This is a genomic window from Bradyrhizobium sp. HKCCYLS20291, assembly GCF_051167715.1.
Lineage (GTDB): Bacteria > Pseudomonadota > Alphaproteobacteria > Rhizobiales > Xanthobacteraceae > Bradyrhizobium.
In genome coordinates, this window is record NZ_JBNPTO010000008.1 from 280213 (window position 1) to 326776 (window position 46564).

Here is a 46564-nt window from a genome sequence, read left to right on the forward strand (position 1 = left end):
CTTGCAACCGTCGAAAGTGAAGGCCGTGACCAGCACGGCAAGGCAATGCAGCAGGCTCATGTCGGCCTCCTTGCGCCGAAGATCAGATCGAGATGCGTCTGCAGCATCGCTTCCGTGTCGAGCGGCGCATGGCGCTCGAACAGGCTCTTCCAGAGCACCGCAAGCATCATCGGCGCGACCATCAGCTGCGGAAACTGCACCAATGTGGGCTCGCGGATCTCGCCGCGGGTGATGGCGAGCTGGATCAGCGCGCGCATGGCAGCGAGGCCGCGCGACACGACCTCGCGGTAGTAGAAGTCGGCAATCGCGGGGAAACGCGGTCCTTCGGCAACGATGAGCCGCACGAGGTCGGCCCGCCGCGTGCCGGCGATCTCCTGCAGGAACATCCGCGCCAGGTTCTCGACCAGGTCCCGCACCGAGCCGCTCGGCGGCAACGGCGCAGCCAGCCGGCCGACGAACGGCACGATGGCGGTCCGGATCAATTCCTCGAACATCGATTCCTTGTCCTTGAAGTGCAGATAGATCGTGCCCTTGGCCACGCCGGCGCGCTTGGCCACGTCGTCGAGCCGGGTGGCCGCAAAGCCGCGGGCGATGAACTCGTCCATGGCCGCCTGAACGATCGCCGCGCGGCGCTCGGCCGCCCGGTCGGCCCGGCGCGAAGCCGTGGCGGGGCCAGCCGCCCGCACCTTGCGCTTGTTCGATGGTGAGTCCTCGGACATGCGAACATTAATGACTGACTAGTCAGTCATTGTCAAGAAGCTCCCGGCGGCGTGCGTCGCGATAATCTGCCCTCCAGCGGACGCCTTGCGCAGAGATCTCTCCACGCGTCATCCGGGGCGGCGCGTAGCGCGAGCCCGGAATCCATAACCACGAACCGGCGTGTGGTGCGGGATGGCTGTGGCGCGTGTCTTCGTCACACCGACTCTTGTGGTTATGGATTCCGGGCTCGTCGCTTCGCGCCGCCCCGGAATGACGCGTGGAGAGACGGCTCACCATCTTGCGGCAGACGCGCGGAGCGATGGTGTCCGCCTTGCATGCGGCAAACTACGTGAAATCGAGCACCACGCGGCCATCGATCTTGCCGGCCTTCATGCGCTCGAAGACGGTGTTGATCTCGGACAGCGGCGCGGTGGTGATCTCGGCCTTCACCTTGCCCTCGGCGGCAAAGGCGACCGCTTCGTCGAGATCGCGCCGGGTGCCGACGATCGAGCCGCGCACGGTGATGCGCTTCAGGACGACGTCGAAGATCGGCGTCGGGAATTCCCCCGGCGGCAGGCCGACCAGGCTGACGGTGCCCTTGCGACGGACCATTTTCAGCGCCTGCGCGAAAGCCGGCGTCGAGACCGCCGTCACCAGCACGCCATGCGCACCGCCACCGGTGAGCGCGATGACCCGCTCGACCGCATCCTTGTCCAGCGCATTCACCGCGTGCTCGGCGCCGGCCTCGAGCGCCAGCTTGAGCTTGTCCTCGGCGATGTCGAGACCGATCGCCTTCAGCCCCATCGCCTTCGCGTACTGGATCGCGACATGTCCGAGCCCGCCGACGCCGGAAATGACGACCCACTCGCCGGGGCGCGTGTCGGTTTCCTTCAGGCCCTTGTAGGTCGTGACGCCGGCGCACAGGATCGGCGCGATGCTGGCGAAGTTGACATTGGCGGGCAGGCGCGCCGCGAACGCCGCGGAGGCGATGACATACTCGGCGAAGCCGCCGTTCACACTGTAGCCGGTGTTGTGCTGGTGCTCGCACAACGTCTCCCAGCCGGTCTCGCAATATTCGCAGCGCAGACAGGCATCGTGCAGCCACGCCACGCCAACCGCGTCGCCGATCTTGAAATCGGTGACACCGGCGCCGAGCGCGGCCACCACACCGGCTGCTTCATGACCGGGAATGAACGGCGGCACAGGCTTGACCGGCCAGTCGCCCGAGGCGGCGTGAAGGTCGGTATGACATACGCCGCAAGCCTTGAGCTTGACGAGAAGCTCGCCCGGCCCCGGCACCGGAACAGGAACATCCTCGATGACGAGCGGCTTGCCGAAGGCTTTGACGATTGCGGCTTTCATGGTCTGCATCTGTCTGCTCCTCATATTGAGGCGCAAACTAACGAGGCCGAACTGTTACGAACTTGATCGGTGTCAAACGCAGCTGCTGCTTTGATGCGCAGCATGTAACAGATTCATGACAGGAGATCTCACGTGGCGATCTCAGGCATGAAACTTCAAGCCGTCGACGATCTTGTCGACCACCTTGCGCTCCGCGCGCAGCGCCAATCCGACGAGATTGAGATCAGGACGCGCGACCGCTTTCACCGCCGCGCGGTTGGCTTCGTCATGCGTGGTCTTGAACATGTCCTCGGTGTAGAGCGCGGGCTTCACATTCCGTGACAGCGCGCGATCCAGCGCACGCGCCAACGCAGCACGGTCCGGCGCGCCGTAGATCAGGATCGGCTGGCCTATCAGCGCGTGATAGCTCGTTGCCGATCCGTCTTCATAGGGCGCGCCGATGCATTCCGGAAAAGCAGCGGCGACGCCGCTGGACAGAAACGCCGCGACGTTCAGCTTCTGCCAGGCTTCGAGGTCGTTGCGGATGATCAGCGCGATCTTGGTGTCGAATTGCATGTCACGTCCATCGTCGATGTCCACGAGCGCTCAGGATAGCCGAGCCATTCGGAGCGTGAAGCATCGAAACGACCACGGCCGCGGAACTCGGACGATAGCCGCGCAAATCATGCGGCTTCAATCAGCCCTTCAATCAACCCTTGGCGTCGCACACCCAGGCGCGGATGACGCACTCCTTGCCGCCATATTTGTAGCATTCGCGGGTCGCTTCGTTGAGCGAGGTGGAGATCTTCGGCCGGACGGCGTAGCCGTGCGCGCCGCACGGATTGGTCAGATCGATCGCGAACGCGGCACATGCCTTCTTCATCGTCACCGCGGTGCACTCGCCCTTGCACTGCTTCAGCGCCGCAGCCTTGGCGAGATGCTCCGCCGGATAGTCGAAGGCCTGGCCATAAGCGGCGCACTGGCCGATGGCGAAGGCGCCGGCCGCATGCGCCGGGCTGATGGCGCCTTGGCTCGCGATGCGCGCGGCGCCGACGAGCACGGTCAATCCAAATGCAAACAGCGCGAAACGTCGCGTGGCGGTCGAAATGATCATCTCTCCTCCCCCGAGGCCAATGTCGGCAAATCTAGCCGGGGGTCGTTGAAACTTGGTGAACGAGAGGTTGAGATCAGGTATCGCCGGCGCCGTTCCGGGATGACGCGGAGAGATCGCGCAGCCGCGACACGACGCGGCTCACCCGCGTCGCGCGGCCTCCAGCGCCTGCGGCGTGTCGATGTCGAGGAACGCGCTCTCGCCCTCGACCGTCACCTCGGCGACAGCCTCGGTGTGCTTGGCGATCAGATGCCGCGCGCCGACATCGCCGTCGAGCGTCATCAGCTCGGCGAAGAATCGGCGCGACCACAGCACCGGGTTTCCACGGCGTCCCTCGGACACCGGCACGACGATCAAATTGCCGCGATCCGGCGCGAAGGCGGCGATCAGACGGTCGAGCAGGTCGGTCGACACCATCGGCATGTCACCGAGGCAGACAACCGCGCCATCGGCGCGATCGGACACGGCGGCGATGCCGGCCTTCACCGAACTCGCAAGGCCGCCGGCGAAATCGGGATTGCGGACGAAGCGGACATTCAGGTCGGCCAGGGCCTGCTCGACCAGCTCGGCCTGATGGCCGGTGACGACGATGACTTCGCTGGCTTTCGACGCCAGCGCCTGCTCGGTGACGATCCGCACCAGCTTCCTGCCGTCGAGCTCCGCCAGCAGCTTGTTCGGCCCGCCCATCCGGGTCGAACGTCCCGCGGCGAGGACGATGGCGGCGACGTGGCGCTCGCCTTCCGCCTCCGGCTGGGCACGCGGTTGCGGACGCGTCACGATCTCCATCAGCAGACCGCCGACCCCCATCGCCGTCAGCTCGGCGCGGGTGACCTTGATGCCGGCGAGCAGCCGCATCAGCACCCAGTCGAAGCCGTTCTCAGCCGGCGAGCGCGCGCAGCCGGGCGCGCCGAGCAGCGGGACGTCGCCGGCACGGCCGATCAGCAGCAGATTGCCCGGATCGACCGGCATGCCGAAATGCTCGATCGCGCCGCCGATGCCGGTGATCGCGGCGGGAATGACGTCACGGCGATCGGCGATCGCCGAGGCGCCGAACACGATCACGAGTTCGGCGCCGAGCGCCAGCAGCTCCTTGATCGCAGCCGCCAGCGCGGCCTGCTCATGCGGCACGCGGCGTTCGGCGATGATGCTGGCGCCGGCCGGCGCCAGGCGCTCGGCGGTGACGCGCAGCGTCTTGTCGATGACCTTCGACGCCAGACCGGGCAGGATGGTCGAGACCACGCCGACGCGCTTGACGACATAGGGCGCGATGCTGAGCGCGCCCTTGCCGGCAGCAGCCACGGCGGCATCGCGCAACCGGCCTTCGACGCCGAACGGGATCAGCTTGACGGTGCCGACCATCTCGCCTTCGACCACCGGCTTGAACGCCGGCAAGGTCGCGAAGGTAATAGCTTCGTCGACATCGTTGATGCGGTCGACGGCGGCGCGGTCGATCATCAGAATGCCGGGCTGCGCCGCGAACAGATTGGCCCGCCCGGTGAAGGCGCGATCGACATGAATGCCCTCGCCAGCCACGACCTTGGCAACGTCGGCGGCGGCCTCGTCCTCGGAAACGTCGCCGGCTTCGAGCCGGACGACCACGATCTCCTTGACCCCCTCCCTGCCCAGCGCCTCGACCTCGGCAGGACCGATCGTGGTGCCCTTCTTGAGCACCAGCGATCCCTTGCGCAGGGTGTGCACGGTCACCCCGCCGATCGCCTCAGCCGGACTGGCAGGACCGAACTTCATGCCGCCTGCTCTTTCTCCTTGGCCGGCAGCCGCAAGGTCGCGGTGATCTCGGCCATGATCGAAACCGCAATCTCCGACGGCGACACCGCGCCGATGGCCAGCCCGATCGGCGCATGGATACGGGCGATGTCGGCGTCGCTGGCGCCCTGCGCCCGCAGCCGGTCGTGACGCTTGGCATGCGTCTTCCGCGAGCCCAGCGCGCCGATGTAGAAGCAGTCGCGTGAGAACGCGTGCAACAGCGCCGGATCGTCGATCTTCGGATCATGCGTCAGCGCGACGAACGCCGTGTAGTGGTCGACGTTGAGCGGCGGCAGCGCCACGTCGGGCCATTCGGCGATCAACGGCACGTCAGGGAAGCGCTCCGGGCTTGCGAAAGCGGTGCGCGGATCGACGACGGTGACGTCATAGCCGAGCGATTTGGCGATCGGCGCCAGCGCCTGGCTGATATGGACGGCGCCGACGATGACGAGCTTCGCCGTCGGCGAGTAGACGTTGAGGAACAGCCGCTTGCCGTCCGCCTCGACCATGCCGCTCTTGCCCATGCGCAGATGGGTGGACAGCTCGTTGCGCAGCGGGTCCGTGGCGATCGCGGCGGCCTTGACCAGGCGCTGCTCGCCGGAGGCGACGTCGGTGACGAGAATGGCCGGGCGGCGCGCGGTGCGCTCGGCGTTGAGCTCGGCGAGGGTCGAAAGCTGCATGGATCAGCCCACCTTCTCGACGAACACGCGGATGGTGCCGCCGCAGGACAGCCCGACATTCCAGGCGGTCTCGTCGGCGACGCCGAACTCCAGCATCTTCGGCTGGCCGCTGGAGATGACGTCGAGCGCCTCGGTGACGACGGCGCCCTCGACGCAGCCGCCGGACACCGAGCCCAAGAACGTGCCGTCGTCGTTGATCACGAGATTGGAGCCCACCGGCCGCGGCGCCGAGCCCCAGGTCTCGACCACGGTGGCGAGCGCCACGCCATGACCGGTCTTGTGCCAGTCCTCGGCGGCCTTGAGGATGTCTTCGTCGCGGTTGAGCATGGCCATCTCCTTCTCGGACGATCTCAGGCGGCGGGCCGGATCGCGCTGCGGTGATGCGGCGGCAGCGGCGACGACAGCGCCGAGATCAGCGTCTCGATCGACGTCAAGTTATGTACCGGGCGGAATTCGTCAACGTGGGGCAGCATGGTTTTGATGCCCTGCGCCTTGGCCTCGAAGCCGGAATAGCGCAGCAGCGGGTTCAGCCAGATCAGCCGCCGGCAGGAGCGGTGCAGCCGGTCCATCTCGAAGGCGAGCTTGCTGTCGGCCTCGCGTTCCAGGCCGTCGGAGATCAGCAGCACGATGGCACCCTGCCCGAGCACGCGCCGCGCCCAATGCTTGTTGAAGGTCTGCAGTGAGGTCGCGATCCTCGTGCCACCGGCCCAGTCCTCGACATTGGCCGTGCAGCTCGCGAGCGCCTCGTCGGGATCGCGTTGCCGCAGCGCCCGCGTCACGTTGGTCAGACGGGTGCCGAACAGGAACACCGAGACGCGCTTTCGGGCGTCGGTGATGGCATGGAGGAAGTGCAGGAACAGGCGGGTGTACTCGCTCATCGAGCCGGAGATGTCGAGCAGCGCCACGATCGGAGCCGGCTTCTCGAGCCGCCCCAGGCGATGGAAGTTGATGATCTCGCCCTCGGTGCGCAGCGCCTGGCGCAACGTCCTGCGCATGTCGATACGATGACCGCGCGGGTCGGTGGCGTGGCGGCGCGTCTTCAGCTCGGCCTGCGGCAGCCGCATCCTGGCGATCGCGCGCGTGACCTCGGCGATCTCGGCCGCGCTCATCTGCGCAAAGTCCTTCTTCTGCAGCACCTCGCGGTCGGACACCGCCAGCCGGAGATCCTGCTCCTGCGCTTGCGGCTCCTCATGCGTCTGCGGCTGAGACATCGCCTCCTGGACCCGGCGCGAGGCCGGCGGCGGCTTCTTCTTGGCGTGATCCGGCAGCGGCACCGAATCGAGCATCGACTTCCATTCCTCCGCGGGACGGAAGAACAGGGCGAAGGCCTGGGCGAAGATCAGCGCGTGCTCGTGGCGCTTGACGAAGATCGATTCGAGCGTGGTGAAGACGTCGGGACGCTTGCCGATGTCGATCGCTTCCAGCGCGCTCATGGCGTCGATCACGGCCCCCGGCCCGACCGGCAGGCCCGCAGCGCGCAACGCGCGCGCAAAGCCCGCAATGTTGTCGGCGATGCCGCCGGTCGGCGGCGCGAGGTGATTGATGCTGGTGGGCACGTCTCTATCCCCTCGTCATTCCGGGCACGCCTCAAATCGAGGCCGTCATTCCGGGGCGCCCCAAGGGCGAGCCCGGAATCCATACGCACGATCGTGGTTATGGATTCCGGGCCTGCGTGCTGCGCACGCATCCCGGAATGACGATCGTTGTTAGAGGCACCAGCGTGAACTCAAGTCTCGCTGGTCGCGTCCTTGATCACCTTCTGCAACTGATCGCCCTGCATGCGGGCGATGTCGTCCTGATACTTCAGCAGCGCGCCCAAGGTGTCGCCGACGACCTCCGCGTTCAGCGAGCGCGCATCAAGCTCGGTCAGCGCGGTCGCCCAGTCCAAGGTCTCGGCGACGCCCGGCGACTTGTAGAAGTCCTGGTCGCGCAGCGCCTGAACGAAGCGCACGATCTGCTGCGACAGCCGCTGCGAGATGCCCGGCAGCCGGGTCTTGACGATCGCGAGCTCGCGCTCGGCGGAGGGATAGTCGACCCAGTGATACAGGCAGCGCCGCTTCAGCGCGTCGTGGATCTCGCGCGTCCGGTTCGAGGTGATGATGACGATCGGCGGATGCGGCGCCTTGACGGTGCCGAACTCGGGGATCGTGACCTGGAAGTCGGAGAGGATCTCCAGCAGATAGGCCTCGAATGCCTCGTCGGCGCGGTCGAGCTCGTCGATCAGCAATACCGGCGCGCCCGCGACATCCGGCTCCAGCGCCTGCAGCAGCGGGCGCTTGATCAGATAGCGGTCGGCGAAGATGTCGGACGTGAGCTGGTCGCGGTCGACGTCGCCGCCGGCTTCCGCCAGCCGGATCGCGATCATCTGGGCCGCCGAGTTCCACTCGTAGACGGCCGAGGCGACGTCGAGGCCCTCATAGCATTGCAGGCGGATGAGCTTGCGCCCGAGCGCCGCCGACAGCACCTTGGCGATCTCGGTCTTGCCGACGCCGGCCTCGCCCTCGAGGAACAGCGGCCGGCCCATGCGCAGCGACAGATAGGTCACCGTCGCGAGCGATCGCTCGGCCAGATAGCCGCGCGAGGACAGCAATTCGAGCATCGCGTCGACCGACGCCGGCAGCGCTGCAGCACTCATGGGCGAGACCGCCTTCCCTGACCGCGCTCGCTCGTCACGAGGCCGGAGCCTCGGACTCGTCGGCTCCCGTTGAAGCCTTGGCCCCGGCGTTCGCCGCATCGACCGCACGACGTGCCAGCACGCCGACCAGATGAGCGCGATATTCGGCGCTGCCGTGAATGTCGCTGTTGAGCCCGTCGGCCGACACCGCGATGCCTTCCAGCACCTTCGGCGAGAAGCGCTTCTGCAGGGCTTCCTCGAACGCGGTGACGCGGAACACGCCATTGCCACCGGCGCCGGTGACGGCGACGCGCACGTCGGACGGACGCCGCGCGACGAACACGCCGACCAGCGCGTAGCGCGAGGCCTGATTGCGGAACTTCACATAGGCGGCCTTCTTGGCCAGCGGGAAGCTCACCTTGGTAATGATCTCGTCCGCCTCCAGCGCGGTCGTGAACAGGCCCTGGAAGAACTCCTCGGCCTTGAGCTTGCGCTTGTTGGTGACGATGGTGGCGCCGAGCGCCAGGCACGCGGCCGGATAGTCCGCGGTCGGATCGTTGTTGGCGATCGATCCGCCGATCGTGCCGCGATGGCGCACGGCGGGGTCACCAATCAGGCTTGCGAGATGCGCGAGGGCCGGGATCGCCTCGCCCACCGTGGCGGAATTGGCCACATCGGCATGACGCGCCATGGCGCCGATCACCAGATTGCGCCCCTTCAGCTCGATCGTGTCGAGCCCTTCGACGTGGGAGAGGTCGACGAGATGCGGTGGGCTCGCGAGCCGCTGCTTCATCACCGGCACCAGCGTGTGACCGCCGGCGACCAGCTTGGCGTCCTCGTTCTTGACCAGGAGATTGGCGGCCTGGCGCACCGTGGCCGGCCGATGATATTTGAATTCGTACATGGGGGGATGTCCTGTGCGCGGCGGGGACTTTAGGCGAGGTCCGACTTCGCCATCGCCTTGGCGCCGGCGGCGATCGATTGGACGATGTTCTGATATCCGGTACAGCGGCAGAGATTGCCTTCCAGCTCCTCGCGGATGGTCTCCTCGCTGAGCTCGTGCCCCTTGCGGTGCACGAGATCGACCGCGGTCATGATCATGCCCGGCGTGCAGAAGCCGCATTGCAGACCGTGGTGCTCGCGAAACGCTTCCTGCATCGGATGCAGCGGCGCGCCATCGGCCGCGAGGCCTTCGATCGTCCTGACCTCGTGACCGTCGGCCATCACAGCCAGGGTCGTGCAGGACTTCACGGCCTTGCCGTCGAGATGGACGACACAGGCGCCGCACTGCGAGGTATCACAGCCGACATGGGTGCCGGTGAGCCGCAGATTCTCGCGCAGGAACTGAACGAGCAGCGTCCGCGAATCGACATTTGCCGTGACGGGATTACCGTTCACAATCATGGAAATCTTGGCCATTCAGGACTCTCTATTAATCCGCACCACAGCGTTGCACTGCAGCGCAGCCCAGCAAAATCGGTCGAAACCATCATATGGGCGCTCCCGGCGGCGGGCAACCTCGCCACCGACAGCGCATGGGTCGGTTGCGGTCAGCCTTGAACGGCCTTGGCGAAGTTCGCGAAGAATTCGTCGGCGAGTTTTTTTGCGGCGCCGTTGATCAGGCGCTGGCCGAGCTGCGCCAGCTTGCCGCCGATCTGCGCCTCGACGTTGTAGCTCAGCAGCGTGCCGCCATCCTTCTCGGCCAGCCCGACCACAGCGCCGCCCTTGGCAAAGCCGGCCACGCCGCCCTCGCCCTCGCCGGAGATCTTGTAGCCGTTCGGCGGATCGAGATCGCTCAGGGTGACCTTGCCCTTGAAGCGCGCGGACACTGGTCCGACCTTCATCTTGGCGACCGCGCGGAAGCCGCCATCCTCGGTCCTCTCCAGTTCCTCGCAGCCGGGAATGCAGGCCTTGAGCACGTCCGGATCGTTCAACTTGGCCCAGACGGCCTCGCGCGGTGCCGCCAGCTGGACCTCGCCCGTCATCGTCATTGCCATCTGCATCTCCCCCCGTTAGGCGCGGTTTGAGGCATTCAAGTAAAGCACCGAACGCCCAAAAGAAAGGGCGAGCAGCGCCCGGAAGCGTTGCAGAAAAGCTGGAGCACCGCAGCATTCGGGTCTCGCGCCCGCGGGTTTCGATTGGCAGACCGCGCCCGCAATGGTTAGTTCGCCATCAAATCTGCACGATTCCTGAGGTGGCGCAGCCGCCTTCGACGAGGACTCCGCCCATGCCGATGATCGATGCTGACGGCTGCCTGTTGAACGTCACCGTCGAAGGCCGCGACGGCGGGCCGACCCTGATGCTGTCCAATTCGCTCGGCTCGACCCTGCAGATGTGGGAGCCGCAGATGCGCGCCCTCACCCAGATTTTTCGTGTCATCCGCTATGACCGGCGGGGTCATGGCAAGTCGCAGGTCCCTCCGGGACCCTACTCGATCGAGCGATTCGGTCGCGACGCGCTGGCGATCCTGGACGACCTGAACATCGAGAAAGTGCACTGGTGCGGCGTCTCGATGGGCGGCATGGTCGGACAGTGGCTCGCGGCGCATGCCCCGGGGCGAATCGGCAAGCTCGTGCTCGCCAACACCACCTGCCATTACCCCGATCCGGCCATCTGGGACGCGCGCATCAAGTCGGTTCAGGACGGCGGACTGGCCGGGATCGCCGATACCGTGATCGCAGGCTGGCTGACGCAGGAGTTTCGCGATCACCATCCGGACATCGCCGACCGCATGAAGGCGATGCTGGTGGCGACGCCGGTCGAGGGTTATCTCGCCTGCTGCGCAGCGTTGCGCGCGCTCGACCTGCGCGACGATCTGCCGGGCATCACGAGCCCGACGCTCGTCGTGGCCGGGCGCTACGACAAGTCGACGCCGATTGCGATGGCGGAGGCGATTCGCAGCCGGATCCCGGGCGCCAGCATGACCATCGTCGATGCCGCGCACATCTCGAACGTCGAAGCGGCAGGCCAGTTCAACGATGCGGTGCTCGGCTTCCTGACACAGCGCTGACTGCGCGCTCGCGTCGCCAGCCTCCGACGAGGGCGATCAGGCCTTCGCAACGGCTGCGACACTGTCGCCGACTGTCGGCTCGACCGGCGGCGGCGCGGAGGCCGGAGCCGACGCGTTGGGCTGCGTGGCCGGCTTCTCCACCAGCATGACGATGGCCGTTCCCAACAGCATCAGCAGTTCGGTCGCATGCAGACGCAGCGCCTGGGTCTCGCCGACGCGTGCGGCCATGATCATGCTGAAGAAGCTCAGGGCGCTGCCCAGGCCCAGTCCGATCGACAGCGCCTCGACATAGCCCCCGACCTTTCGCACCCGCGGGACGGCGATCAGGACGAGGAACATCGCGAAGAAACCTGCGACCGTCAGTCGCGCCAAAGCAAGCAGCCAGGCCGCGCGAACCGTTTCGAGACCCGACAGTTGCAGGTGGTCGCTGATGAACAAAGCGACCGCGACGTTGGGCCGCTCGAACAGGCCCTGAATCGGCGAGACCATGATGTGAAGGGCGACGATCGTCCAGGCCGGAACGAAGTACAGCGCCAGCAGCACACCGTTGAAGCAGCTGAGCCGCCAGCTCCCGATGAAGCAGTTCTTGATCATATCACGCCACCTCTGCAATCCCCGCGCGGTCGCCCGTCCGGCTGGTTCCAGACGAGCTAACGCGCGGCAAATGCAGCGGGCAATTTAAACCCCTTATTTACCTTAACCGGGAGGTTGGACGCCACCAGCGGTAGCGAGAGGTGCCAGCCCGGCGATCCGCTCCGCCCTATTTCCCGGGTGCCGTCTCCCGATCCTGCTGCCGCCTTTGACCCGGCCCGTCACCGCCCTGCTGGATCGGCTTGCCTTGGGTCTGGCCCTGCTGGTTCTGCCCGGGGTTCTGGTGGCCTTGGTTCTTGTCGGTCAGACTGGTCATGAGCGTCTCCTCGCCGGAAGCTTCATGAGCAACCAATGCGCGAGCCACGCTTTGCGTTGCCTTGTGCCGGCCATTTCGAGACGGTTGTCCCGCTCTGCCCCCATCGGGCAGAGCGGAACCGAGCCGTGAAAGAGGCGGGATAAGCCCGCAATTGCGGCACTGCACGCTGTTGCGGCACCCGGTTCCTAGCTGTTAGTACTGGCGACGCGCCGCCTCTGGTCGCGAGTGCGGGCAGGCCCGCCTCGCTCCGGACGGCCCTCGCCGCATTGCGAACCGGTATCGACAGTCTCAGTCACGGCAGTCCATGGATTATTTCGCGCAACAGCTCATCAACGGCCTCGTCCTCGGCTCGATCTATGGCCTGATCGCCATCGGCTACACCATGGTCTACGGCATCGTGGGCATGATCAATTTCGCCCATGGCGACGTCTTCATGATCGGCGGCTTCATTGCCCTGATCTCCTTCCTGGTGCTGGTGTCGATCGGCCTCACCGCGGTTCCGGTCATTCTGCTCATCGTGCTGCTGGTCTCGATGGCGATCACGGCGCTGTTCGGCTGGACCATCGAGCGCATCGCCTATCGACCCTTGCGACACTCCTTCCGGCTGGCGCCGATGCTGTCGGCGATCGGCATGTCGTTCGTGCTGACGAATTTTTCGCAGGTGGCGCAAGGCGCGCGGGTCAAGCCGGTGCCGCCGATCATCACGGGCGGCTACACGCTGCACGAGGGTAGCAGCGGCTTCGTCGTGCAGCTGTCCAACGTTCAGATCGTCGTGGTCATCACCACCATCGTGCTGCTCGGCCTGTTCACCTGGCTGGTGTCGCGCACCCGGCTCGGCCGCGACATGCGCGCCTGCGAGCAGGACCAGACCATGGCCGCGCTGCTCGGCGTCGACGTCGACCGCACCATTTCGATGACCTTCGTGATCGGCGCGGCGCTGGCCGCTGTCGCCGGCATGATGTACCTGCTCTACTACGGGCTCGTCGATTTCTTCATGGGCTTCGTCGCCGGCATCAAGGCATTCACCGCGGCCGTGCTGGGCGGCATCGGCTCGCTGCCGGGCGCCATGCTCGGCGGTCTCGCGATCGGCCTGATCGAGACGTTCTGGTCGGCCTATTTCTCCGTCGAGTACAAGGACGTCGCGGCGTTCTCGATCCTCATCGTGGTGTTGATCTTCATGCCGACCGGCCTGCTCGGTCGACCCGAAGTCGAAAAAGTCTGACGATGGAGCCCGTGTGAGCGCGTCCCCTCGAGCCTCTTCGCCCGCCTCTTCGAATGGCTCCGAGCCGGTCGGAGCCGCCTTCATCCTCAAGAAGGCCGTCCTCAGCGCCCTGGTCGCCCTCGGCCTGTTCTCGCTGATGGTCGGCGTCCGCACCGAGGCGGGCCAGAGCGGCCAGCTCGAATACTGGACCCGCTTCGGCGAGCTCGCGAGCCTCGTCGGCGCGGTGTTCATAGGCTCCATCGTGGTCGAGCTGCTGCGGCTGTGGCTCGGTCCGCGCGGCGGTCTCGGCAGCTTCGTGCCGTCCTCGGTAAATAACGGCATGACCGTCGCCGGCCGCTATGTCGCGCCGGCACTGCTGATCTTCACCTTCCTCGTGCCGGTTATCTTCTACAATCAGCGCTACATTCTCGACCTCGGCATCCTCGTGCTGACCTACGTGATGCTCGGCTGGGGTCTCAACGTGGTGGTCGGTCTGGCCGGCCTGCTCGACCTCGGCTACGTCGCGTTCTACGCCGTCGGCGCCTACTCCTACGGATTGCTGTCGACCACCTTCGGCCTGTCGTTCTGGATCTGCCTGCCGCTGGCCGGCATCCTCGCGGCGTTCTGGGGCGTGCTGCTGGGCTTCCCGGTGCTGCGGTTGCGCGGCGACTATCTCGCGATCGTCACCTTGGCGTTCGGCGAGATCATCCGCCTCGTGCTGATCAACTGGCAGGATGTGACCGGCGGTCCGAACGGCGTCTCCGGCATTCCGCGGCCGACCCTGTTCGGCATTCCGCTGGCCCCAGGCGAAGGCGGCCTCGCTGCCATGCTCGGCATTCCGTTTTCGCCGACACATCGCATCGTGTTCCTGTTCTACCTGATCCTGGCGCTGGCGCTGCTCACCAACTGGGTCACGATCCGGCTGCGGCGGCTGCCGATCGGCCGCGCCTGGGAAGCGCTGCGCGAGGATGAGGTCGCCTGCCGCGCGCTCGGCATCAACATCACGACGACGAAGCTGACGGCGTTCGCCACCGGCGCGATGTTCGGCGGCTTCGCCGGCGCCTTCTTCGCCACCCGCCAGGGCTTCATCAGCCCGGAATCCTTCACCTTCCAGGAATCGGCGCTGGTGCTCGCGATCGTCGTGCTCGGCGGCATGGGTTCGCAGCTCGGCGTGGCCTTGGCGGCGCTCGCCATGATCGGCGGATTCGAGCTGTTCCGAAGCCTCGAGGTCTACCGCATGCTGGTGTTCGGTCTCGCCATGGTGCTGGTGATGATCTGGCGGCCCCGCGGCATCGTCGGCCACCGCGCGCCGACCGTGTTCCTGGAAAAATCCAAGAGCATCTCTTCGGACCTCGTCAAGGAAGGCCACGGATGAGCTCCGCTCCGATCCTCGCGCTCGAAAATCTCACCATGCGCTTCGGCGGCATCGTCGCCGTCAACGCGCTGTCGTTCACCGCGCAGCGCAAGCAGATCACGGCCTTGATCGGCCCGAACGGCGCCGGCAAGACTACCGTGTTCAACTGCATCACCGGCTTCTACAAGCCGACCTCCGGGGTCATCCGCCTGACGCACGATGACGGCGCCCAGTACGAGATGCAGAAGCTCAAGGACTTCAACATCTCCAAGCAGGCCAAGGTGGCGCGCACCTTCCAGAACATCCGGCTGTTTCCCGGCATGACGGCGCTGGAGAACCTGATGGTGGCGCAGCACAACGCGCTGATGCGCGCCTCAGGGCTCACGTTGATCGGGCTGCTCGGCTTGCCGTCGTGGCGCGCGGCGGAACAGAGCGCCATCGACAATGCGGTGTTCTGGCTGAAGCGGGTCGGACTGATCGACCGCGCCGACGACGCCGCCGGCAACCTCGCGTATGGCGACCAGCGCCGGCTGGAGATCGCGCGCGCGATGTGCACCGGCCCTGCCCTGCTCTGCCTCGACGAGCCGGCCGCCGGCCTCAACGCGCGCGAGAGCGCGGCGCTCAGCGAGCTGCTGCTGTCGATCCGCGCCGACCACGGCACCTCGATCCTCCTCATCGAGCACGACATGAGCGTCGTGATGGAAATCTCCGACCGCGTGGTGGTGATGGACTACGGCGTCAAGATCGCAGAGGGCACGCCGCGCGAGATCCGCGACGATCCGAAGGTCATCGCCGCCTATCTCGGCACCGACGAGCAAGAGGCCGCAGCCGTGATGGAGGCCGAAGCGTGAGCGCGTCCCTGCTCGAGATCCACAACCTGCGCGCGTCCTACGGCAAGATCGAAGCACTCAAGGGCGTCGACCTCGACATCAAGGCCGGCGAGATCGTCGCGCTGATCGGGGCCAACGGCGCCGGCAAATCGACCCTGATGATGTCGATCTTCGGCCGGCCGCGCGCCAGTTCCGGTCATATCGTCTATGACGGCCATGACATCACCCAGGTGCCGACGCATCAGATCGCGCGCCTCAAGATCGCGCAGTCGCCGGAGGGCCGTCGCATCTTCCCGCGCATGAGCGTGGCCGAGAACCTGCAGATGGGGGCCGACGCCGGCGAGGCCACGGAAGCCGAGCGCGCCGACACGCTCGATCGCGTGTTCGCGCTGTTCCCGCGGCTGAAGGAGCGCATCGACCAGCGCGGCGGCACGCTGTCCGGCGGCGAGCAGCAGATGCTGGCGATCGGGCGCGCCTTGATGAGCCGGCCGCGCCTGCTGCTCCTCGACGAACCGTCGCTCGGCCTCGCGCCGCTGATTGCGCGGCAGATTTTCGAGGCCATCCGGACCCTCAACCGCCAGGACGGGCTGACGGTGCTGATCGTGGAGCAGAATGCCAATCATGCGCTGAAGCTCGCGCACCGCGGATATGTGCTGGTCAACGGGCTGATCACGCTGTCGGGCACCGGCACCGAGTTGCTGCAGCGGCCGGAGATCCGCGCGGCGTATCTGGAGGGCGGCCGCCACTAGGCGGGCTCGCCGAAACAGCCTTTGGCCGAAACCCGGCCAGATTGGCTATGTCCTTTGTCGGTCTGTCCGAAAATTGCCGGTGACTTCGCCGCAAAATCAGCCACAATGCGCGCGGTCTGCGGCCCGCCCTTCGGGCCGTTTCCGTGTCGACTGACCCCTGTGAGGATTTCTCATGAAACCACTCAAATTTATCGGTCTGGCCCTGGGCGCCACGCTTGCGCTCTCGACGGCCGCTTACGCCGACGACATCACCATCGCCGTAGCCGGCCCGATGACCGGCGGCGAGTCGGCGTTCGGCCGCCAGATGCAGAACGGCGCCGAGATGGCGATTGCCGATCTCAACGCGGCCGGCGGTGTTCTCGGCAAGAAGCTTGCTCTGCAGATCGGTGACGATGCCTGCGATCCGAAGCAGGCCCGCTCGGTCGCCGAGAAGCTCGCCGGCTCCGGCATTCCGTTCGTCGCAGGCCACTTCTGCTCGTCGTCGTCGATCCCGGCCTCGGAGGCCTATGCCGACAGCAACGTGCTGCAGATCACCCCGGCCTCGACCAACCCGCTGTTCACCGAGCGCAAGCTGTGGAACGTGGCGCGCGTCTGCGGCCGCGACGACCAGCAGGGCCTGGTTGCCGCGAACTACATCGCGAAGAACTTCAAGGGCAAGAACATCGCGATCCTCAACGACAAGACCACCTATGGCAAGGGTCTCGCCGACGAGACCAAGAAGTCGCTCAACAAGGCCGGCGTCACCGAGAAGATGTTCGAGTCGTACAACAAGGGCGACAAGGACTTCAACGCGATCGTGTCGCGCCTGAAGCGTGAGAACATCGACCTCGTCTATGTCGGCGGCTATCACCAGGAAGCCGGCCTGATCCTGCGTCAGATGCGCGACCAGGGCCTCAAGACGATCTTGATGGCGGGCGACGCGATGAACGACAAGGAGTTCGCGTCGATCACCGGTCCGGCCGCGGAAGGCACGCTGTTCACCTTCGGCCCCGAACCGCGCAACAAGCCGACCGCGAAGGCGATCGTCGACAAGTTCAAGGCCAAGAACATCGATCCAGAAGGCTACACCCTCTACACCTACGCCGCGATCCAGGTCTGGTCGCAGGCCGTGAAGAAGGCCAACACCACCGACGCCAAGAAGGTGATGGACGTCATCAAGGCGGGCGAGTGGGACACGGTGCTCGGCAAGCTCGGCTTCGACGCCAAGGGCGACATCAAGCAGATCGACTATGTCGTCTACAAGTGGGACGCCAAGGGCGGCTATGCCGAACTCGGCAGCAAGGGCTCCTGATCGCGCCCGATCACGATCCGAAATGCAGACGCCCCGGTCCTTGACCGGGGCGTTCTGCTTTAAAGGTACCTGAATGCCAGGATTTCTGCCTCTCGGGCACCGCCCCGAAAGTGCCGGCAACCCTATCCTGCGCAGGCCGAGAGCGGCGAAGTCTCCTGCTCACGCACGGCGGAACGGGCGAGTTCGAGCGAACGCGTGAGATCCGCGGGCCGGAATGGCTTCTGTAAGTATACCACGCGCGTCAGTTGCTCTGACATCGACGCACCGTCGAACGCCGTCATTCCCGACACGGCGACGACGGGCAGATCGGGAACCAGTTCCCGCATGCTGCCGACCAGATCGAGACCATTGGAATCATCCAGATAAATGTCTACGATCACGGCATCGAACGTTTGTTCGCGGAAAAGTTGCAGTCCCGACGTTGCCGTTCCTGCTTCAACCACGTCAAACTGATTGACGCGCAGCACCATGCTGATCATGGCGCGCACGTCCTTCTGATCGTCGACCACGAGAATCCGCGGCATCAACTTCTCCAGAATTTTTCGTCGGACAGCCTACAACATAAAAAGAAATCAGGTACAACTACCGGTATATTTATCTGATTTGCGGTAAAGGTGCGGTTACTCATAATAGCGACTCATTCTACAGAACGTTTCACGTTGGCACTATACAACCTTTAGTCGAATTACTCTATTTTTCGCTCATCAGGCAATGCGGAGTTGTGACCCCGAATTGATGCCTGGTGCGCAGGGCATTGGAGATGCAGAGCGTCGAAGATCCTCGCGAAATTCTTTTGTCGACTTCCACGGCAACGCAGCGCGACAAACTTGCAGCACTCGCCGTTGTCGTGATTTCAGCCGTGCTGTTTGCCGCTGCCGCTCCCTTCGCGAAGGTGCAGCTGGCGGCGATGCCGGCGTTCATCGCGAGCTATCAATCTGCGCTGGTGCTGAACGATCTCGTCACGGCGTTTCTGCTGTTCTCACAGTTCGTCCTGCTGCGATCGCCGCCGCTGCTCTGGCTCGGCTGCGGCTACCTCTTCACCGCGCCCGCTGCGCTGCTGCATACGCTGGCATTCCCGGGCCTGTTCGCGCCGACGGGCCTGCTCGGCGCCGGACCACAGACCGCCGTATGGATCTACATGATCTGGCACGGCGCATTTCCATTTTTCGTTGCCGCCTACGCGCTGCAGAGAAGCGACCAGCCGCGTGCCGTGGCATCGGTGACCGCATCGCTGTTGCTGGCCATCGTCGGCGTCGTGACGACGCTCGCCGCCCTCGTTTGGTCGGTAATCGCTTTCGAAAATTCACTTCCGGTCCTCATCGACGGCGGCACCGCAACGCAGTCGCTGAAGGTCGTCGTCGGCGCGATCTGGTGCATGACGCTCGCAACCCTGCTGCTCCTGGCGTCGCGTCGTCCCTACAGTATTCTCGACCTGTGGGTCATGGTGGTGCTGTGCGCCTGGCTGTTCGATCTCGCACTGGCCTCGCTGCTGAACGCAGCACGCTTCGATCTCGGATTTTATGCGGGCCGCCTCTATGGGCTGCTGGCCGCGAGCTTCGTGCTCGGCGTACTGCTTGCCGACAATGTCGGGCTGCAGACCAGACTCGCGCGACTGCTGCAGCAGCAGCGGCGGCAGAGCGAAAGCGAGCGGGCGCGCTTCATCGCTCGCGAGCGGCTGTTCAGCGCCGTCGTGGAATCCTCCAACGACGCCATCATCACGCTCACCCTGCACGGCAAGATCACATCGTGGAATCGCGCGGCGGAGCAGCTCTTCGGATACGAGATCGCGGAAGCGTTGGGCAACGACATCAGCCTGATCGTTCCGCCCGAGCGGCGCGGCGAGGTCGATCGCATCCTGAAGCGGATCGGCGGCGGCGAGAAGATCGAACACCACGAAACGGTGCGCCGGCACAAGGATGGGCACGAGATCGAGGTGTCGCTGAGCATCTCGCCGATCCTCGACGCGCGCGGCGCCGTGATCGGCGCCTCGAAGGTTGCTCGCGACATCACCGAGAGCAAGCGCACCCGCAACGCGCTGAACCGCGAGACCGAGGAGCGGCGGCGCATCTTCGACACCTCGCAGGATCTGATTCTGATTGCCGACTCCCGCGGCAATCTCATGCAGGTCAGCCCGAGCGCGCAGGCCATTCTCGGCTACCGGCCCGACGAGATGGTCGGCCGCAATGCCAGCGACTTCGTCTATCCGCCCGAACTGGAGGTTGTTCGCAGCCAGATGCGCGACTGCCGGCGCGGGCGCGACATCCACAATTTCGAGGCGCAACTCCTGCACAAGGAAGGCCGCGGCGTCGTGCTGAACTGGATGGCGAACTGGTCGGACCCGGTGCAGCGGCATTTCTTCATCGGCCGCGACCTGACCGAGAAACGCGCCGCGGAAGCGCAGTTCCGCCAGGCGCAGAAGATGGAATCCGTCGGCCATCTCACCGGCGGCATTGCGCACGACTTCAACAACATCCTGACAGTCATCACCGGCAGCATCGGCATCCTCTCCGACTCCGTGTCGGATCGCCCGGAGCTGTCGCCGGTCGCAAAGCTGATCGAGGATTCCGCCGACCGCGGCGCCCGGCTGACCCAGCAACTGCTCGCCTTCGCTCGCAAGCAGCCGCTGCAGCCGACGGATCTGGACGTCAACGCGCTGGTGATCGAAACCGCCGAGCTGCTGCGGCCGACGCTCGGCGAGCAGATCGAGATCGAACGAATTCTGGCCGCCGTGCCATGCACGGCGCTGGCCGATCCGAACCAGCTCGCCACCTCGATCGTCAATCTGGCTCTCAATGCACGCGATGCGATGCCGGAAGGCGGCAAGCTGACTCTGGAGACCGCCAACGTCTCCCTCGACCAGGACTACGCCGACGCCAACAGCGAGGTTGCGATCGGCGACTACGTCATGATCGCGGTGAGCGACACCGGCTGCGGCATTCCGCCTGCCTATCTCGACAAGGTGTTCGACCCGTTCTTCTCGACCAAGGGCCTCGGCAGAGGCACCGGGCTTGGCCTCAGCATGGTGTTCGGCTTCGTCAAGCAGTCCGGCGGACACATCAAGATCTACAGCGAGGTCGGTCACGGCACCTCGATCAAGCTGTATCTGCCGCGCTCGAACGCCGCCGGCCCGGCCGCGGCCGCCCATCCGAAGAGCCAGGATTATCGCGGCGGTGACGAAACCATCCTGGTGGTCGAGGATGACCCGCTGGTGCGCCAGCACGTCGTCGCCCAGGTCACGAGTCTCGGCTACACGACGCTCGCAGCGGCCAATGCCGCCGAGGCGCTCGACGTCCTCGAGCGCCATCCGGAGATCGACCTGCTGTTCACCGACGTCATCATGCCCGGCGCCATGAACGGCCGGCAACTCGCCGATGCCGCTCGCGGGCGGCGGCCCGCGCTCAAGACGCTGTTCACGTCTGGCTACACCGAGAATGCGATCGTGCACCACGGCCGCCTCGACGCCGGCGTCCTGCTGCTGGCCAAGCCCTACCGCAAGCCCGAGCTCGCCCGCATGATCCGCATTGCTCTGGACGGGTAGACCGTCGAGCCCCGCGCTCGGTCGACGCGTTTTGACGCGGGAACTCGACAGGGCTCGCGCGCGGCGTTGAGCCGGTGGCCGGGCCGGGTTATGCCTTTGCCAACCCCACCATCGAGCGAGCATGACCGTGCAGAACCTCCTCACCGACATCGCCGGCGTGCGCGTCGGCCACGCCGATGATGCGGCGCTCGCCTCTGGCGTGACCGCGATCCTGTTCGATCGGCCCGCGGTCGCAGCCATCGACATCCGCGGTGGCGGGCCGGGCGTGCGCGAGGATGCGCTGCTCGATCCCGTCAATACAGTGGAACAGATCGACGCCATCGCCTTGTCGGGCGGCTCGGCGTTCGGCCTGGAAGCCGCCAGCGGCATTCAGGCCTGGCTCGCCGAACGCGGCCGCGGCTTTGCCGTGCGCGAGGCGCTGGTCCCGATCGTGCCCGGCGCGATCATGTTCGACCTCCTGAACGGCGGCAACAAGCAATGGGGCCGCTACGCGCCCTATCGCGAGCTCGGCTATGCGGCCGCCGACGCGGCCGACACGACGTTCGCGCTCGGCAGCGTCGGCGCCGGGCTCGGTGCCACCACCGCCAACCTGCAGGGCGGGCTCGGCTCGGCCTCGGCCGTGACCCGCAACGGCATCAAGGTCGCGGCGATCGCCGTGGTCAACGCGGTCGGCAGCGTCACGGTCGGCGATGGCCCATGGTTCTGGGCCGCGCCGTATGAGGTCAATGCCGAGTTCGGTGGCCGCGGCCTGCCTGCGACGTTCACGCCCGACATGCTGGCGATGCGCCTCAAGGGCGGTCCGGCGCCGGCCGCGTCGGAGAATACGACGATCAGCCTGGTCGTCACCGACGCCACCCTGACCAAGGCGCAGGCCAAGCGGCTGGCGATGATGGCGCAGACCGGCATGGCGCGCGCGATCTATCCGGTGCATCTGCCACTCGACGGCGACATCGTGTTCGCGGCAGCGACCTGCGCCAAGCCGGTCGAGCCGCTGGTCGAGCTGAGCGAACTCGGCATGGTCGCCGCCAACGTGCTGGCGCGCGCGATCGCGAGCGGCGTCTATCACGCGAAGCGGCTGCCGTTCGCAGGCGCCCTGCCGTCCTGGCAGGATCGCTTCGGCGGCACGGCTTAAGCGCTGACGGCCGTCGTCGACTGCGTCGAGCCCGACAGCCTGTTGGATTGTCGCTGGATCAGCTTCTCGATCAGATTGTACGACGAGGTTGCGGCGTTTGAAGCCGTGCTTGCTGCCGGCGTCGTCAGCGTCATCTTCGAGCCGTCGGCATAGGTGATGGTCGTCGTCGTCGAGCCGTCGCTGTTGGTGGACGAGGAGCTCGACGAGCCCGACAGCGCCTGCATCAACGCATCGGCGCCCGCGCCGGTCGAACTGCCCGAGCCGCCGGATGCGCCGGCCTCGTGGTGATGGTGGCCCCGACGGCCACGCGCGCCCTGCAGCGCCGAGGTCAGCTCGTCCATGCTGACATTGCCGTCGCTGTTCTTGTCGAGCTTGCCGAACACCTTGTCCGCATTCGCGAGGTTGGTACCGCCGGCGCCGAGCGCGGTCTCGAATTCCGACTTGGTGATCTTGCCGTCGCCATCGCCGTCGATCTGCGAGAACAGATCCTGCAGCGGATTGCTCGACGCGCTCGCGCTCGACGTGCCGGACTGGCTCTGCGCCGCGAGCAGCGCGCGCATCGTGTCCGGCGCGATCTGCCCGGCCCCGCTCTGTCCGGAGCTGGACCACGGGTTGAAAATTCCGGCCCCGCCGGAGCCGCTGTCCCCCAGGCTGAAAGGGCTGCTGCCGGACTGGCCCGACTTGCCGGAACCGGACTTGGTCGAACCGATCGACTGCAGACTTTCCAGGACCGACGAGGCGGCCCCCAGTGCGAACCACATGGCGAAACTCCGACAAGGCCGCGGCGAACGGCAGCGAAACCAAAGCCAGCGCAGGCTTCGCAATCCCCGTGCCAGCGCCAAATCGCTGATATGTCCGGATATTTCGTGATGTTGCGATGCCGGGAGCCCGGCAGATCATGCCGCGGCCGGCAGATTTTTCCCGCTCGCGTTGCCGCAGCCGCCCCCGCATGATACGGCGACAATTCCCGATCGCACTGGAACAGCTGCCCATGACCCAGTCCTTCACGCCGCGTCCGCTCGTCATCGCGCCATCGATCCTGGCATCGGATTTTTCCAAGCTCGGCGACGAGGTGCGCGCCGTCGATGCCGCCGGCGCCGACTGGATCCATCTCGACGTCATGGACGGCCATTTCGTGCCGAACATTTCCTACGGCCCCGATGTCATCAAGGCGCTGCGCCCGCACACGACCAAGATCTTCGACGCGCATCTGATGATCACGCCGTGCGATCCCTATCTCGAAGCCTTCGCCAAGGCCGGTTGCGACCACATCACGGTGCATGCCGAGGCCGGCCCGCATCTGCATCGCTCGCTGCAGGCGATCCGCGCGCTCGGCAAGAAGGCCGGCGTCTCGCTCAATCCGTCGACCCCGCTCAACGTCATCGAATACGTGCTCGACCTCGTCGACCTCGTGCTGATCATGTCGGTCAACCCCGGCTTCGGCGGCCAGGCGTTCATCACGTCGGCGATCGGCAAGGTCCAGGACCTGCGCGCGATGATCGCGGGCCGCCCGATCGACATTGAGGTCGATGGCGGCGTGGGCCGCGACAATGCCGGCGCGCTTGCTGCAGCCGGCGCCAACGCCTTGGTGGCGGGCTCCGCCGTGTTCAAGGGCGGCACGATGGAGGCCTATCGCGGCAACATTGCCGCGATCCGCGATGCGGCCGCGTCGGCGCGCGGCGAAGCGATCTGAGCGCGCGGGACGATGCAGACGCTGACGCCGCAGCCGCTGACCAAGGCGGCCTTCGCTCGCTTCGGCGACGTCGTCGAGACCGACGGCGCCGCGCCGATCGAGATCAACCAGGGCTTTGCCCGCCGCTGCAACGGGCTTGCCGCCATCGACGTGGCGTCGGGCGGCGCGGCCGTGAACATCAGCCTGTTCGAGGCGAAGCCGCGGCCTTTGCCGATCGAGATCAAGCTGATGGAGCGACACCCGCTCGGCACCCAGCTGTTCATGCCGCTGCAGGACCGCCCCTGGCTGGTGCTGGTGTGCCATGATCCGCGCGATGCCGCGAGCTACCGCGCCTTCACCGCGAGCGGTCGCCAGGGCGTGAACTACGCGCGCAACGTCTGGCACCATCCCCTCCTGGTGTTCGACGACGCCTCGCGCTTCATGGTGGTCGATCGCATGACCGCCGACAATCTCGAGGAGCTGTGGCTCGACCAGCCGCTGTTCTTGAGCATCCCCTGAACGATGGCGCGCGGACTTGACGATCCGCGCGCGGGAGACACGACGATGGACAAGCCGAACTACTTCGTGCCGCATGGCGGCCACCCGCCGCAGACCGACCTGCTGACCGGCCGCGCCGTGTTCACCGAGGCCTACGCCGTCATTCCCAAGGGCGTGATGCGCGACATCGTCACCTCGCCGCTGCCGTTCTGGGACAAGACGCGGACCTGGGTGATCGCGCGTCCGCTCTCCGGCTTCTCGGAGACGTTCTCGCAATACATCGTCGAAGTCTCGCCCGGCGGCGGCAGCACCCAGCCGGAGCCTGATCCCGAGGCCGAGGGCGTGCTGTTCGTCGTCGGCGGCGAGGTCGCGCTGACCATCGCCGGCACCGTACATCGCCTGGCCAAGGGCGGCTACGCCTTCCTGCCACCGTCCTGCAAATGGACGCTGACGAACGACAGCGCGGCGCCCGCGACCTTCCACTGGATCCGCAAGGCCTATGAGGCCGTGCCCGGCATCCCCCTGCCCGAGGCCTTCGTCACCAACGAGGCGACCATCGCGCCGGTCGGCATGCCCGGCACCGAGGGCCGCTGGGCCACGACGCGCTTCGTCGACCCGCTCGACGTCCGCCACGACATGCACGTCAACATCGTCACCTTCGAGCCCGGCGCCGTTATCCCGTTCCTGGAGACGCATGTGATGGAGCACGGCCTCTACGTGCTCGAAGGCAAGGCGGTCTACAAGCTGAACCGCGACTGGGTCGAGGTCGAAGCCGGCGACTTCATGTGGCTGCGCGCCTTCTGCCCGCAAGCCTGCTACGCCGGCGGCCCCGGCCGCTTCCGCTACCTGCTCTACAAGGACTCCAACCGCCACATGAAGCTGCGGCCGTTCCGGTGAGGTCATATACTCGTTACTTCGACTAAACGATCGCAGGCTCCAGACTTGATGTCTATCGATCCCGAACTCTTGGAGAGCTTGGTCGAAGGCGAACTGGCTGCTGTTTCGGATGAGCGCGTGCTCGCGCACATCCGCGGCATGCTCGTCGCGCCACACATGGTGCTGCGCGATTGGGACTACGGCCAACCCGGCCAACAATATCCCTGCTGGTTCGTGCTTCGCGATCCGGAATCGGGCGCAGAGATCGCCTATTGCGAGCACGGCTTCGGACCGCGCTGCCCCTGGGGCCTGGTGAGCTCTGCCGACGAGCCGAAGTTCCGCCACATGGGGATGGACTCCGGCTGGTCCACATCGTTTCTGGATGCGTTCTTCGAGTCGTTCGCCTGCGTTGCGCTTCCAATCTGGAAGGTCATCAAGGTCGATGCCGACGGGAGCCGGACCTGCTTGACCGACGAAGGCGCATGGGACAGCACGTGGCAGCGCGTCTACGAATTGCGCGATCGTGATCCGACCGCTCGCTACGATTGCGGCCACGACATTGCCTATGGCAATGCCAATACCTGATGCACATGTCAGGTCTGCGGCCACGGGCGTTCTCATGGCTGTGAGGAACATCTCCTCATAGCCCCCATAAGCCGGTGCGATCGCAATCGCGACCGATCCTCGTTGTGCTCGCTGCGCCTTCATTCACTCCCTATCGACTGCGTCTCACGCCCCCTGATACTCCACCTCCTCCGCGGTGCCGCGGTCGAGCACGGCCTTTGCTTTGACGTAATCGAGATCTTTCTCCCACGCAGCCACCACGACGGTAGCGACGCAGTTGCCGATCAGGTTGCCGACGGCCCGCGCAATGCCGACGAACCAGTCGACTGACAGCACCAGCACGAGGCCGATCGCGGGAATTGCCGGCACCGCGCCGAGCGTCGCGGCGAGGATCACGATCGCCGAGCCGGGCACGCCATGCGCGCCCTTCGACGTCACCAGGGACACGCCGAGCACGAGCAGCAGATCGCTCACCGACAGCGGCGTGTTGGTGGCCTGGGCGATGAAGACGACCGCCAATGTCAGATAGATTGAGAACGCATCGAGGTTGAACGAGTAGCCGGTCGGGATGACGAGACCCACGACCTCCTGCTTGACGCCCATCGCCTCCAGCTTGCGCATGATCTGCGGCAGAACGGAATCGGATGACGCCGTCGCCAGCACGATCAACAGCTCCTCCTTCAGGTAGCGCAGAAACTTGAACAGGCTGAGGCCGGCGAGCCGCATCACGAGGCCGAGCGCGATCACGACGAACAGCGCCACCGAGACGTAGAACAGCACGACCAGCGCGAGCAGCTGCTTGAGCGAGCCGATGCCGTATTTGCCGACTGTGAAGCCGATCGCTCCGAGCACGCCGAGCGGCGCCACGCGCACGATCAGGCCCATCGCCTTGAACAGCACCTTGGCGATGGAATCGATCAGGTTGACCACCGGCTTACCGGGCTCGCCGACCAGCGCCAGGCTGACGCCGAAGATCACGGCGAAGAACAGCACCTGCAGCACGTCGTTGCGTGCGAACGCATCGAACGCGGTCGGCGGAATGATGTTGAGGATGAAGCCGCCGAGGCCGCCGCCCTGCAGCTTGTGGGCGTTGTCGGCGAAGCTCGCGAGCTGCTTGGCATCGAGTTTCGAAACGTCGATGTTCATGCCGTGGCCCGGCCCGAACAGCAGCGCCAGCACCAGGCCGAAGGCCAGCGCGATCGTGGTCATGCCCTCGAAATAGAACAGCGACTTGACGCCGACGCGACCGACCTTCTTGAGGTCGCCGGCGCTGGCGATGCCGTGCACGACGACGCAGAACACGATCGGCGCCACGACCATCGCGATCAGGCGCAGGAAGGCGTCGCTGAAGAATTTCAGGCCCTGGGCGGTCTCCGGCGCGACGACGCCGATCAGGATCCCGATCGCAAGCGCCGCCACGACCTGAAAGAACAGCGAGCCGAACAGGCTGCCCCTCGGCGATGCCGTCCCCGCCACGCTCACATCCGTTGCCGCCATCGAAGTCCCCCTCGTCAAACCAGACCAGCGCGCCTCACGCGCGACATAATGTCACTCTGGCGGCGGTGAGTTTGAAAGGCAATGGCAGCTGCGCCCGAATTTCGGGCTGTGGATGCCGCTTCGAAGGTCATGGTTGAAGGTGAAGGAATGACGGTCACCTGCTTTAGCGATCGAATTCGGAGTCTCCTGTTGTTGGCTTGCACCCATATCGCGCAGCGCACGGTGCACCTCGCCCCGCCAGGGCGAAGCGAAGCTTCGCTAGGGCGGGGAGAGGTCGGATTGCATCGAAGATGCAATCCGGGTGAGGGGGTACAGGTCTCGCCACGAACACTCCCCGCGCGTTTGCCCGTGCTGATACCACCCGTGCGGCTGCCCCCTCACCCCAACCCTCTCCCCGTAAGAACGGGGAGAGGGAGCGCACCGCCCTCTTTGCAGGAGCTCGGGTCCGACGTTCAGTTGATGTGCCCCCCAACTCACTCCTCGGCAAAATGGATGAGCACGCGCCGCCATCCATCCCATCATCCCCCCGACACCACCTTCGCCGGCGCATCGTCGTCCTCATCTTCCGCCTCGCGCGCGGCGGCGCGCGTGCGCACGACGGTCACGGTGCAACCAGCCTCCGCCGCCACCTTCGCCGAGACGCTGCCGAGCAGCGACCGCAGCACGGAGTCGCGTCTCGCGCCGATGATGATGTGGTCGACCTGGTTGACCTCGGCGAACTCGATGAGCGCCGCCGCCGGGTCGATGGCTTCGAGCACGTGCACCGTCAACCGGCTGGCATCGAGCTTGAGCGGCGTCGCCCAGTGCTTCAGCGCGACCATGCGGTCGATGTGCTTGTTGTTGCCCTCCTCGTCCAACGTGCGGTCGATGGTTAGGCGGCCGAGCTTGAGCACGTTGACGCAGGCGAGCCGGGCCGACGGCAAGGTCGCCAGGATGCGCTCGGCGGTGACGCGCAGCGCGGCGTTGAGATCCTCGCCGCCTTCCGAAGTGTCGATCGCGACCGCCACGATCGGGCTCGATGCGATCTGCAACGCGACGTCGGACGGCTTCGTGTCCGGCTGCACCAGGCCGCGATTGAAACGGCGCCGCCACACGGTCGTGATCGGATCGCGCTTCAGCTTCTCCGCGCGCGCCGTCAGCTTGACCTGGTCGGGGTTGCCGAGATCGAAGGCGAGCTGCGCCGCGGTGGGATAGCGCCACACCGGCTCGATCTCCAGGCAGCGCAGCACGATCTCCTGCAGCCACGGCGGATAGTCCGGCTTGAGCTGCCGCGGCGGATACGGATCGCGCCACAGACGCCGGCGCATGCCGCGCAGGGTCTCGGTCTCGCCGAACGGCCGCACGCCCGTGGTGAAGAAATACAGGAGCACGCCGAGCGAAAAGATGTCGCTGCGCGGATCACTCCGCGTGCCCATCATGCGCTCCGGCGCCATGTAGGGCGCGGTGCCGTAAGGCAGGCGGAATTCCTCCTGCAGCAGATCCGGCAGATGCTTGTGGCACGACAGGCCGTAGTCGATCAGCACCGCCTCTCCGGTCGAGCGGAACATGATGCTCGACGGCTTGATGTCGTGATGGATGACGTGCTGCCGGTGCAGATCGGCCAGCGCGGTCGCGATCTTCGCCACCAGCCCCCTCGCCTCCTCATAGGACAAAGGCAGCTCGGGCAGCCGCTTGTACAGCGTCTCCCCCGGGAGCTGCTCGATCACGACATAGGCCTGGGTGGTAAAGTCACCGGTCGCGAAGCATGCCGGCACGTGCGGTCCCGACAGCTTCGGCAGGATCATCTGCTCCATCTCGAAGCTGACGATCGCCGCGGGGTCCTCGCCTTCGGAGACGCGCGGCACCTTCATCAGGATGGGCCGGTCGATGTCGGGACGCGTGACGCTCCACAACGTCGCCATGCCGCCAGAATGCAGGCATTCGCCGACCGTGAAGCCGTCGATCACGGCGCCCGGCTGAAGCTTCGGTCTTGGCATGCTCTAACGTCCCATCGAGAGCCGCTGCGCCAGCCAGGGCGGCAGGCCATTGTCGCGGATGCGCTGCGCCGCCGTCTCGATATCATAGGGCACGCGGCAATAGGTCAGCTCGCGCGTCTTCGTGTCGAAGGTGACGAAGGACGCGGCCGGATCGCCGTCGCGCGGCTGGCCGACCGAGCCGACCACGGCGAGCCATTGCCGGCCGCGCAGCAGCTGAACCGGCATGTTGGCGGTGGGGGTGAAGCTCGTCATCTTGGCGGTGGCGGACATCGAGTACAGCGCCGGGCGGTGGATGTGGCCGCAGAACGTGACGGCCGCCTCGGTCGCGATCATGCTGCGCGCGGCATCGGCTGACGACTGCACGTAGCGCCAGCGCAGCGGGCTCGACGCCTCCGAATGCACGAACAGGCGATCGTCGTCACCGACGCTCATCGGCAACTCGGCAAGAAAGCGCCGCTGCTCGGCGCTGAGCCGGCCTCGCGTCCACTCCATCGCGGCCTGCGCCTCGGCGTTCATGGTCTCGCTCGCCGTGGACACGGCGTTGTCGTGGTTGCCGCGCACCGCGAGCCCGCCATTGCCGACCATCTCCATGACCGTGTCGACCGACCATTCCGGATCGGCGCCATAGCCGACGATGTCGCCCAGGCAAATGAGGCGCTCGGCGCCGCGCGCGCGCGCCGCCTCCAGACAGGCCGCAAAGGCCTGCCGATTGGCATGGATATCGGTGAAAATCGCCAGCAGCACGCGCATCCTCCCGGTTGCACCGTACAAGTGGGCGTCGCACGGCCTTTGAGCAACATCAAACCGGGCGCGCCGGAGCAAGGGGTTTTTGCCGCGCCGCTTCGCGCGCGGCACGACCTCTCGTTCTCGCGGCGGATCACGCCCGAGCTTTGCGACCGTTACGCCCTGTCGACAAGCGAGAGGGCGCGGGGAATGCCGGGTGAAGGCCTCACCCATGGCCCGCCTGCAGAAAAGAAAGCAGGCGGCAGTCACCACAGGTTCAGCCGAACATCCGGCATTCCCCGCGCGACGGTTTTAACGCCTATATCGTGCTCTCCCCGGTGCACCGGCTTTTTGGCCACCGTTGCCTGCACGGCGCGTGAGCGCCAGCGCAGACGTGACACCAGCTTCGGGGTGCCAGGACCACACGACTTCACGTCCGCAGGCCGGACGTTCGTCTCACGCCGGCCCAGCGTCCATCGCATCCCCGCCCCACGTATCGTGACGATCGCGCGCTACGTCCCTCTGCATCGAAACGGGATGGCGAGATATAAGCACGATTTCTGAAAAAATGAAATAGAAATTTCGCTTTGAGAAGGCAGAACGTCTCATGCGGCGGGATTAATCTGGCGGCCGGACGTTCCCGCGCCGATTTTGAGACATGTCAAGACGGCGCACCCCGATGCGCATCAAGCTCGAGCACGACAGGTCGTGGAAGCCGGACGCTGCATGAGCTTCATTGCCCTCGCCTGGATGTTTGCCGCGGCGATCACCGTTCATAACGCCGAGGAAGCGATCTGGCTTCCAGCGTGGTCGAGGGACGCCGGTAAATGGCATATTCCGGTTGGACCTCGACCATTCCGCTTCGCGCTCTTCGTCCTGACGATCATGGCGGCAGGTGCAGTCTCTCTTGCAGCTTTGCAAGGCAAGCAAAGTCTCGGGGCATACGCGTTGTGCGGCTATGCATTGGCCATGCTGGTGAACGTCGCGATTCCGCACGTGCTGGCAACCGTGGCCCTCGGCCGATACGCCCCCGGGACCGGGACCGCGCTGCTCTTGAACCTGCCGGTGACCTCGATGCTGCTGCGCGCGGCGCTCGTCGAGGGCTACATCGACGGAGCGACATTCACCTGGGTTGGACCGTTGGTCGCGCTCGGCATCGCAGCCTCGGTTCCTGTGCTCTTCAGACTTGGCCAGGCGCTGTTTGGTGGACGTTCAGAGGCGGCAGGAGACAAGCACGATGCCTTGAACTAGAACATCCTGCATGTCCAAATTCTGGGTTAACGACAGCTTCGCCATTGAAAGCCGCCGGTTGTTTGTTCTGGCCGGCGCAATAACTGAAGGGCCGCTTCAGACCGGCATGACCGTGAGCGTGCCGCTTAACTCTTCAATATCCGTCTCGGCACCAATTCACAGCATCGAATATCTCCGCAGAGATGGTGGACGCGAGGATGTCTGCCTCTGCATTGCCTGCGAGGACCCCGATGAGCTTGAACTGTGGCAGGGCCTCAATATCAAGAATGAGACGGTCGAGATCGAGTGATAGCCGCATCAGCGGGGGTACGGTTGGCTCGACCAGTTCATCGCCGCAGGTTCACGAGCCACAGTGCGCCCGAGGACCCCGCGATCGTGACGATCATCATGAGGGCGAGCGCCGCAGACATCACGCCGCCTCCCGCGGCCGCCAGCGAGCTGCTGCCATCGCCTGCAAGCTTCAGGAGCGGAAGGGCCACGAGCGGACCAGCGAGCTGGGCGGCCAGGAAGGCGCCGAGCAGCGACACGACGATGTTCACGATCCAGCCGAGCACACCGCGTTTCTTCGTCCAGGCCTCGTGGACGGCAATGGCCAGAACCGCGACGAACGTGGCCGCGGCGATCACCAGGCCGCCGCCGACGGCGTCCATCGGGATCGCACCGATCAGCTGCAGACCCACGATGCCGATCACGGCAATCAGCACGATGATGTATGGCATGAGATCGGTCCCGCTGTCGCCTCGGAGGCCGCCAATACCGCCGGCCTGCTCGCGCAAGGCGCACGTTCGCGGCCTCAGCCATGAGTTGCCGTAGCGGCACGCCGGGTTCATCCGTTGGTCCGGCGATGGCCTGCTTTTGACCCCAAGCGCTGCGGCGCAACTGCGTGGCCCAGATGAGCGCAGCGGCATCCGGAGTCTCACCAACTGCGCAGGTGAACCCCGATATCGCAGCACTCATCCGGGCTACACGTGCTCCCGCATCGACGCTCTATGCGTCAACGCTGTCAGTCTTCTGAACTGTCTGGTGATCGAACAACGTCAAGAAGGCCTGATGCGGTCGAGCAAATCGAGGCCGGCCACGCGATCTCTTCTCGCAGAAAGACCGCTTCCCGCCCATTCCCTTCGATCTGGAAGGCGAAGACTGGATCGTTGTAAGCAAAACCGCCGTGTTCGGTCGCGACCACCCATCTGTTGTTCCGGCTCCAGATGAAGATCAAGCGGCGAAACTTGCCCGGTCCGATGAAGACCACATCGGTGGCGTCGAACCTTGCACCAACAGGCACGATCTCGCCGACGCGTTGCGTCAGAGCGTGGACCAATTGCGGAGGCACATCATCAAATCGTCGAAACGCCGACACGCCGGCGGGCAACGGGCACTTCGGGAGTGCGACAAGGTCAAAAGGCCACAAAAGAACGACGCCGACGAACGCGATAGGAACGAGCATGAGGACGATGATGGCCAGAACGATTTTCTTCGCCATTGTGGCTCCCAAGTCTCCAGCGTCGTAGCCCGGACGAGCACAGCGATATCCGGGATCTCAACGGAGGCTGCGGTGAACCCGGATGTCGCGGCGCGCATCCGGGCGACACGTGCAGCTCTATCGCAACACCGCCTCGAGCAGGTTGGCGAGCCGCGCGGCGGCGAGTGCGGCCTGCTTACGGGCGAGGTCGCGGGCGTTGGTCTCGTATTCGCGCGTGAGTTCGACCGGCTGCTTGTCGGTGCGAACGGGCGCGGCGTAGGCGACGGACTTGGCGAGGTCAAAACTCTCCTGCGCCCAGGTCGCGGGATCGATGATCTGCGCCTTGCCGGCGTCGGCTGTGACCGAGGACAGGCCGCCGCGCTGATCGGCATCGAAGATCGCGCCGAACACGGTCGAATAGCCGCCGAAGATGCCGTCCCAATAGGCGTGCAGATTCTGCGTCTCGCCATTGGCGGCGACGACCTGCAGCTCGTTGCCGCCGCGGTCTCCGCCCTTGTCGGGCAGCGCGGCCGAATAGCGCGCGATGGCGTGCAGCGGCTGGTGCAGATCGCCGACCAGGTGGATCGCCCAACTCAGGCTGTAGGAGCGCAGCGGCTCCGAGGCGTCGGTGCTCGCCGGCAGCTTTGCGATCATCAGCTTGAGCTGCGACACCGCGTCGACCGGATCCGGGCGCGGCAGCGGCGTGTCGTCGGCCGCGATCAGCGCATCCTTGTAGTGCCAATGGGTGTGCTTGAGATGGCCGTAGGGCACGAGCTGCTTGGCGGTCGAGTCCGTCACCTGATCGTCGTAATAGTCCGTCTTCATCTTGATGTCATCGGGCCAGGTCGCGGCATGCACGAAGGCGTAGAGCTTCTCCTGGCCCTGCGGCGCGCCGGCGATCCAGCTGGCGTAGTCGGGATTGAGCTTGAGCAGCGCATCGGCCCTGTCCCGCGCGGCGGGGCTCAGCTTCTTGTAGGCCACATAGGCAATCTGCATGTGGCCTTCGTCCCACCAGGCGAGCGCCTGTCCTGCCGGCCACACCACGGCAACGGTCAAAGCAATCGTCAGCCTGCGCATCGCAATGCTCCCTCGGCCCACATGAAAAGCATGGGATCAAAAATGATCGCGAGCCTAACGTGAACAGGAAAACTTGGCAATTTGACCATGCCACACCGGACCGGCCCATTCGCGCCGTCGTCATGCTGGCGTCACACGGAATGGCGTGCGCGCGGGGCAGCTAACTGACGGCGAGCTCGGCCCTCTTCAGCGAGCGCGTGATCAGGCTGGGGGGCGACGCTCCCTCCACCGTCATTGCGAGCGCAGCGAAGCAATCCAGGGCGTCGCGCGCGGCTCTGGATTGCTTCGTCGCTTGCGCTCCTCGCAATGACGATGATGAGACATCCGCTGCAAAAATACGAGCTGAGGCTCCGTGACCCCCTCACTGCTCGTCCTTCGGCGGCATGCGCGGCGGCAGCAGGGGCGTGAAGGAGACGCCGTCGCCGGCGTTTTTCGCCGCCTTGAACTCGCCGGTCGAGGGATCGCCGCCGGCGGTCTCGATGATGGTCTTGGGCAAAATGTATTCGCGCGCGGCGTCGATGACGCCGCCGTCGCCGGTGCCGAAATCGGCGGCGCGGCCGCCCTGCGGATGGCCGGCGGCGATCTGGTCGGCGGCGTGCTGGGCTTTCTCGGCCAGCGTGTCGCTGAAGGGAATGCGATAGGCGCGCGGCACGCCGCTCGGGCGGTTGTCGTCGTCGAGCGCCTCGACCCACAGATAGACCGCGCCGGGATCGCCGGCGAGGCTGTGCGGGTCGACGATTCGGACCTGCAGCACCTTGAAGCTCTTCGGCAGCCGGTCGAAGCTGGCCCAGCCGAGCAGGCCGCGCGCGCCGACGAAGCTGCCGATATAGAACGCGCTGGTGATGACCACCGCCACCGCCTTCACCGGCCACGGCAGCCGCGCATAGACCAGCACCAAGAGCAGCAGCGCGCCGATCAGCGCATAGCAGACGGAGAGCGTGACGATGACGGTCTGAAGACTGCTCATCATCGCTTGATCATCCTCACGCCGGTGCTGGGATCGAGATCGGCGCCGTTGCGCCAGTTGCTGCGGAACGTCTCCAGCAGCGATTTCGGCCGGCGCTGCACGTCGATCACCTTGCCGGCCGCATCGAGCTTGAAGCGCAGCGCGGTCTTCTCGTCGCCGGAATGGTCGAGCACGACCTTGTCGTCGAAGATCACCTGCGCCGTCGGGTTGAGCTTCTGCACCTTCACGGTGGCCTCGACCGGCGTGCCGCTGACGTTCTGGAAATGCGAGATGTTGACGGTGTATTCGCCGGCGACGATGCCCCTGACCGTCACGATCTCCTCGCGGATCGGCGACGGGATCTTCAGCCCGTTGACCAGGATGAAATCATTGGCGCCGCCGCGGTCGTCGCGGTCGAGCGTGAGGAAGCCGGCCTCGCGGTGCCGGTACCAGGCGATGTTGCCGACGGGGTCCTGCACGAACAGGTCGAGATCATCGGGATGGTTGTCCGGCCAATCCATCGTGATCAGGAATTCGGCCTTGCTGTCGACCTTGCCGTCCTTGGCGTCCGGGGAGATCGCGAGCACCGCGATGAAGAAGAAGAACGCGACGATCTGCAGCGCCTTGAACAGCATCACGCTGAACGGATCGAACTGCTCCTCGCGCGGATAGAGTCCGAAATCATCCATCATGCACGCGACTCCCCGGCGCGCTCCATCGCGCGCTCGAGCCGCGGCGTCACCCGCGTTTCCGTCAGCATGACCGCGTCGGAGAACACCCGGCCGGTCGCCGCGTCCAGCATGTAGTACTGGATGCGCACCAGGATCGAGCCGACGAGGCCCGCGAGCGTCGTGTACATCGCCACCGCCATGCCGTCGCTCATCAGCCCCATCGAGGATTTCATGGCGAGCTTGTCGTTGACGTCGAGGCCGGCGATCGGCGCCAGCATGATGATGAAGCCGATGATGGTGCCGAGCAGGCCGAGCTTCATCAAGGTGTCGGAGGCAAAGCCGCCAAAGCCGTTCGAGCCGCGCAGGCGATCGGCGAGCGTGCGCAGCAGCAGCGTCTGGTCGAGCCGCCCTGCCCCTTGCGTCCTCGCCTTGGTGACGAGGCTCCTGATATGGTTGGTGACCAGCCCCTTCGGCAGCAGTTGCGCCTCCGGCTCCAGCGCGCGCTCGGCGTCGGGCCCGATAAGGACAGCGCGGCAGCCCCTCGCCGCATCGGCCTCGCGCGCGATCGCCCTGGTGCGCCAGAAGCAGTGGCAGCAGGTGACGACGTAGAGCACGGTGACGACGCTGGAAATGTAGGTGCGGTCGGAGGCGACCATCAGGTGGAAATAGCCGTAGCGCGCCAGCACCACGGCGGCGAACACGGTGAGCCCGGTGAAGATCATCCAGAGCAGCAGCGGGCCGCGCTCGGCGCTGTCGCGCGCAGGTTCCACGGTTTCGGCACTGCTGACCACGCTCATGCATGTCTCCCCGATGCGCCCGCTTGTGTGCGGCGCTTTGAGGGTCAAGTTAAGCAGAGCAGCGGAACGCCGTCCAAAGACATCTGCCTCGGAGCGTTCGGGAAATTTTCCCAAATTGCGCTTGCTGCAGTGCATTTGCTTGGCGGCATCAGGGGCCTGTTGTTACGCTGCGGCGAACGCCGTGGAGGGATCGCATGCGCCTCGTGCTTGCGCTGATTGCGCGTCTTGCGCTGATCGTGGTGCTGTGTCTCGCCGCTGCCGCGGTCTGGGTCACCGTCGATGCCTATCGCAGCGTCGACCGCGCCACGGCCGCCTCCGCCGATCGCGTGTCGCAGGCGCTCGAGGCGCTGTATTGGCGCGAGCTGCTGTTGCGCAGCAACCGGACGCGCGATCACCTGCTGCCGGTGCCCGACTGGCGCACGACCGAGACGATGAAGCTGATCGCACCGGGCATCTGCGTGCAGTTCAAGCCGGAAGCCGCCTTCGAAAAGCCGCTGTGCGGCCAGAGCAAGGGGCTCGGCACCGCGCCGCCGCGCTGGTTCTCAGGCCTCGTTGAAGCCGTGCTCGGCGAACACGCCGCGGTCGCGCAAGCGATCAGCGCCCGCGCCACGACGGCCGGCACCGTGTCGGCGAGCGCTGATCCCGATGCCGCCATCCAGCTCGCCTGGCAGCGCATCCAGGACTCGTTCGGCGTGGCGCTGGCGATGGCGGTCGCGATCGGCGTGCTCGCGTCGCTCGCGATCGCGCATGCGCTGGCGCCGGCGCGCAGCATCGTCCAGGCGTTGCAGCGGATGGCCGAAGGCGAGCACCGCCCGGCGCTGCCGCGCTTCCGCTCGATGGAGCTCGCCATGATCGGCCGCGCCGTCGGCGAACTCGGCGACCGGCTCTCCCAGGCCAACGAACAGCGCGCGGCGCTGACCGAGCGCCTGCTCGACATCCGCGACGAGGAGCGTCGCGCGCTGGCGCGCGAGCTGCACGACGAGTTCGGGCAGAACCTGACCGCGATCCTGGCCTTCGCATCGACCATTGAAAGCGCCCAGGGCCGTAAAGACCAGGTCGCGCAGGATGCGCGCATGATCACGCAATCCGTCACGCATCTGATGGCCTGCCTGCGCGGGACCTTGAGCCGGCTGCGCCGTCCGCTCGCCGAGGAGCTCGGGCTGGAAGCAGGCCTCGTGGCGCTGACTCAGAACTATCAGCACGCCGCGCGGCCGGCGATCCGGCTCGACCTGCGCGGCGACCTCGCCGACATCCAGGGTCCGGTCGCGGTGACGGCCTATCGCATGGCGCAGGAATGCCTGACCAACGCGCTGCGCCATGGCGATGCGAGCGAGGTGTCGCTGCGCGTCGAGCGCCGCTCGGGTGCTGAGAGCGCGCTCCTGATCTCGGTCGAGGATGACGGCGGCGGCGACGCGGCCCAGCTTGCACAATCGGCCGGCTTCGGCCTCACCGGCATCCGCGAGCGCATCGCGGCCGTCGGTGGCTCGTTGTCGATCGGCCCGGCGGCGCGCGGGCTCAGCGTATCAGCCACGATTCCGCTGGCGGCTTGAGACCATGGCGGAGCCGAAAGGCATCTCGATTCTGCTGGTCGACGATCACCCGGTCGTCCGCCAGGGCTATCGCCGCGTGCTGGAGAGCCAGGACGGCTTTCGCGTCATCGCCGAGGCCGACAGCGCCGCGGCCGCCTACGCCGCCTTCAAGGCGCACACGCCCGACGTCGTCGTGCTCGACATCTCGATGAAGGGCGCCAGTGGGCTGGAGGCGATCCGCAACATCCGCGCCCGCGACAACCGCGCCTGCATCCTGGTGTTCTCGATGCATGGCGAGGCGCCGCTGGTGAAGGCCGCATTCGCCGCCGGCGCCAGCGGCTTCGTCACCAAGAGCAGCGAGCCGTCGGCGCTGGTCCGCGCCATCAGAATGGTGATGTCAGGCGAGCGCGCGCTGAGCGACGACGTCGCCCACGTGCTCGCCGCCGACAGCCTCGATCCTGTTCGAACCGTGCTCGACCGGCTCGGCGAGCGCGAGATCGAAATCCTGCGCCAGCTCGCCTCCGGCCTGACCACCGAACAGATCGCCGCCAACCTGCATCTCAGCGTCAAGACGGTGCAGAACTATCATTATCTGGTGAAGGCCAAGACGGGATTGCAGACGGACGCGCAGCTGGTGCGGCTGGCGGTGACCAGCGGGCTGACGGATCTGTAGGGTGGGCAAAGGCGCTGCCGTGCCGTTTCCTCATTTGAGATCGCAGTGGCGCCGTGCCCACCGTCTCGCCGCGGAATGTGCCGATCGATGGTGGGCACGGCGCGAGAGATCCCGGGCGAATACCGACATCGTGCCTTGCGCCTTTGCCCACCCTACGAGGCTTCGTTTGTTGCGGGATGACTAGCGCGCCGCCAGGCCGCGCAACAACAACGTCAGCACGGCGTCGACGCGGGTCGAGCAGGTGCAGTCGGCCCATTCGTCGGCGTGGGCGGGGTGATGGAAGCTGCGGGTCGCATCGAAGATGGCGGCGGCTGCAACCTTGGGATCGGTGACATCGAACGCGCCTTGCGCGACGCCCTCGGCAATGATGCCTTCGACCTGGGCGATCAGGTCCTGCTTGTGCGCCCTGACCACCGAGCAGGCCTCGCGCGCCAAGGTCAGATAGGTCGCGAACATTTCGGGGTCCTCGCAGACCCGCTTGTGCTTGGCGTCGAACAGCTCCCGCAGCCAGCGCTCCAGCCTGGCCGGCGCCGGTCCCGGCTCGGCGGCAATCTGCGCCAGCGGCGCACTGACCCGCTCGAGCCAACGTTTGGCGACGGCCTCGCGCAGCGACGCCTTGCTCGGAAAGTGACGGTAGACGGAGCCGTGGCTGACATCGAGCGCTCTCGCGACGTCGACGACCGTCGCTTTGGCGAGCCCGTAACGGCGCAACACGTCCTCGGTGACTTCGAGGATGCGCTCGGATGTCAGAACCACGGCCTCATTCATGCGTGCACCATATCGGAGTCGGTCGCATGCGCCTTGATCTGGATCGTCTCGGCCAATTCGCCCGAGACCGGCGCGCGGAACTTGGCCGCTTGCGCCTCCAGGTGACGCGCGACCTGGACGTTCAACCAGTCCTGAAATTGTGAGTGCAACAATCGCTTTTCAATCTTCATCGAAGCGGTCCTTCGCAGTTGAAACCGCTGAACCCAAGGTCAGACAGTGTAAGTTGGCTTAAGGATACATACACCATCGCGCTGACAGATTTCAATATCTGTCAGCGCGATTTTTGATAAAAGTATCTAGATACCTTCGCGGGCCGTTTCCGACGGGGAACGCCACCGTTTGTGTCCCCCCGGCCGCTCTGGTAAAGCGCGGCGTAAAATGCTGCCGGCGCGGACGCCTCGTCCCGCCCACCTTCCCTCCCGCCTGGAGAGCCGTCGATGATCCCCCGCTATAGCCGTCCCGAAATGGCCTCGATCTGGGAGCCGCAGACCCGGTTCAAGATCTGGTTCGAGATCGAGGCGCATGCGGCGGACGCGCTGGCGGAGCTCGGCACGATTCCGAAGGACGCGGCCAAGACGATCTGGGCCAAGGCCAAGGACGCCACCTTCGACGTCGCGCGCATCGACGAGATCGAGCGCGAGACCAAGCACGACGTCATCGCCTTCCTCACCCATCTCGCCGAGATCGTCGGCCCCGAAGCGCGCTTCGTGCACCAGGGCATGACGTCATCGGACGTGCTGGACACCTGCCTCAACGTGCAGCTGACGCGCGCCGCCGACCTGCTGCTCGCCGATCTCGACAAGGTTCTCGCCGCGCTGAAGAAGCGTGCCTTTGAGCACAAGATGACGCCCACCATCGGTCGCTCGCACGGCATCCATGCCGAGCCGGTTACCTTCGGCCTCAAGCTCGCTTACGCCTACGCCGAGTTCTCCCGCGCCCGCGAGCGCCTGGTCGCCGCCCGCAAGGAGGTCGCGACCTGCGCGATCTCGGGCGCGGTCGGCACCTTCGCGCAGATCGATCCGCGCGTCGAAGAGCACGTCGCCAAGGCGATGGGCCTGACGCCGGAGCCGATCTCCACGCAGGTGATTCCGCGCGACCGCCACGCGATGTTCTTTGCGACCCTCGGCGTGATCGCCTCCTCGGTCGAGCGCTTCGCCACCGAGGTGCGCCATCTGCAACGCACGGAAGTGCTGGAGGCCGAGGAGTTCTTCTCGGAAGGCCAGAAGGGCTCGTCGGCGATGCCGCACAAGCGCAACCCGGTGCTGTCGGAGAACCTCACCGGCCTCGCCCGCATGGTGCGGGCCTATGTGACGCCGGCGATGGAGAACGTCGTGCTCTGGCACGAGCGCGACATCTCGCACTCCTCGGTCGAGCGCATGATCGGCCCGGATGCCACGGTGACGCTCGACTTCGCGCTGGTGCGCCTCGCCGGTCTGGTCGAGAAGCTGCTGGTCTATCCGGCCAACATGGAGAAGAATCTCGACAAGCTCGGCGGCCTCGTCCACTCGCAGCGCCTGCTGATCGCACTGACCCAGAAGGGCGCGAGCCGCGAGGACTCCTACAAGCTCGTGCAGCGCAACGCGATGCCGGTGTGGCGCGGCGAAGGCGACTTCCGCACCTTGCTCAAGGCCGACGCCGAGGTGAAGAAGTATCTCACCGACGCCGAGATCGACGAGCAGTTCGACCTCGGCTATCACCTCAAGCACGTCGACACGATCTTCAAGCGCGTGTTCGGCAGCGCGGCGTGACGGGGCGCCGGCGGCCAGGATCTCTGACAAATGCAACTACGCTACCAACTCGACAAAGCAGCGCTGGTCCAAGGGGCTCGTCTGCAGAATGGCGATGGCCAAGCGATCGTCTTCGGGACGGTGCTCTTTGCGGTCTTTGCCGTAACGCAGTTGCTGGAGCTGTTCGACAAATATCAAGGAACGACCCTGGCGGTCGCAGCGCTGCTGTGGCTGTTGTTCTGCGCCGTCGCAGGTCTGGCCGCCGCTGCGCTGACGATATTTGTCATGATCCCGATCCGCGCGGGATCGCTCTATCGACAGAATCCCATTTTGTATGGCGCGATGGAACTGCGCGAGGACGATGACGGCATCGAGATCAGGGGTCCGCGGATGACGTCAAGGTTTGCCTGGTCGGATTTCCGCGGCTTCAAGGAGAACAAGGCGATCTTCCTGCTCTGTCTCAGCAAGTCGATCGGCCAGCCGGTCACCAAGCAGGAGATGTCCGACGACATCATACGAGCGTTCAGAAGCAGGCTGGAGCAGAAGATGCGCCGCCTGCCGCGCTGGCCCGGAATGATCTGAACATTCGCCGCCGTCCCAGGCGAGACAGGCGTATGCGAGCCGCAGGCGGAGCACTCGGCTATCACCTCAAGCACGTCGACACGATCTTCAAGCGCGTGTTCGGCAGCGCGGCGTGACGGGGCGCGCTGTCACAGCTTCTTCATCGAGACGGCCGCATTGCCCTTGTTGTTGAAATAGAACTGATACAACAGCCGGGGAAACAGGATGGAGGTGTCGTTGACGTAGACGAACACCTCCCCGTCGCTGCGCGCGGTGAACCTGGCCGTCCAGCGGCTGCTGCCGGGTGATTCCGGTTGGAATGCGAGGAGATGCTCCTCCAATCCCGTGCTGCCCACCCGCACGATGGGCGCGAACCAGTTCGACCAGATCAGCCGCTTGAACGGCACGCCCGGCAGTTGCGCCCAGGTCCCGTAGCCGAAGCCGGCAGGGGTGGCAGGGATGTCGGCGTCGCTCCACGCCTCTCCGACGTCGAGCGTGATCTGATAGGTCTCGTCCTGCGCCACGCTGAGTGCCGTCGGATAGCAATGGTGGCGCGTCTCGAACACCGGCCGGATGCTGCCACCAGGGTAGGCGCCGATCTCGGTGAACTCGACCTCGGTCGGCCTCAGCGTGGCCTTGCAGAACAGGCCGGCCGTGTTGGCCGCGCCGAACGCCAGCCACCAGAACAGCCAGAACGTGATCGCCGTCGGGAAGATCCACGATTTCAGGACGTAAAACCCGGCGATGTACCAGCCTTGGCGACGCAGCGCATAGACCGTCGCGCGCCAGCCGGTCACCGGCCTGTGCGCCGATGGATCGTTCCAGGCGATGCGCGCGGCATCGCGGATGGTCTGCTGCAGCGAGGTGCCCCACAGCGTCAGGCCGAGGGCCGCGGCCGCGCCGATCAACATGAAACCCGGCGAGTCACGCCATGCGACGAGCCATGGCGCGACGAGCTTCGGCAGGAAGGCGGCGGCCGCGTTGATGACGGGGTCGCCGACCACATGCAGTGGATCATAAAGGAAGCGCGGCCAATAGATGACGGCGCAAGGGATCGCGACGACAAACAGCAGCGCGAGCATCGTCGCGAAATAGACCACGCGGCGCAGCCACACCCAGTTCCAGACGTCGTCCTGAACCCGGGTCCGCGCGTGGCCCTTGTCGAGCGGATGTGGCGCATCGACCGGCGTATCGGTCTCATCCGTGACCCGGTAGGACGCGGGCACGACCACCGGGGCATAACGATCGGGGCCGGCCGCGATGCGCTCGAACACGGTGCGGTGGATGGTCGGCTTCACCGGCAGCAGCGGCGGCTGTGGCAGGCTCGGATGCAGGTCGGCAGCCAGAAGCTCGGTCTGCGGCTTGAACGGCGAACGCAGCAGCCATTTGATGCGACGGAGATCGTAGCGCAACGACAGTCGGTACGGCGGCGCGTCGTAGATCTCGCGCAGATTGCGCGGCTTGTAGCGATAATAGGCCGCGATCCCCTTGCGGGAGTCATTGAGCTTGTCGAGCGGATCGATCTCGGGATCGTACAACAGCCGCCGCCGCTCCTCGAGATAGACGAGGCCGTAGGCCTGGGCGCGGTCGAGCATCCAGTCGAGCGTGACATAGGCGAGGCCGTCCTGCGGATAGCCGCCGCCGACGTCGGAATGCACGCCGGTGAACCACACCTGGCTGATGCGCTCGCGGTCGCGCGGCGGCAGGTCGGTGCGCAGATGCGGTGCCGGCTCGGCCAGCTTCGCGGCCTCGCTGCGCGGATCATGGTTGATGTCGAACAGCCAGTCGGTCTTGTCCGGACGGCCTGGCACGTGGGCGTCACGTCCCCGCACATAGCGCTCGTCCCAGATCACCGGGCGGAAGGCGTCGCGCTCCTCCTCGATCGCGAGCGCGTGGCAGGCGCGGTGGATCTTCGAGCTCATGAACTGGTCCGGCATCGACAGCGGCCAGATCCAATAGTCGATGGCGCGCGTCATCTCCTCGATCGGCCCGCCATAGGCGTCGACCGTGTCCCAGATGCCGACGAAGTGCACGCTCTCGACCGCGACCGCGGGCGGCGCCTCGGCGGCGACGCCCGTCAGGCGGCGCAGCGTCCTGATTCCCCAGTCCCGGATGCCGCGCAGGTCCACGCCGACCTTGCCGAGATAGCGCAGGATGCCGCTGTTGTAGCGCCGGCGGTAGCGGCGATACGCGTCCGCAGCGAAGCGCGCGAGATCGGCTTCGTTGTTGTGGTAGGCGACGAGCCCCTGCCCCGCGATCATCGCCGCCACGATGCGGATCGTGAACGCGCCACGGCTGAAGCCGAAGCAATAGATGCGATCGCCCGGCCGGTAGTTGCGGCAGCAGAAGCTGTAGATGGCGATCACGTTGCGCTTCAGGCCGAAGCCGAAGATGCCGCCGAGCGCCGCGAACAGCTTGAAGGACGAGGTGCCGACACCGTCGTCGTAGAACGCGATCTGCCGGCTCGGATCACGCAGGTCCAGCAGCTGGAACAGTCGCCAGACGTTGGTTTTGAACAATGCCTTGGCGCTGTTGCCGGTGCCGTCCGACAGCAGCACGATGTTCCTTGGAACCGTGTTGGACATGAGGCCCCCCGACCAGAATGCCAAAGCGCCTCAGCTTGGGAGCCAATTGCAGGAAAAGCAAGCTGCAATCTGCGCACGAGTGCGCCGCATAGAACGGGAACGGAACGAGAGCGCGGCTGCGGACGGGGCGCACGCTGACTCAATCAGCCTCCTCGCATTTGTCCTGCTTGACCTTGAACATCTTCCGGAACTGGGTCTCGAGCGCGCTCCGCATCGCCTCCATCTTCTTCTCACCGGTGTTGCGGAGATTGTAGTTGATGGCGCAATTGGTCCAGCCGAAATTGACCAGGTAGATGCGCATGCGCTCCTGGCCGTCCGGCTTCTGCGATTCGGCCACGTAGCGGGCGACGCAGGCCTTCGGGCTGGCATTATCGGCGCAGCCTTTGTCGACGGTCTGGCGAAACATCTGCTGCAGGTCGGTCTTGCCCTCGATGGCGTCGACGAAGCGCGCGCAGGCGGCGGCGGGCTGATAGTCGCGCAGCGCCGAGGGCGTCTTGAAGCCGCGGGTCTGCGCCAGGTCGAAATCGCAGCTGTCCTTCAGCTCCGCCATCCTGGCGCGGCGGTAGTCGTCGATGCCGGGCAGCGCGATGAACTCCAGCCGCGCGGCGGCGTCGAGCGCGGCCTTGCAGGTGCGGTCGATCTTGTCGGGGTCGAGCGCGGCGACGGCCTTCGGCTCGAACGCCGGCAGCGTGCCAGGGGAGTCGAAATCGGACGGGCCGAACAGGAGATGCACAGTGTTGCGCAGCCGCGTCTCGTCCTGCTTGGCGGGATCGAAGCGCACCGTGAAACGGCAGCCGCTCTCCCAGGACATCGTCCGCTCGGCGGCCTCGGCGCCCACGCCGCCGAGCGTGACGGCGGCGAGCCCCAGGCATGCGATCCATCCGGTCCGGCTTCGTCGGGTCATGGCAGTCCTCGCGCAGGCAATCCTGGCCCGCATCCTACCCTGTCCCCGCGCCAACGCTAGCCCGCGCCGCGTACCATCCGCAGCGCGACGTCGTCGCGCTTGACGCGGTGATGCCAGACGGCTGCGCCGATGTGCAGAACCGCAAGCGCCAGCAGCACATAGGCAAAGAAGATGTGGCGGTCCTCCCAGGCGCGCGCCGTCTCCTTGTCGGGCGAGGTGAACTGAGGCACGTGGAAGAACCCGAACCAGCTGGAATAGTCCGGCGTGTGCGCGCCCGAATGTGCCCAGCCCAGCATGATCACGACCAGGGTGACGAGATCGAGACCCCATTGATTGGCGCGCGCGATGGTCGCGAGCCAACGCGGTGTGTCTGCCGGCAGCGCCGGTGTCGGATTGATCAGGCGCCACGCCATGCGTACGAGCAACAGCACCAGCAGGACATAGCCGATGTCGGCATGGATAGAGCGATAGAAGAAGCGATCCGGTCGCGCCGGGATGTGGTTCATCCACCAGCCGAAGGCGATCATCACCAGGATGGTCGGGCCGATCACCCAATGCAGAGCGCGCGCGACGCCACCCCAGCTCGATGCCGTGTTTCTGATCATGACTGAATTCCCAACTGCGATCTCTTCTGCTTCCGAGATGCATGGAACTCTTTTATGGCGCTTCGATGCGATGCAAAAATGGAATCGTTCGAAACTAATTAGGACACAGCCGCGCCTCGGGGATGTCGCGACCGCCTCGCATCCCTGCGCGGCTCGCGTAAGAATGCTCTCACCTCGTCATTGCGAGCGCAGCGAAGCAATCCTGAGTCCTTGCTCGGTCCTGGATTGCTTCGCTGCGCTCGCAATGACGGAGGAGAGTTCCGCGAGTTTGCCGTAGGGTGGGCAAAGCGGCCGCCGTCAGGCGGCAGCGTGCCCACCGTCGTGCGGCGGAGCGCGTGGACAGATGGTGGGCGGCGCCACCGCGATCTCGATCGCGGAAGGAGCACGGCTGCGGTCGCGGTAGGGACGCTCATTGCTGAGCGCCCCCCGCACAGAACCGTACGTGCGGCTTTCCCGCATACGGCTCCCACCTCGGGTGGATGACGGCGAAGCGCTGTCTGGGCCAAGGATGGAGGATTTCGGCTTTCGGGAGCCAGGTTTCGGCAATCGCCTTGATGCGGTTCCAGGAGAGATCATCCTTCTGGCTGCGACGGCGTAGAGCCTGTCGCCATCCCCGAACGATCTCATCCCGGAAGGCCGCGATGCTGCGCCGGTTGGTCGGCACGGCGTGATAGTTGAAGTAGCCGCGGACCACCTGTTGCAACCACTTTCCCTGTGCGGGGATCGACTGGTGCATGCGCCGTCTCAGTCCCTGCTTGATGGCTTGCAGCTTGCTCCGCATGCGACTGCCTCGGGTCTTCCGTTTGACCAGGAACTTGCCCCGACGCGACGTGCCGCAGATGAAGATGAAGCCCAGGAACGTGAAGGTCTCCGGCTTGCCGATGCCCCGACGCTTGCGGTTACTCGCCGCGTAGCGCCCGAACTCGACCAACCGGGTCTTCTCAGGATGCAATGACAGCGCGAACTCCTCCAACCGCCCGCGCA

General features: G+C 65.7%; 49 protein-coding genes and 1 pseudogene (1 of these 50 cut by a window edge). 18 read left to right on the plus strand and 32 right to left on the minus strand.

From position 1 onward, the window contains the following. From ACQR07_RS20200 to ACQR07_RS20260, 13 genes are all read right to left on the minus strand, one after another. Positions 1 to 60: the 5' end (the start) of an HlyD family secretion protein gene (locus ACQR07_RS20200; protein ID WP_434903925.1), read on the minus strand. It extends 717 nt beyond the left edge of the window; 60 of the gene's 777 nt are visible here — the first part of the coding sequence; the start codon lies at positions 58 to 60; its stop codon lies off the left edge, out of view. After that, positions 57 to 719 carry a TetR/AcrR family transcriptional regulator gene (locus ACQR07_RS20205; RefSeq protein ID WP_434903926.1) on the minus strand — a complete coding sequence of 221 codons (663 nt, stop codon included), beginning with the start codon at positions 717 to 719 and terminating at the stop codon, positions 57 to 59. Before ACQR07_RS20205 ends, ACQR07_RS20200 begins: the two co-directional genes overlap by 4 nt. A gap of 325 nt (positions 720 to 1044) precedes the next feature. After that, on the minus strand, positions 1045 to 2070 hold the full coding sequence (gene adhP, locus ACQR07_RS20210) for an alcohol dehydrogenase AdhP (RefSeq protein ID WP_434903927.1): 1026 nt from the start codon (positions 2068 to 2070) through the stop codon (positions 1045 to 1047). 132 nt (positions 2071 to 2202) lie between these two features. Next, positions 2203 to 2616 (minus strand): DUF2000 family protein, encoded by a 414-nt coding sequence (locus tag ACQR07_RS20215; RefSeq protein WP_434903928.1) that lies wholly within the window; start codon positions 2614 to 2616, stop codon positions 2203 to 2205. A gap of 133 nt (positions 2617 to 2749) precedes the next feature. After that, positions 2750 to 3154, minus strand: a complete 405-nt coding sequence (locus ACQR07_RS20220; RefSeq protein WP_434903929.1) for a DUF4189 domain-containing protein — start codon at positions 3152 to 3154, stop codon at positions 2750 to 2752. 138 nt (positions 3155 to 3292) lie between these two features. Continuing rightward, positions 3293 to 4897 carry an NTP transferase domain-containing protein gene (locus ACQR07_RS20225; RefSeq protein ID WP_434903930.1) on the minus strand — a complete coding sequence of 535 codons (1605 nt, stop codon included), beginning with the start codon at positions 4895 to 4897 and terminating at the stop codon, positions 3293 to 3295. Beyond that, positions 4894 to 5595, minus strand: a complete 702-nt coding sequence (locus ACQR07_RS20230) for an XdhC family protein (protein ID WP_434903931.1) — start codon at positions 5593 to 5595, stop codon at positions 4894 to 4896. Before ACQR07_RS20230 ends, ACQR07_RS20225 begins: the two co-directional genes overlap by 4 nt. A 3-nt stretch (positions 5596 to 5598) precedes the next feature. Then, positions 5599 to 5922: an XdhC family protein gene (locus ACQR07_RS20235; RefSeq protein WP_434864832.1), complete on the minus strand. Its 324-nt coding sequence runs from the start codon at positions 5920 to 5922 to the stop codon at positions 5599 to 5601. A gap of 23 nt (positions 5923 to 5945) precedes the next feature. Beyond that, on the minus strand, positions 5946 to 7151 hold the full coding sequence (locus ACQR07_RS20240) for a vWA domain-containing protein (protein WP_434903932.1): 1206 nt from the start codon (positions 7149 to 7151) through the stop codon (positions 5946 to 5948). A 170-nt stretch (positions 7152 to 7321) separates the two neighbouring features. After that, positions 7322 to 8230, minus strand: a complete 909-nt coding sequence (locus ACQR07_RS20245) for an AAA family ATPase (RefSeq protein WP_434864834.1) — start codon at positions 8228 to 8230, stop codon at positions 7322 to 7324. A 34-nt stretch (positions 8231 to 8264) separates the two neighbouring features. Continuing rightward, entirely contained in the window at positions 8265 to 9113 is an 849-nt protein-coding gene (locus tag ACQR07_RS20250) for an FAD binding domain-containing protein (RefSeq protein ID WP_434903933.1), read from the minus strand. Positions 9114 to 9142: 29 nt separating this feature from the next. Then, complete coding sequence (locus tag ACQR07_RS20255) at positions 9143 to 9628, minus strand: (2Fe-2S)-binding protein (protein ID WP_434903934.1); 486 nt, start codon at positions 9626 to 9628, stop codon at positions 9143 to 9145. A gap of 131 nt (positions 9629 to 9759) precedes the next feature. Further along, positions 9760 to 10206: an SRPBCC family protein gene (locus tag ACQR07_RS20260; protein ID WP_434903935.1), complete on the minus strand. Its 447-nt coding sequence runs from the start codon at positions 10204 to 10206 to the stop codon at positions 9760 to 9762. A gap of 230 nt (positions 10207 to 10436) precedes the next feature. Here ACQR07_RS20260 and pcaD point away from each other — a divergent pair, with 230 nt between their 5' ends. Further along, positions 10437 to 11219 carry a 3-oxoadipate enol-lactonase gene (pcaD, locus tag ACQR07_RS20265; RefSeq protein ID WP_434903936.1) on the plus strand — a complete coding sequence of 261 codons (783 nt, stop codon included), beginning with the start codon at positions 10437 to 10439 and terminating at the stop codon, positions 11217 to 11219. Positions 11220 to 11255: 36 nt separating this feature from the next. Here the strand turns inward: pcaD and ACQR07_RS20270 are convergent, their stop codons facing one another. Together ACQR07_RS20270 and ACQR07_RS20275 are read right to left on the minus strand one after the other, a co-directional pair. Next, positions 11256 to 11813 carry a hypothetical protein gene (locus ACQR07_RS20270; protein ID WP_434903937.1) on the minus strand — a complete coding sequence of 186 codons (558 nt, stop codon included), beginning with the start codon at positions 11811 to 11813 and terminating at the stop codon, positions 11256 to 11258. Positions 11814 to 11979: 166 nt separating this feature from the next. Next, positions 11980 to 12126: a hypothetical protein gene (locus tag ACQR07_RS20275; RefSeq protein WP_434903938.1), complete on the minus strand. Its 147-nt coding sequence runs from the start codon at positions 12124 to 12126 to the stop codon at positions 11980 to 11982. Between the two features lie 304 nt (positions 12127 to 12430). On the opposite strand from ACQR07_RS20275, the gene ACQR07_RS20280 reads away from it, so the two are divergent. The 5 genes from ACQR07_RS20280 (at position 12431) to ACQR07_RS20300 (ending at position 17551) form a co-directional block, all read left to right on the plus strand. Next, positions 12431 to 13348 carry an ABC transporter permease subunit gene (locus ACQR07_RS20280; RefSeq protein ID WP_434903939.1) on the plus strand — a complete coding sequence of 306 codons (918 nt, stop codon included), beginning with the start codon at positions 12431 to 12433 and terminating at the stop codon, positions 13346 to 13348. Between the two features lie 13 nt (positions 13349 to 13361). Beyond that, positions 13362 to 14702 (plus strand): high-affinity branched-chain amino acid ABC transporter permease LivM, encoded by a 1341-nt coding sequence (livM, locus tag ACQR07_RS20285; RefSeq protein WP_434903940.1) that lies wholly within the window; start codon positions 13362 to 13364, stop codon positions 14700 to 14702. Then, entirely contained in the window at positions 14699 to 15532 is an 834-nt protein-coding gene (locus tag ACQR07_RS20290) for an ABC transporter ATP-binding protein (RefSeq protein WP_434903941.1), read from the plus strand. The genes livM and ACQR07_RS20290 overlap by 4 nt, the downstream gene beginning before the upstream one ends. Continuing rightward, positions 15529 to 16260 (plus strand): ABC transporter ATP-binding protein, encoded by a 732-nt coding sequence (locus ACQR07_RS20295; protein ID WP_434903942.1) that lies wholly within the window; start codon positions 15529 to 15531, stop codon positions 16258 to 16260. Before ACQR07_RS20290 ends, ACQR07_RS20295 begins: the two co-directional genes overlap by 4 nt. A gap of 172 nt (positions 16261 to 16432) precedes the next feature. After that, positions 16433 to 17551, plus strand: coding sequence for a branched-chain amino acid ABC transporter substrate-binding protein (locus ACQR07_RS20300; RefSeq protein WP_434903943.1), 1119 nt, complete (start codon positions 16433 to 16435; stop codon positions 17549 to 17551). 122 nt (positions 17552 to 17673) lie between these two features. On the opposite strand, the gene ACQR07_RS20305 is transcribed toward ACQR07_RS20300, so the two are convergent. Further along, complete coding sequence (locus ACQR07_RS20305; RefSeq protein ID WP_434903944.1) at positions 17674 to 18075, minus strand: response regulator; 402 nt, start codon at positions 18073 to 18075, stop codon at positions 17674 to 17676. Positions 18076 to 18311: 236 nt separating this feature from the next. Here ACQR07_RS20305 and ACQR07_RS20310 point away from each other — a divergent pair, with 236 nt between their 5' ends. Then, positions 18312 to 21089 (plus strand): PAS domain S-box protein, encoded by a 2778-nt coding sequence (locus ACQR07_RS20310; protein ID WP_434903945.1) that lies wholly within the window; start codon positions 18312 to 18314, stop codon positions 21087 to 21089. 127 nt (positions 21090 to 21216) lie between these two features. Beyond that, positions 21217 to 22221 carry a P1 family peptidase gene (locus ACQR07_RS20315; RefSeq protein ID WP_434903975.1) on the plus strand — a complete coding sequence of 335 codons (1005 nt, stop codon included), beginning with the start codon at positions 21217 to 21219 and terminating at the stop codon, positions 22219 to 22221. Here ACQR07_RS20315 and ACQR07_RS20320 read toward each other — a convergent pair. After that, on the minus strand, positions 22218 to 22982 hold the full coding sequence (locus ACQR07_RS20320; protein ID WP_434903946.1) for an EF-hand domain-containing protein: 765 nt from the start codon (positions 22980 to 22982) through the stop codon (positions 22218 to 22220). The two genes, ACQR07_RS20315 and ACQR07_RS20320, sit on opposite strands and share 4 nt — an antisense overlap. Before the next feature lie 230 nt (positions 22983 to 23212). Here ACQR07_RS20320 and rpe point away from each other — a divergent pair, with 230 nt between their 5' ends. The 4 genes from rpe to ACQR07_RS20340 are packed head-to-tail and all read left to right on the plus strand — an operon-like array spanning position 23213 to position 25852. Then, a complete protein-coding gene (gene rpe, locus ACQR07_RS20325) occupies positions 23213 to 23914 on the plus strand; it encodes a ribulose-phosphate 3-epimerase (RefSeq protein WP_434903947.1) in 702 nt (233 codons plus the stop codon). Between the two features lie 12 nt (positions 23915 to 23926). Beyond that, entirely contained in the window at positions 23927 to 24412 is a 486-nt protein-coding gene (locus ACQR07_RS20330; RefSeq protein WP_434903948.1) for an ureidoglycolate lyase, read from the plus strand. Positions 24413 to 24457: 45 nt separating this feature from the next. After that, positions 24458 to 25288, plus strand: coding sequence for a bifunctional allantoicase/(S)-ureidoglycine aminohydrolase (locus tag ACQR07_RS20335; protein WP_434903949.1), 831 nt, complete (start codon positions 24458 to 24460; stop codon positions 25286 to 25288). Between the two features lie 48 nt (positions 25289 to 25336). Then, a complete protein-coding gene (locus tag ACQR07_RS20340; RefSeq protein ID WP_434903950.1) occupies positions 25337 to 25852 on the plus strand; it encodes a hypothetical protein in 516 nt (171 codons plus the stop codon). A 144-nt stretch (positions 25853 to 25996) separates the two neighbouring features. Here ACQR07_RS20340 and ACQR07_RS20345 read toward each other — a convergent pair whose 3' ends face one another. From ACQR07_RS20345 to ACQR07_RS20355, 3 genes are all read right to left on the minus strand, one after another. Further along, positions 25997 to 27328, minus strand: a complete 1332-nt coding sequence (locus ACQR07_RS20345; RefSeq protein WP_434903951.1) for a dicarboxylate/amino acid:cation symporter — start codon at positions 27326 to 27328, stop codon at positions 25997 to 25999. A gap of 518 nt (positions 27329 to 27846) precedes the next feature. Then, complete coding sequence (locus ACQR07_RS20350) at positions 27847 to 29304, minus strand: serine/threonine protein kinase (protein ID WP_434903952.1); 1458 nt, start codon at positions 29302 to 29304, stop codon at positions 27847 to 27849. A gap of 3 nt (positions 29305 to 29307) precedes the next feature. Continuing rightward, positions 29308 to 30048 (minus strand): metallophosphoesterase family protein, encoded by a 741-nt coding sequence (locus ACQR07_RS20355; protein ID WP_434903953.1) that lies wholly within the window; start codon positions 30046 to 30048, stop codon positions 29308 to 29310. A gap of 705 nt (positions 30049 to 30753) precedes the next feature. Here ACQR07_RS20355 and ACQR07_RS20360 point away from each other — a divergent pair. After that, entirely contained in the window at positions 30754 to 31278 is a 525-nt protein-coding gene (locus ACQR07_RS20360) for an HXXEE domain-containing protein (protein WP_434903954.1), read from the plus strand. A 10-nt stretch (positions 31279 to 31288) separates the two neighbouring features. Next, positions 31289 to 31567 (plus strand): hypothetical protein, encoded by a 279-nt coding sequence (locus tag ACQR07_RS20365; protein WP_434903955.1) that lies wholly within the window; start codon positions 31289 to 31291, stop codon positions 31565 to 31567. A 37-nt stretch (positions 31568 to 31604) separates the two neighbouring features. Here ACQR07_RS20365 and ACQR07_RS20370 read toward each other — a convergent pair whose 3' ends face one another. From ACQR07_RS20370 to ACQR07_RS20395, 6 genes are all read right to left on the minus strand, one after another. Further along, on the minus strand, positions 31605 to 32054 hold the full coding sequence (locus tag ACQR07_RS20370) for a hypothetical protein (protein ID WP_434903956.1): 450 nt from the start codon (positions 32052 to 32054) through the stop codon (positions 31605 to 31607). A 227-nt stretch (positions 32055 to 32281) separates the two neighbouring features. Next, positions 32282 to 32758, minus strand: a complete 477-nt coding sequence (locus tag ACQR07_RS20375) for a hypothetical protein (protein WP_434903957.1) — start codon at positions 32756 to 32758, stop codon at positions 32282 to 32284. A 117-nt stretch (positions 32759 to 32875) separates the two neighbouring features. After that, positions 32876 to 33814: a S1/P1 nuclease gene (locus ACQR07_RS20380; RefSeq protein ID WP_434903958.1), complete on the minus strand. Its 939-nt coding sequence runs from the start codon at positions 33812 to 33814 to the stop codon at positions 32876 to 32878. A gap of 361 nt (positions 33815 to 34175) precedes the next feature. Continuing rightward, positions 34176 to 34784, minus strand: coding sequence for a hypothetical protein (locus tag ACQR07_RS20385; RefSeq protein WP_434903959.1), 609 nt, complete (start codon positions 34782 to 34784; stop codon positions 34176 to 34178). After that, positions 34781 to 35452 carry a hypothetical protein gene (locus ACQR07_RS20390; protein ID WP_434903960.1) on the minus strand — a complete coding sequence of 224 codons (672 nt, stop codon included), beginning with the start codon at positions 35450 to 35452 and terminating at the stop codon, positions 34781 to 34783. Before ACQR07_RS20390 ends, ACQR07_RS20385 begins: the two co-directional genes overlap by 4 nt. After that, positions 35449 to 36228 carry a MotA/TolQ/ExbB proton channel family protein gene (locus tag ACQR07_RS20395; protein WP_434903961.1) on the minus strand — a complete coding sequence of 260 codons (780 nt, stop codon included), beginning with the start codon at positions 36226 to 36228 and terminating at the stop codon, positions 35449 to 35451. The genes ACQR07_RS20390 and ACQR07_RS20395 overlap by 4 nt, the downstream gene beginning before the upstream one ends. 194 nt (positions 36229 to 36422) lie before the next feature. Between ACQR07_RS20395 and ACQR07_RS20400 the strand changes: the two genes are divergently transcribed. Both ACQR07_RS20400 and ACQR07_RS20405 read left to right on the plus strand, forming a co-directional pair. Then, positions 36423 to 37778: a histidine kinase gene (locus ACQR07_RS20400; protein ID WP_434903962.1), complete on the plus strand. Its 1356-nt coding sequence runs from the start codon at positions 36423 to 36425 to the stop codon at positions 37776 to 37778. Positions 37779 to 37782: 4 nt separating this feature from the next. Continuing rightward, the gene (locus tag ACQR07_RS20405) at positions 37783 to 38430 is read left to right on the plus strand and encodes a response regulator (protein ID WP_434903963.1); all 648 of its coding nucleotides are present in this window, start codon (positions 37783 to 37785) and stop codon (positions 38428 to 38430) included. A gap of 180 nt (positions 38431 to 38610) precedes the next feature. On the opposite strand, the gene ACQR07_RS20410 is transcribed toward ACQR07_RS20405, so the two are convergent. Continuing rightward, a complete protein-coding gene (locus ACQR07_RS20410) occupies positions 38611 to 39198 on the minus strand; it encodes a TetR family transcriptional regulator (RefSeq protein WP_434864865.1) in 588 nt (195 codons plus the stop codon). Then, the gene (locus tag ACQR07_RS20415; RefSeq protein WP_434864866.1) at positions 39195 to 39368 is read right to left on the minus strand and encodes a hypothetical protein; all 174 of its coding nucleotides are present in this window, start codon (positions 39366 to 39368) and stop codon (positions 39195 to 39197) included. The genes ACQR07_RS20410 and ACQR07_RS20415 overlap by 4 nt, the downstream gene beginning before the upstream one ends. Positions 39369 to 39635: 267 nt before the next feature. Here ACQR07_RS20415 and purB point away from each other — a divergent pair, with 267 nt between their 5' ends. Further along, positions 39636 to 40946, plus strand: a complete 1311-nt coding sequence (gene purB, locus ACQR07_RS20420) for an adenylosuccinate lyase (protein WP_434903964.1) — start codon at positions 39636 to 39638, stop codon at positions 40944 to 40946. A 30-nt stretch (positions 40947 to 40976) separates the two neighbouring features. Further along, positions 40977 to 41507: a YcxB family protein gene (locus ACQR07_RS20425; RefSeq protein ID WP_434903965.1), complete on the plus strand. Its 531-nt coding sequence runs from the start codon at positions 40977 to 40979 to the stop codon at positions 41505 to 41507. 128 nt (positions 41508 to 41635) lie between these two features. Here ACQR07_RS20425 and ACQR07_RS20430 read toward each other — a convergent pair whose 3' ends face one another. From ACQR07_RS20430 to ACQR07_RS20445, 4 genes and pseudogenes are all read right to left on the minus strand, one after another. Next, complete coding sequence (locus tag ACQR07_RS20430) at positions 41636 to 44071, minus strand: DUF2235 domain-containing protein (protein WP_434903966.1); 2436 nt, start codon at positions 44069 to 44071, stop codon at positions 41636 to 41638. A 139-nt stretch (positions 44072 to 44210) separates the two neighbouring features. After that, positions 44211 to 44975 carry a hypothetical protein gene (locus ACQR07_RS20435; RefSeq protein ID WP_434903967.1) on the minus strand — a complete coding sequence of 255 codons (765 nt, stop codon included), beginning with the start codon at positions 44973 to 44975 and terminating at the stop codon, positions 44211 to 44213. A gap of 56 nt (positions 44976 to 45031) precedes the next feature. Beyond that, positions 45032 to 45580, minus strand: a complete 549-nt coding sequence (locus tag ACQR07_RS20440; RefSeq protein ID WP_434903968.1) for a cytochrome b — start codon at positions 45578 to 45580, stop codon at positions 45032 to 45034. A 409-nt stretch (positions 45581 to 45989) separates the two neighbouring features. Beyond that, positions 45990 to 46564: pseudogene (locus ACQR07_RS20445) on the minus strand (group II intron reverse transcriptase/maturase); the annotation flags it as partial.

What these genes read in the sequence shown, in the direction of transcription:
- ACQR07_RS20205 (WP_434903926.1), bottom strand. Translation starts at nt 719, where the DNA reads ATGTCCGAGGACTCACCATCGAACAAGCGCAAGGTGCGGGCGGCTGGC.
- adhP (WP_434903927.1), bottom strand. Translation starts at nt 2,070, where the DNA reads ATGCAGACCATGAAAGCCGCAATCGTCAAAGCCTTCGGCAAGCCGCTC.
- ACQR07_RS20215 (WP_434903928.1), bottom strand. Translation starts at nt 2,616, where the DNA reads ATGCAATTCGACACCAAGATCGCGCTGATCATCCGCAACGACCTCGAA.
- ACQR07_RS20220 (WP_434903929.1), bottom strand. Translation starts at nt 3,154, where the DNA reads ATGATCATTTCGACCGCCACGCGACGTTTCGCGCTGTTTGCATTTGGA.
- ACQR07_RS20225 (WP_434903930.1), bottom strand. Translation starts at nt 4,897, where the DNA reads ATGAAGTTCGGTCCTGCCAGTCCGGCTGAGGCGATCGGCGGGGTGACC.
- ACQR07_RS20230 (WP_434903931.1), bottom strand. Translation starts at nt 5,595, where the DNA reads ATGCAGCTTTCGACCCTCGCCGAGCTCAACGCCGAGCGCACCGCGCGC.
- ACQR07_RS20235 (WP_434864832.1), bottom strand. Translation starts at nt 5,922, where the DNA reads ATGCTCAACCGCGACGAAGACATCCTCAAGGCCGCCGAGGACTGGCAC.
- ACQR07_RS20245 (WP_434864834.1), bottom strand. Translation starts at nt 8,230, where the DNA reads ATGAGTGCTGCAGCGCTGCCGGCGTCGGTCGACGCGATGCTCGAATTG.
- ACQR07_RS20250 (WP_434903933.1), bottom strand. Translation starts at nt 9,113, where the DNA reads ATGTACGAATTCAAATATCATCGGCCGGCCACGGTGCGCCAGGCCGCC.
- ACQR07_RS20255 (WP_434903934.1), bottom strand. Translation starts at nt 9,628, where the DNA reads ATGGCCAAGATTTCCATGATTGTGAACGGTAATCCCGTCACGGCAAAT.
- ACQR07_RS20260 (WP_434903935.1), bottom strand. Translation starts at nt 10,206, where the DNA reads ATGGCAATGACGATGACGGGCGAGGTCCAGCTGGCGGCACCGCGCGAG.
- pcaD (WP_434903936.1), top strand. Translation starts at nt 10,437, where the DNA reads ATGCCGATGATCGATGCTGACGGCTGCCTGTTGAACGTCACCGTCGAA.
- ACQR07_RS20270 (WP_434903937.1), bottom strand. Translation starts at nt 11,813, where the DNA reads ATGATCAAGAACTGCTTCATCGGGAGCTGGCGGCTCAGCTGCTTCAAC.
- ACQR07_RS20275 (WP_434903938.1), bottom strand. Translation starts at nt 12,126, where the DNA reads ATGACCAGTCTGACCGACAAGAACCAAGGCCACCAGAACCCCGGGCAG.
- ACQR07_RS20280 (WP_434903939.1), top strand. Translation starts at nt 12,431, where the DNA reads ATGGATTATTTCGCGCAACAGCTCATCAACGGCCTCGTCCTCGGCTCG.
- ACQR07_RS20290 (WP_434903941.1), top strand. Translation starts at nt 14,699, where the DNA reads ATGAGCTCCGCTCCGATCCTCGCGCTCGAAAATCTCACCATGCGCTTC.
- ACQR07_RS20300 (WP_434903943.1), top strand. Translation starts at nt 16,433, where the DNA reads ATGAAACCACTCAAATTTATCGGTCTGGCCCTGGGCGCCACGCTTGCG.
- ACQR07_RS20305 (WP_434903944.1), bottom strand. Translation starts at nt 18,075, where the DNA reads ATGCCGCGGATTCTCGTGGTCGACGATCAGAAGGACGTGCGCGCCATG.
- ACQR07_RS20310 (WP_434903945.1), top strand. Translation starts at nt 18,312, where the DNA reads ATGCAGAGCGTCGAAGATCCTCGCGAAATTCTTTTGTCGACTTCCACG.
- ACQR07_RS20320 (WP_434903946.1), bottom strand. Translation starts at nt 22,982, where the DNA reads ATGTGGTTCGCACTGGGGGCCGCCTCGTCGGTCCTGGAAAGTCTGCAG.
- rpe (WP_434903947.1), top strand. Translation starts at nt 23,213, where the DNA reads ATGACCCAGTCCTTCACGCCGCGTCCGCTCGTCATCGCGCCATCGATC.
- ACQR07_RS20330 (WP_434903948.1), top strand. Translation starts at nt 23,927, where the DNA reads ATGCAGACGCTGACGCCGCAGCCGCTGACCAAGGCGGCCTTCGCTCGC.
- ACQR07_RS20335 (WP_434903949.1), top strand. Translation starts at nt 24,458, where the DNA reads ATGGACAAGCCGAACTACTTCGTGCCGCATGGCGGCCACCCGCCGCAG.
- ACQR07_RS20340 (WP_434903950.1), top strand. Translation starts at nt 25,337, where the DNA reads ATGTCTATCGATCCCGAACTCTTGGAGAGCTTGGTCGAAGGCGAACTG.
- ACQR07_RS20345 (WP_434903951.1), bottom strand. Translation starts at nt 27,328, where the DNA reads ATGGCGGCAACGGATGTGAGCGTGGCGGGGACGGCATCGCCGAGGGGC.
- ACQR07_RS20350 (WP_434903952.1), bottom strand. Translation starts at nt 29,304, where the DNA reads ATGCCAAGACCGAAGCTTCAGCCGGGCGCCGTGATCGACGGCTTCACG.
- ACQR07_RS20360 (WP_434903954.1), top strand. Translation starts at nt 30,754, where the DNA reads ATGAGCTTCATTGCCCTCGCCTGGATGTTTGCCGCGGCGATCACCGTT.
- ACQR07_RS20365 (WP_434903955.1), top strand. Translation starts at nt 31,289, where the DNA reads ATGTCCAAATTCTGGGTTAACGACAGCTTCGCCATTGAAAGCCGCCGG.
- ACQR07_RS20375 (WP_434903957.1), bottom strand. Translation starts at nt 32,758, where the DNA reads ATGGCGAAGAAAATCGTTCTGGCCATCATCGTCCTCATGCTCGTTCCT.
- ACQR07_RS20380 (WP_434903958.1), bottom strand. Translation starts at nt 33,814, where the DNA reads ATGCGCAGGCTGACGATTGCTTTGACCGTTGCCGTGGTGTGGCCGGCA.
- ACQR07_RS20385 (WP_434903959.1), bottom strand. Translation starts at nt 34,784, where the DNA reads ATGATGAGCAGTCTTCAGACCGTCATCGTCACGCTCTCCGTCTGCTAT.
- ACQR07_RS20390 (WP_434903960.1), bottom strand. Translation starts at nt 35,452, where the DNA reads ATGATGGATGATTTCGGACTCTATCCGCGCGAGGAGCAGTTCGATCCG.
- ACQR07_RS20395 (WP_434903961.1), bottom strand. Translation starts at nt 36,228, where the DNA reads ATGAGCGTGGTCAGCAGTGCCGAAACCGTGGAACCTGCGCGCGACAGC.
- ACQR07_RS20400 (WP_434903962.1), top strand. Translation starts at nt 36,423, where the DNA reads ATGCGCCTCGTGCTTGCGCTGATTGCGCGTCTTGCGCTGATCGTGGTG.
- ACQR07_RS20405 (WP_434903963.1), top strand. Translation starts at nt 37,783, where the DNA reads ATGGCGGAGCCGAAAGGCATCTCGATTCTGCTGGTCGACGATCACCCG.
- ACQR07_RS20410 (WP_434864865.1), bottom strand. Translation starts at nt 39,198, where the DNA reads ATGAATGAGGCCGTGGTTCTGACATCCGAGCGCATCCTCGAAGTCACC.
- ACQR07_RS20415 (WP_434864866.1), bottom strand. Translation starts at nt 39,368, where the DNA reads ATGAAGATTGAAAAGCGATTGTTGCACTCACAATTTCAGGACTGGTTG.
- purB (WP_434903964.1), top strand. Translation starts at nt 39,636, where the DNA reads ATGATCCCCCGCTATAGCCGTCCCGAAATGGCCTCGATCTGGGAGCCG.
- ACQR07_RS20425 (WP_434903965.1), top strand. Translation starts at nt 40,977, where the DNA reads ATGCAACTACGCTACCAACTCGACAAAGCAGCGCTGGTCCAAGGGGCT.
- ACQR07_RS20430 (WP_434903966.1), bottom strand. Translation starts at nt 44,071, where the DNA reads ATGTCCAACACGGTTCCAAGGAACATCGTGCTGCTGTCGGACGGCACC.
- ACQR07_RS20435 (WP_434903967.1), bottom strand. Translation starts at nt 44,975, where the DNA reads ATGACCCGACGAAGCCGGACCGGATGGATCGCATGCCTGGGGCTCGCC.
- ACQR07_RS20440 (WP_434903968.1), bottom strand. Translation starts at nt 45,580, where the DNA reads ATGATCAGAAACACGGCATCGAGCTGGGGTGGCGTCGCGCGCGCTCTG.